Origin of the sequence: Rhodococcus sp. 24CO (genome assembly GCF_050586165.1) — a bacterium.
Taxonomy (GTDB): Bacteria; Actinomycetota; Actinomycetes; order Mycobacteriales; family Mycobacteriaceae; genus Rhodococcus_F.
In genome coordinates this window covers 173,015-230,685 of the sequence record NZ_JAZFNF010000003.1, presented here as the reverse complement: position 1 = coordinate 230,685, position 57,671 = coordinate 173,015, and the positions used below count along the sequence as shown (strand labels likewise).

The window sequence follows — 57,671 nt, the reverse complement described above, 5'->3', positions numbered from 1 at the left end:
GACCGGTGGAGCGATCTCGCCCTTCAGGTGTCGCTCGATGGGATCGTTGGTGGCAGCCGCATATTCGGCGATGCGCTCGGCTGTCACCTCGAAGTGCTCCGGATCGGTCCATACGTCCAGCCCGGACGTATCGAATTCGACCGCGTTGGTCTTCGGTGTTGTCGTCTTCGGTGTCGTCATTGAGCCGTTACCCGACCAGCTCGGCGAACTTGGCCAGCGAGGCCTCGAGATCAGCCTTGGCGTTCTTGGCAACTGCCTTGCCGATCGGCCCGACGATCATGGTGCCCTTGAAGCTGGCGTCGACGGTTGCCTTCGAACCCGCACCGTCGGCCTCGACCGAGAGAACGAATTCGACGGTGACGCCGGCCATTCCGGTACCGGCAATCTTGACCATCTTCGGAACCTCGACCTCTTCGACGGTCCACTCGATCTTGTTTGCCATACCCATCACGGAGACGACCTCGGTGAACTTGGCGCCCAACGCAACCTGGGTGGGGAGTTCACTCTTCCAGCCCTGGTGAATGGTGAGCCACTCTTCCCAGCGAGACAGGTCGGAGAGCGCATCCCAGGTCTTCTCGGGGGATGCGGGCAGTACAGCGGAGACGGAAACGGAAGCCATGATGAAACTCCTAGTGGGTAGCTGGCGGGTTGTGGGTGTGATTCAGCGTGCGTAGGGCTTGTATGCGGTCACGACAACTGCGCCGCCGAGTCCGATGTTGTGCTGGAGAGCGACCTTCGCGCCGTCGACCTGACGCTTGTCGGCGGTTCCGCGGAGCTGCCAGGTGAGTTCGGCGCACTGGGCAAGGCCGGTTGCGCCGAGGGGGTGGCCCTTGGAGATGAGGCCGCCGGACGGGTTGACCACCCAGCGTCCGCCGTAGGTGGTGTCGTCGGCGTCGACGAGCTTGCCGCCGTCACCTTCGGCGCACAGTCCGAGCGCCTCGTAGGTCAGCAACTCGTTGGTGGAGAAGCAGTCGTGGAGTTCGATGACGTCGACGTCGTCGGCGGTGATCCCGGCCTGCGCGTACACCTTCTCAGCGGCCTTACGAGTCATGTCCGCACCGACGAGACTGATCGCGCTCTTGTCCTCGAAGGTGCTGTTCATGTCGGTGACCATGGCCTGCCCGACGATCTCGATCGCCTGAGCAGCGAGCCCGTGCTTCTCGACGAATGCTTCGCTGGCGATGATCGCCGCGCCGGATCCGTCCGAGGTAGGCGAGCACTGGAGCTTGGTGAGCGGCCCGTGGATCTGACGTGCCTCGAGGATCTGTTCGAGGGTGTACTCGTCCTGGAACTGGGCGTACGGGTTGTTCAATGAGTGCTTGTGGTTCTTGACGGCGATCTTCGCGAACTGCTCTGCAGTGGTTCCGAAGCGTTCCATGTGCTCGACGCCGGCCGCGCCGAACATGTACGGAGCGGGCGGCATCGCGAACTCCTGCAGCTCGGCGAGAGCGAGGAGGTGCCGCATGAGTGGCTGTTCACGGTCGTCGTAGGTGGATCCGAGGGACCCGGACTGCATCTTCTCGAAGCCCAGCGCCAGTGCGCAGTCGGCCTGACCACTCTTGACTGCTTGCGTGGCGAGGTAGAGCGCGGTCGATCCCGTCGAACAGTTGTTGTTGACGTTGACGATGGGGATGCCCGTCAGACCCAGCTCGTAGACAGCCCGCTGACCTGCCGTGGACTCGCCGTAGACGTAGCCGACATATGCCTGCTCGACCTCGGAGTAGTCGATACCCGCGTCTTCGAGCGCCTTGGTGCCGGACTCGCGGGCCATGTCGGGGTAGTCCCACTCGCGGGCTCCCGGCTTCTCGAACTTCGTCATGCCGACGCCGACGACAAAAACCCTGTTGCTCATTGCCACTCCTGAAGAGACGGTATCTGTGTGTGACACGCTGTCCCACCAAAGTATGTGAGACATCTTGTCCAGTCAATGGCGGGGTGAGTATCGTTCGGTTCATGACGAATACAGCCGAGTCGGCGCAGCCCGACGGGCGCAGCACTCGCTGGAACGATCACAAGGAACTGCGCAAAGCCCGCATCCTCGACGCCGCCCTCGACGCAGTCAATGAAGGCGGCGCCGACGTCGGCGTCCAGCAGATCGCCGAGCGCGCCCACGTCCCCCGTTCAGTGGTGTACCGGATCTTCAAGGATCGAGCCGACCTCGACGAGCAGCTGCGGGTCCGCATCCTCGACATGATGATGAGCGAGCTGACGCCTACCCTTACCCCGCAGGGCACAGTCGGCGAGACCATCTCACGGGCCGTCGACACCTACCTTCGTTGGATCGTGAAATTCCCTCGACTGCATCACTTTCTGGGCAAGGGTTCACCGAGCACGCGGGCAACCGGCTCGAAAGTGGTGACGGGAACCAAGACGGCCATCGCCGTTCAGTTGGGGAATCTGTTGGGCGCGATCCTTACCAGCCGCGGCAAACAGTCGAAGATGGCGGAGCCCTTGGCTTTCGGCGTGATCGGCTTGGTCGACGTCAGCGTCAACCGTTGGCTCAGCCAACCAGGTTCCGACGTGACCAGCGCAGAATTGGCCGAATTCCTCGAACGCTCCATCTGGCAGGTTCTCGACGGCAATCTCCGGAGCATCGGCGTCGACATAACGCTGTCGACCCCGATCGCCGACCTGTGACAGTCACCGAACTACCCTGGACACTCGACGGACGCGGACTTCAACTGATCCACGTCCCATCACCAGTCCTAAACGCATTGGGTGACGATGACGCCACTCTCGCAATGGAACTCGCCCCCGAAATCCTGACCCCGTATCTCCTCGGCGAAGAATGCCAGGGCTTGTGGCGCTACCGGAGCAAGCAGATAGCAGAGAACCCGCACGACAGCGCTTGGATCACCCGCATCGCGGTCGACACTCGGACGTCGACGCCGGTGGGGTTGGCCGGATTTCACGGCCGCCCCGACGCGCGTGGGATGGTCGAGATGGGATATCGCATCGACCCGGCGTTTCGACGACAGGGCTACGCACGAACCGCCCTCGAGATACTTCTCGACGTCGCGAGTCGCGAATCCGACGTACACGTCGTTCGCGCGACCATCAGCCCGGACAATGCCGCATCTCGAAACCTGATCAGCCAGTACAATTTTTGCGAAGTCGGTGAGCAGTGGGACGAAGAAGACGGTCTGGAAACCATCTTCGAAGTCAGTGTCTCTCGATCGGCCGAGGCCGCCAGCGATTGATCACACCGAATACCGACAAGGTAAGAATGTCGGGAGTCAACCGCACGGCAACATCACGCACCGCCGCCAGCGGGCGACTCTCCGGCATCACGACGGTTGACATGTGCCGCGAAATCCATTGAACACCTAGAACTCTACGACGCCGAGCCTTTGTGTAGCCAGCGAGATCGTGCGCATAGGCAGCAAGAGTAACGGCGTCCTCGATCGCCAAAGCGGCACCTAGCCCGAGGTGGGGGCGCATGGCATGAGCGGCATCTCCGATCAACGCAATTTTACCGCGTGTCAACAACTTCGGGGTCCGAATCTCGAGCAACTCGTTCTCGATGATGCGAGCCGGAACAGCGTTCGCGACCAGTTGCGACACCGGTTCGGGCCAGTCGGCAAAATGCGCGAGACTCTCGACGCCGCGTTGCGCACCCGCGAAGGCGTAGGTGCGGTTGCCCGCCAATGGGAGAATCCCGAACTCCCCTCGAACCCCCCACACCTGCCCGACAAAATTCAGCGGTGGACCATCGACGATCCAGCGCCAAGCTGACACTCCGGTATGTACCACGGTTCCCTCGCCGGGCCAGAGCTGCTGTCGCACAACACTGTGTACACCGTCCGCGGCAACGACAAGGTCGTATCGAGCGGTATCACCGTCGGTGACGATCTCGCCGCGGCCGTGATCCCTGCAGCCCGCACCCGTCACCCTGGTTCCGGTGCGTAGACATTCGGCGGGGAGGGCGCGAACCAACACCTCGATCAGATCGGCGCGGTGGATTGTCACCAGATCGCGTCCGCCGGCGAGGTCACCAATTCTGCGCGTCACCAGATTTTGCCCGCGCAGATTCCTGATCGCGCCCGAACTGTACGGAAGGGAGTTAGCCCTGACCTGTTCGCCTACACCGATTTCGTCCAACGCTGCCAGCGCGTTGGGAAACAACACGACGGCGGCGCCTACCTCCGTGAACTCGGACGCACGCTCGTACACGGTGACATCCCAGCCTGCTTTGCGGAGCGCGATGGCAGCCGTCAGCCCGCCAATTCCCCCGCCGACGATTCCAGCGCATTGTCCCTCCGGCACAGGTCAGATCCTCTCCGGAACTGTGACAGCCGTCAACCCGCTGGTGTTGTCGGTCCAGTAGATGGCTCGATCCTCCAGCATTACCGGCGTCCACAACCTGTATGTCTTCACCTGATGGTGATGACGACACAGGCATTGGAGGTTGCTCGCAATGGTCCACCCACCACGTCTCGGATCGGATGGATCAAATTCGGTGACGTGGTCGAGTTGGCACCTGTTCGCGGGCACCGAACAGCCAGGGAATCGGCAGTGCCCGTCGACAGCCCGTACCAATGCGGCCAGTGCCGCTCCCGGAGCGTAGGTCAGCGCGCCGGGAGGTGGATCGGGCTGGGCGCCATGCCCATCCGATCTTCGAACTATGTCCGGTGCGTTCGCAACCATCAGTTGCATTGCCCGAATCCGATCTCCGCAGCCGTTCGGTTCGCGGCCCGGGCGATCAGGCCGGGTGACAGGCGGAAGGACAGCCGGAGCATGTTGCCGGCGCGGTCGATTTCCGGCGGCCTGGGCGCGGAAATCTACGAACAAAGCCTGCCAGGTGGAATCAGCAGCAAGCTCGCGAGCAAAATCAGGATCGATCGGTCCGTACCCGTCGATGCTCGCGGGATCTGACGTCAATCCGAGGAGCGTCGCCAGATCACACACGATGTGCAACAACGGCTTCCGACGTGAGAATGTAGTTGATTGGGCTGCCGTGGATGCAGCCTCGCACGTTTCGCTGCCACACTGGCACAGTAGCCCGTTCTCGCCGTGCAGGAGAGCGACCAGCGCATCGGCCCTACGGGTCGAGACATTTCGCGGATCGTTGGTGCAGACACTTCCGGCGGCCTCGTTGATCAGGCCGAGCGCTTCGACGGCCTCGCTGGCGCTGAGTGTTGCCTGCAACTGCGCGAGGCCGTGACGGTCGGCACGCGTACGAACATCGCGGTGCTCCAGCATCTTCCGGCGACGTTCGGCAGCAGCATCCGGATCGTAGGCAAAGAGCTGACGTTCGATGTCGCGCTCGAGTTGCCCGGGAGGAAGACGGTGCGCCGAGGCCAGTACCCGGCGCTCGAGTGCTGCGATCGCCTCGGGGTCGGCCCCGGCGAGTCCGTCGACAATCTTGCGCACACGCGCATAGTCCAGCTCGCCGGCGGCGAATGCGGCCTTGGTGAGCGGAAGGAACTCGCGTAGGGCGTCACCGATCTCGATGTGGACTTCGGCAGTACGACGTGAGCAAGTGAGCATGACCGCAATCTCGTTGCATGCAATCCGCCACGCCTTGTCGACATCACCGGACGCGTCAAGTTCGGCATTGAATCTCGACTCCGACAACATGGATGCGCCGAGCACCTTCTGCGCGGCAAGCATGTTCTCACTCTGCGCCGTTGCAAAGAGCATGTCCGGCAGCACGAGTGGATCGACGACAGGACGGCCTTCATCGACGGATGTGCCCACACCGCCCGTCGATCCACTATCGAACATACATTCGACAATAGACCCACCCGCCGACAACTGCCATACGAATTGGCAGGCCTTCTACGCTGTTACCGCCTCGGCCGAATCATTGATACTTCGGAGCACTTCAACCAAACGCAGCGATTTGCCCGTTTCGAAGACCTGCCCGGGGCCCTGCGGTGCGCCGTCCGTGAAGGGCGCCTCGAACAACAGAGCCGGATCCATGGTTCCGTGCTTGGTCACGTGTGCGATCACGAGATGCACGAAGTCGATCTGGTTGGCTGTAGCCGTACGCCCGTCAAGGAATTCCGAGAACGCCTCGGTTGCCGCCTGCTGGTCCAGTCCCACCAGGGATCGTATGAACCTGCCGAGCCCCTTGGCGTTTTCCGCCGCGCGCTTGAAATCTTCGGGTTCGCCTGCGCCACTGCGAGCCAACAGCTCTTCCAGTGATTCAAGGTCAGCTTGGGTCAACGCCTTGTTCGTGCGCAACTTTCGCAGAGCCAAGTTCTCTGGCTGTCGACGCAAATAGTCCTTCACCTTGGCCCTGAAGCGCTCGACATCAGTTCCGGAATGCAAGGTCGGCATATCGATTTCGACGACGTCACCAAGGGTGTCCTTGAAATCGGTGTAGACGATCACCGCTTTCTTCTTTTCAAGCAGACGCACGATCGACCGTAGTTCCCGTCGAGCTTCCTCGAGCATCTGCAACGTGACGTCTTCCCACCACTCGTCGCTCGCAACCTCGCGGAGCAGTTCTTCTTTCGCCTTCACCTGGGGAATGCTCAGTCCCTGGTCCAACAGTCCGTCAGCAATGCTTCGGATGGGGTCTTGATACTTGGGCAGCGTGCCGTCGTTGTTCACCACAGCCAATTGGGCACGTAAGACCATCAGGTCGAACCGTTTTGCCATCTCGTCACTGTCGCGAACTTCTGTCGGCAAACCAGCCAAGTTGTCGACGATCTCCGCTGCTTTTTGTTCGGTCAGCGACTCCCACTCGTCTCGATTGGCATACTTCTCGACATGTCGGCGCTTGGAGCGGACGATGAAATTGTCGAGCCGCATTCCAACTACAGATCTGTGCAGCATGTCCGCGACTTCGACGCGCAGATCGTTGCCGGCTCCGTACTTACCAAGAGCAAAAACCAGATCCGTTCGGGTGCTGAACAATCGCTGCGACAGTGAGACTGTCGCAGCCCCATCCGCCGCATCCGGATGTGCGTTGAAATAGTCGAAGTTTCCACAGACATCGAAAATGAAGAAGTTTTCCTTGTCCTGGCCCGGGCCGTAAAGATTTTCGCGAAGACGCGTACCTCGACCCACCATCTGCCAAAACTTCGCCTTCGATCGAACAGGTTTGAAGAACACGAGATTCACGACGTCGGGCACGTCAATTCCGGTATCGAGCATGTCCACCGAAATGGCGATGTGAGGTTCCTGGTCAGGCATCGAGAACTTGTCGATCAGGTCTTGGCTGAACGTCACCTGATGGGTGATCACGCGAGCAAACGAACCCTTGAACGTCGGATAGTTGGCGTCGAACCGTTCGGAGATGAAGTCTGCATGACGCTGGTTCTTCGCGAAGATGATCGTCTTACCCAACCTATCGCCGCCGGCGACATGATGGCCATGTTTCATCAGCGTCTCGAGAACCTTGTCGACCGTGTCGATATTGAAGAGCCACTTGTTGACTGCCTCAGCCTGCACCGCGTCGAGGATCTCGCCATCGTCGACATCGTCACCCCAGTCGATACCTTCCCAGCGTTTTTTCTCCTCTTCAGAAAGGTCCGCGTATTTGATCCCCAGCGAGGGGAACTTCAAAGGCACGGGTACAGCTCGCGGCGGTACGAGATACTTCTCTTCAATTGCCTGCTCGAGGCTGTAGTCGTCGGTCGGCACCCCATCTTCGAGCTTGAACAGTGCGTAGGTGTTGTGATCGACGTCGGACTTGGGTGTTGCTGTCAAACCGAGCAGATACGAATCGAAATAGGAAAAGATCTGACCGTATTTCTGGTAAACCGACCGATGGGCCTCGTCAATCACCACGAGGTCGAAGTACCCTGGTCCGAACCGTCGCACACCACCGTTCACCTCGTTGATGAGGCCCATCATCGTCGGATAGGTAGAGACGTAGACCCGACCCTCGGTATTCTTGTCTGTCAACAGATTTACCGGTGACGAGTCCGGCAGATGAGTCTTGAACGCGTTGACTGCCTGCTTGACCAGTGCTTTGCGGTCGGCAAGGAACAAGATGCGCTTCGCCCAATTGGCACGCATCATCATGTCCGACAGCGCCACTACCGTGCGCGTCTTACCGGAGCCAGTCGCCATGACCAACAACGCAGCTCGTTGTTTGTCGTTCTCGAAATGCTCCGCCACTCTCCTGATCGCCTGTTCCTGATAGAGACGTCCCGCGATCTCCTTGGGAACAGCGATGCCAGCAAGCAACTTTCGTGACGTGCGCCGTTGAATGATCAGATCCAACTCGTCACGCGTGTGAAATCCTTCGATCGGTCGGGGCGTCGAGTCATGATCGTCCCAGAAGTAGTGATCGAAACCGTTGGTGTAGTAAATGATCGGGCGCTGTCCGTACATCTTTTGAAGGCAATCGGCATACAACACTGCCTGCTGCTTACCTACGTTCGCGTCCCTCGATGCCCTCTTCGCTTCGACAACAGCCAGTGGCAATCCGTCTTTGCCCCAAAGCACGTAGTCGACGTATCCCTTCTTTCCGTCAGGCATTCCGTCGACGGGAAATTCGAGGTTCCGCGGTTCGTCAAGCAACCAACCGGATTCACGAAGCAGCAGATTGATTATCTCGGAACGGGTTTGGGCTTCGTTGTAATTGTGAGTATCGGGAATGATCGCAGAAGCCGATTGCGCTGCAGCAACCTCTGCTTTAAGTTGCTCGACCAACTGCTCGAGAGTCGCAACCGCGATCTCACTGGATTTCTGCTCGACATCACGGGCAGCAAGCTGCGCAGCTAAATTCTGCTTCTCGGCTTCGGACTGCTCCAGAAGGGCGTCCTTGGCCTCCATTGCTTCTTCGAGCGACTTCAGCTGTGCGACGGTCTTGGCCACCGCTGCAGGTCCACCACTCGGTTTCGGCAGCAACTGCGGGTTGAATTGCAACTGCGGTGACGGCTTACTCGACGACTGCGTGGCATATTTCCGTGCAAGCCACGACAAGATGTGGAACATCTCGTCAAGTACTTTCCGCCCGACATCCTCAGGAATCGGCCGCGCTTCGTGCACTGCGGTGTTACCGAGTTTGCGAATGAGGTTCATCTTGGACTGAAGGGAATGACCGATAATCGTCACAAATGCGGGATCATGGAGCCTCGCCGCCAGATCGTCCTTGTAAGGCACCGACAAGGATTCCATCTGGTAGATCCATTTGACGGTGATCTCGACCGTCCGCCGTGCATAGAAACAGGTGGTCCTGGCATCGAAGAGTGCGTCTCGTTCTGCTTTCCGAGCCTCTGCATGCAGCTGAGGCCATTCAGCATGTAGGAAATCAAAGTTTCCGACCATTGGACTTACACCCTTCTACCGATACATAACCTGCGCTGATCTTTACACAGTCCAGGTGCTCGATACCGAACCGACAGACGTTAGTAGCACCCTCCGACAGGTTTAAGCGAGGCTCGGACGCCGAGGGTCTCTGGTCCAGAGTCCGCGCGAAACACACCCTCCCTATTCGACCATTCTCATCCTCACCGCCATGAGAATGACACCGAGTGCATTCCCACCTGGAACGTCTCGATGCCGCGAACAGCTACAGCTTCCCCAGATTTGGTCGTGCCAGACATTGCCTTCGACGATCAGCGAGCCTCCGGTGCTACGAAGGCGATCTGCCAGATCGGGGTTATGTCTGAACTTTGACGTGACGACAGATTCCATCACGCGAAACTTCGAAGCTTCCCAGCCTTCAACGAGCGTGGCGCTGCGGCCGATTTTCTTTGCCTCGGAAGGATCATCGGTGGCGAGGATCGCACGGATCACCGTTGGATCACTCGACTTCGCCGCAGCGTAGGCATGCTCACTCGAGGGAAAGAGCTGACCACGGTGCTGCGTCGGCGCGGGATACAGATTCGACATGTATTCGTGCTCACCGACAAAGGCGTTGATAATCGGTATCGGCAACGCTCCCAACTGCCACGTGCGTTGCTCCATCAGGTCTCCTTACGAGGTGATCGGCTTGTATCCCTTGCCCTGCATCCAAGCAAGCACGTCCAGGATTCGAACAGTCGGCACGTCTTCGCCCAAGCCGGCCCGATCGCGCAAATCAAGCAACCGATGATGAAGTTCGCCATTGCGCGCGTGCAGAGATTGTCGCACCGGTTCCAGGTGGGCTGCTTTGGTCTCGAGCACCCGGCCTACTACGTCGTCGTAAATCGGGTACAGCCGAGGACGTTTGCGCGCAATAAGTTTCGAGGCGATCGTTCGGCCAACCCCATGAATTTCTCGCAGCGCTGTTTCCAGGCGCCACACCGCTGAATCCAATGTCATCTCTTCGGATTCACTCGCAAGGTCACGATCCGGACCGACTTCGACGAGCAAGGCGTTCAACTCGTCGTTCTTCTCTCCGAGCAAGATCAAGGCTCCCTGCCCAGGCACCTTGACCGACAGGAGTGTCACCGCGACAAGATCTTCCGCGGTGAATCGGTCGACGTCCTCGAGACGGTGCCCGCTCGGATCCCAAGAATCCCACAACGCTCCGGTTCGCAAATAGCCCGTCTTCTGGACCTTGCGAGTGAAGTACTCCCGCAGCACGTCTACGGCGCCGTCGTCGTCACCGTCGCTCAGAACACGCGGAAGGCGGATCAGATATTCCTCAGACATAGTTCACTCCACATCCAGCTGCCTGTCGAAAGCCTGTCGAATCAGTCCCAACGCATACGGCAATTCGTCGTATGAGGCCAGGAGGAAACGGGTTTCGCCTGTACCCCAACGGCTGATGTCACTGACATCTGCACAGATTTCACGTGGATCATCGAGTTCTTCGTAAGGAACATGTAGTTGGATACGCAATCCACCCGCCTGCGGAACGAGATCCATGAACGTGCCGTTAGCTGCGAAATCGATGTGCACCTTGCGGTACTCAATCGCTATCGTCGAATCCAGAGCCCGCAATTCCCTTACCAGCGCGTCATACATCTCACGGATGCGCTGGGATCTCAGATGCTCAAAGTTGTCTACGCCGCACTCCGGTCCGGACGTAAGCGCATCTACTGCAACACCTTCCGGCATACTCGGACGAGACCAGACCTCCACTGCCCGCTGCGCTAATTCAGTTCCCCGGTCCATGATTGCCAGTTCATCCCAAACCACAAGATCCCGCAAACTCTTGTTCAGCCGAAGCGGGCTGTCCCGAAAGCCACCCTTGATATCACGCTTCTCTGAAAACGGTCGATCGCTGTACTCCGAGTTGTAACCGGTCAGAGTCAGATTTCCCAGGGAATGCAACCACTCCCCTTGCACCCGCTCCCATTCAACTCCGAGCGATTCGCGCCACGCAGGCGACAGGTCCGGGTTCTGCGGCAGGATGTGCTCGATTGTGTACTGTCCAACCTGAGCAGGTTCTTTTGTCGCCCAATTCTCCAATCTACGAAGGAGATACAAGCGGCGTTTGAAATTGTACGCATCGAAGCGGTGCAGGGCCGCGGCGAACGTCTCGTCATTCGGAAATTTTTTGTACGTCCCGAGGCTGAGAAGATTTACCGCAAGACTGTCGAGGTAGTTCGACTTGTCGATCGTCTTCGCTAAGCTCTGGAATGTGAGCTTCAACGAGTTGGTGGGGATTCCGCATACGGCTCGACGGAACACGTAGGATTCCAACATTCGAATGACCTCAACGAAATCATCGCGACTGATTACGCAGTCTTCGTAGTCATTGTAAAACTCGAGCAGGGCAGGGTAGGCCGTGTCTGCCTTGAGTTCATTGAAGTCGGCGAACGCATCTCGCAGCGTCGCATCCCTTTCCCTACCGAGTGCGATCCTGCAGTAGTAGCCGGCATGATCTCGTAGCCCACTGAGCACCTTGTGTAGGTGCTCAGGGGCGTTGATATCTCCGTCTGATCCCGCAAGATTCCGAGAGTGCTTCTTGAACGCCTCGTAAACTTCGTCGCGCTTCGGCGTCACTCCCGTTTTCATCGTGAGGTAGTTGCGGACAAAGGCATCGAATTGGGTTGCGTACGCCGACTGGCCGAATCCCAACTCCATTGGACGCCAATATTTTTCGTATAGATCTCGTTGCAGTCGGTTTGGTGCACCCATCAGCACGTAGTTCCGAATTAAGTCCGCTTGGCTGAGTTCCTTGCCAGTCGAGTTCATCGACTCGAAGATCAACTGCGGATTCTCCTGATCGCGTGCAAGCGCGATGTCGACAACCATCAGTTTCGCCAGTCCCTGACATACGACGGCGAGGTCTCCACCCTGCCGAACGTAGTCCTGAATGGCTTGACAGAACCACTCGTGGTTCGCCGTGACCAGCAGTGAATGGTCTTCTGGGCGAGGACGATTGTCAAGCAGAGCGATGAGAGTAGATCGATCCGTCTGAGTGAGAAGCAGCTTGTACCGGCGATCGTCGTCCTCGTCATCATTGATGAGGAAGCGTTTGTGCAGCTTCGTGGGTGAATATCCGTCGAGCGGTTGCTGTTCCGACGCGGGCAGCTTGGCTAGTTCCGAAGCAAGCGCATGGATCAGTAGCGTTACAGACGTCAACCGTTGCTGACCATCGATCACCAAGAGTGGTTCTTGGCTCGTCAGGTTTGATTGCCCCTTGCTGATATGAACGATCGAGCCAATGAAGTGCGCCCCGACGCGATCGCTGCCACCTGCGCGCACAACGTCATCCCACAGAGTTTTGCACTGCTGCACCGTCCACGAGTAGGTGCGCTGATAAATAGGGATCTCGAACTGCACTCCCGTTCGCAGGAAGTCCATCAAGGTTGTTTCGGAAGCTTTCATGTCAGAGTTCTCCCCGGAATGCGCGGGACTGTAGAGCACCGAAGAGCATATTTAGCTCGTCCTGGGCAGTTTGCTGTTGGTACCTGAGCTGATCAACGCCGAGAATTCTTCGAACAAAAACCTCCTGAGCGGCCATAGGAGGAAGTGGAACCTCAGTCGCCTCAAGCTGTTTGATGTTCAGGGTCGGTTGCGCAACAGTTCGAAGTTCGCTTGTAAAGTAATTTCGGACGGCTGGTGTCGACAGGTAGGTCGCTAGGAAGATCCGGTGGACACGCTCTCCCACCCTGATACGTGCAACAGCACGAGCAATATTGAAACCTTTCTCCCGCACTGACGCGAGAGCGACTACTCCTATCGAACCCACACAGCTCACTAAGATTTCGTCCCCAACTAGCCGCGACCGCCGATGGCGCACATCAACCTCAGGAGCCACCGTGCGAAGACGTTGGATATCGAATTGGCCGCCATCAAGGTCACCGGCGCGGATGAGTGGTACACCGCCCTCGCTTTCCTCACCAGGCTGAACGACGCCGTAGTTGATCTTGTCGCCGTCCCGTACCAATTCCGACAAACGAACGATATCCCATCCTTCTGGATTCGTTGTTGGCTCACCGAACATGTCGACGAAGATCGCCTGAGTCAGCTCCTCCAACTGGGCGAGGGCTGCGCGGCGCCTGGCGCGGAGGGCATCGACATGGTCGAGAATTGCTGCGATCCGCCGCTGCTCGGAGAGGGGAGGGAGGAGAATTTCCGTAGCGAGAAACTGCCCCCGATTGACATGCTTCATCGTGGCACCATGAAGGTGCCCCTCCATAGAGCCGAGTGCCATAACCAGACCGTGCCGAAGGTAACCTTTGTCGACAACCTCAGGAAAAGGCACTACACGAAAGATGTGCTGGTTAACGACCGCTATATCGGGCTCTCTCCATTCGTAGACACCCAATGATGCCGACCAGGAGACCAAAAGATCGCCGCGCCCCACGTGATATTTACCCGCGACTTCACGCTCAGTTCGGTTATACGACTTCGTCGGATCATTGAGATTCTGAATTCGGACAATTCGCCTGCCTGTCGCGGACCAATCATCTGGTTTGAACGCCACACCGTTGATGAACTCAGCCATATCTCCCAAAGCGACCATCGGCCAGGTGCTCACTCCGCACCGCCTGCAAGCATTTCGCGGAGTTGAGCCATACCGTCGGCAATTTCCTTCTCGAGCCGATCCAGATCATCCAAGATGGCTGCAGGAGAACGGTGCTCGATCTCTTCGTGGACTATCTCTTTGTACCGATTCAAGGAGAGGTCGTACGCCTGAGCCACGATGTCAGCTTTTGGCACGCAGAATGACTGCTCCGTACGCGGGCGGGCAATCTCATGCGAATCGCGAAGACTCCAGCGATGCAACACATCCGGCAGGTTATTTTTCGCATGCTCATCACCGGAGACCGTTGCGAGTACGCCCAATTTTTCCTCGTCGAGCAACGGATTCCGCTTGTCGTCGAGCGAGTATCCGTCGGACTGAACGTCGTAGAACCAGACGTTATCGGTTCCCCCAGAATCAGTTTTGGTGAAGAACAGAATCGCAGTGGAAACACCGGCATACGGCTTGAACACACCGGAGGGCAGTTTGACCACTGCATCGAGTTTGTGGTTCTCAACCAAAATCTTCCGAAGTTCCTTGTGCGCCTTCGAGCTTCCAAACATCACGCCGTCAGGCACGATGACGGCAGCGCGACCACCGGGCTTGAGGAGGCGCAGGAAGAGAGCCAGGAACAGCAGTTCCGTCTTCTTGGTCTTGACGATCTGCTGCAAGTCCTTTGCAGTGTTCTCGTAATCCAGCGAGCCCGCGAACGGCGGATTAGCAAGGATCAGCGAATACGCTCCGGCATCACCGGTATTGGCTTCCGCCAACGAATCTCGGTATCGAACATCGGGCTGCTCGACGCCGTGGAGCATCATGTTCATCGAGCCGATTCGAAGCATGGTGTTGTCGAAGTCGAAGCCGTGGAACATGTCGTGGTGGTACTGCTCGTGGCCTGCCCCGGAGTTGATCGAGTCGGCGTGGTTGGCGCGCATGTACTCCGACGCCCCGACCAAGAAGCCGCAGGTACCCGAGGCAGGATCGACAATGCGATCGCCCGGCTTCGGCTCCATCATCTCGACCATCAGCTGGATGATGTGGCGAGGAGTACGGAACTGACCGTTCTGACCGGCACTCGCAATCTTGGAGAGCAGGTACTCGTAGATGTCGCCCTTGGTATCCAAATTTTCCATGGGAACACCGTCAAGGCGGTCGATTACGCGCTGGAGCATCCCTGCATTGGGGATTGTGAGTCGCGCATCCTTCATGAAGTGCGCGTAGGTGGAATCCTCGCCACGAATGTTCTTGATAAAGGGAAAAACGCGCTGATCGACCACTGCGAAGGCCTCATCGGCGGACATGTTCTTGATCCGCGACCAACGCAACTCGTCGTAGTCACGCCCTTCGTCGTCGGTTCCGATCGGAAAAGGGTTTCCTTCCACAGGGCGGCCGAGCATGTTGGCTTTACTGAGCGCAAGCGTCTGCTCGTCGTCGAGACGCCTGATGAACAGCAGATACGTGATCTGTTCCATCACCTCGAGGGGATTGGATATGCCGCCCGTCCAGAAGGCATCCCAAACCGCGTCAACCTTGCTTTTGACCTCACCAGTAATCACGTGTGCTGCTACCACCTTGTTCTGCGTAACGGTAGACACAGTCAACTGTGCCCCCGGCTGCCGCTGCAACATTGCAGAGTACCGCGCTCACTGTTATGCAGCCTGGTCGGCGCTACCAAAGACCGGCAGGTTGGCACGAATCAACAAACCTGTCGGTGACGCATGTCAGTCTGTTCGGCTCTCGACAACGCGGGGGCCAGAAGTTGGATCAACTTCTGTTCTCACTATCGAGGGGGACACTATGAGTACCAATTCCGACGAGTTCGAGGACGCCATCGCGCGAAAAGTTTCATCCGGAACGAGTGCGTTCTGGCGACAGGTTGCCGCGCAGTTGGCACGCGGGCTGGTCGTGTACGCGGTAGTTGCGTTGATGATGCAGCTGGGCGTCTGGATGTTCTCGCTCAGCGAATCCGATCCGTCAGAAATCAGCGTTGCGATGAGCATGGAACCGTCCATGGGTGGAGGCCTCCTCGGAATTCTGGTTGGTATCGTGACTGTTCTGCATGTAGCCGCATGGGGAGCAGAACTGTTGAGTACCAACGATATTGTCGGCCAAATTCGCAAACGCTACTTAGCCACCACCGGGATCGCCATGGGGCAGCTCGCCACCTTCATCGGCATGTCGGTCCTTCTCAATGGCGCACCTGAAAGGATCGAATTCAGTGGCATCGCGGTCGCAATGTTGTCGGTCGGTGTTGTGATCATTTCCTCTGACCTGTATCACCTCCTCGGCAAGGATGCGCCTGTTCAGCGTCGGCTGCCTGCGGCCGAGCGAAGTGCAAACATCGAGAGTCTCACGGTAGTGGCGGACCTATGGCGACCCAGCGCGACAATGACTTCCGCTACTCGTAGGTTGCATGTCACCCTTGACGTGTGCGCGATCGGCGCCGCCGCGACTCTGCCGGCGATTCTCCATTTCCTGTATCTCGGAGTGGTCAATCATCGAGAGATCAACTGGGCGTCGACTATTGGCGGCGTGGTCCTCGCGGCGGGGTTCCTGACAACACTCGCGCTGTACACGATCTTCGTCTCGACCCGCTTGTTCCTCGGCCGAGATTTCGGTACCGCCGTCTTCATCGTCGTCATGGGAACCCTGTCGTACCTCATCGCCATCTTGACCTTCACGATCGCCATACTTGAAGCGTGGCCGAATTACTCAATCGTTGTCGCGCGCATTCTGGTCGGCACCATCGCACTGTTCCTGCCGGCTGTGCTGGTGGGCTGGGGATTGAGTCGAGAGCATGCACGCTGGATTCCCGGATCCACCCTCCGAAGCGCGATGCACGCCAGCTTGGTCCGGAAGATCGAATCACTGCAGAGAATTCAGTCCGGAACGGAAACGCCGACGGCACGGCCCGGAGTCTGGACTCGCTTCGTCCGGTGGGTTGATCGCGTGACGGGAGTCCCAGAGACCAACTGATCCCACTGATCAGGTGGATTCGGTATGTGCCGAATCCACCTGATCAACCATGGTCGAGCGACCTTTCCAATACGTACTTGGCAAATCCAGCGTTGTGATACTGCCGGAATGGGCCCTTGCCCTTGGCAACAAGATGCTCGGCGAGTGGACGAACCGTCGTCACGTCGACGGGCAGTTGAGCAAACTGCTCCAACGCATCCGAGTCCTCGAGACTGCAGTCGATCACGGTCCCGTCGCCGTCGGCCGACGCCAATTCCGTGCGTCTGATGGCGACCAGATCGTGCTTGGAATCGAGTTCTTCGATGCTGCAACCGGTTCGCGATTCCAGTGCCGAACTGGACAGGTACACGGACATCACGTGCTCGATCGGCTCACCGCCGACGAGATGGCACTCGACGCTCAGAATCTCCATCGGACCGATGTTGAGTGTGAACAACCGATGGCGCTCCGCCGATCGGTTGGTCGACGGCAGGCAACTGATCGTCCACTGTTCGATCTCGACGGCGGCCGGAGCGTCGAACGCGTAGGAGAGAACCTCGGCAATCAACTCGGCAAGATCTTCGAAGAGCGGGTCGCGCTGCAACCGCTCGAAATTCTCGACAGAAGCGGCGGGACGCACAGGCGCCTTGCTCACGCAGGTCCCCTCTCGTCCGGTGCTTTGCTCTCAGACCTCGCGTCCAAGGTACCCAGCCCTACGCGGGTCTCGCGCGTTCGCCCTCACATACACCCTCGCGTTATGGTTCTCGACACGCACCACCGCCTTACCGATCGCTAACTCGAGGAGCACACGAAGTGGAAATCAAGGGAACCGCAGCACTGGTCACCGGAGCGGCATCAGGCCTCGGCGCCGCAACAGCCAAGCGCCTCGCCGACGCCGGCGCTACCGTCTTCGGCCTGGATCTGCCCGCGTCGATCGAGCGCGCAGGCGACAACGTCCCCGCCGGCGTCACCCTCATCCCCACCGATGTGACCAGCGGCGAAGAGGTCGAAGCTGCCATCAACCAGATCGTCGAATCCGGCTCTCCGCTGCGAATCGTCGTCAACTGCGCCGGCGTCGGCTGGGCCGGACGCATCCTGTCCAAGAACGGCCCGCATGACCTCGAGCTTTTCCGCACGGTCATCACCGTCAACCTGCTCGGCACCTTCAACGTCATGCGCCTGGCGGCCGACGCCATCTCCAAGACCGAGGCTGTCGACGAGTCGGGCCAGCGCGGCGTTGTCATCAACACCGCTTCCGTTGCCGCCTTCGAAGGCCAGATCGGACAGATCGCCTACTCCGCATCCAAGGGCGGCGTACACGGCATGACGGTTCCGGCTGCCCGCGACCTCGCTCAGTTCGGCATCCGCGTCAACACGATCGCTCCCGGCATCATCGACACCCCGATGCTCGCCGGCGTCACCGACGAGTACCGCAAGGGCCTCGAAGCCGGCGTTCCGTTCCCGTCGCGTCTGGGCCAGCCGTCCGAGTACGCGCAGCTCGCTCAGATGATCGTCGAGCACGACTACCTCAACGGCGAGACCATCCGCATGGATGGCGCACTCCGCATGACACCGCGGTAGGTCGTCCTTGCCTTGTGCGCCTTTGCCAACCGACCGCGGTTGACAAAGGCGCACAAGGGCTATGCCCCTTTGCCATGACCGATCCACTCCGGGTACTGCACAGCCAACGGCATAGTCGGCATGACATACCCGGGAGGCGGCAGAACGGCTCTACTCCCTTGGGTGTCCAGGGTGAACGTCGGGAACTCCTGTTTCCACCAGTCGATACAGCCCTGCGAGATCGCGTTGCTCAGAATCGACGTGTAGCCCGTGATTTTCCAGTTCCCGAAAACATTCCAGACTGGTGTGCGTTGGGCACGAGGATCATGACCTTCCACATCAGTGTCTATGATTCCCGGCTTGCCTGGAAGTTCGGCGGTATTCGCCAAGGTTATCTGTGCAGAATCAGAAAGCACCATCGAACTATCAGATTTTCTCGGCTCCTGATACAGCCGGTAGCTACATACTGTCGCCGACACCGAATTCGAACTATCCGAGTAATCGATTATATGTCGAAACCACGTGTATACGTTTCCGTCGTTCGCTCTCCCATCGGTATGGAAACGAGGATTAGCGGGAGAAATCTTGCTATCGATATCACGAACCGCATCGAGGTAGCCAGGATAGGCGTATTCCATCCCGGCAGCGTATGCGCTATCAACGGATTCCTTAGTCGCACGAATCAACTCGGCGCCGCGGCCGAACAGATCGATACCAGGGTCAGCAGACCACACAGTCGTAAAGGGCAATGGTGAAACCGTCGCTACATCGGGAGAAACCGCAGGTGAGCCGCCGCCGCTTCCACACGCTTGAATAGAGACCACACAGACCAGGGCTACGGTCGCCGGCACCACTCGCCTACTGAGCATGGAATGTCACCTCGTCATAACTTTCCTGCATTCTCGAACCATGTCTATCGGTTGGATCACCAAACTTCGAAAAAATCGTGTCGATGTCGCCCAACTTTTCTGTATTGCTCCCTACTTCATCCAGAAGGCCATCCCAGGACATCAAGGTTCCGTCAGGATTGAATGCCCACTTGAATTCATTCTTGAGTTCAGGTGACAATTCTGGTGCCGCATTCAGAATATTATGCGCCTGCCGAGCTGAATCGAAACCCGCAAGTTCAGCCGTATCAGGCCCTGAAGGCTGGGCACCGATTATCGACTCCTTCAACGGATCTCCTCCGGCACCGATCATAGTGTTGATGTAATCTCCGCCAGGTAAGTTTCCGATTCCCAGCGTTCCGAGACTCATCAAGGCACCATATGCATTGTTCTTGCGCGCATATATTTCGGCTGCCTGGGTCGCCTTGTCGTCGTAACCATCCTGGGTGCCGAGAAGCAATCCGACATCCGTCAGTCCGGTAAGTCTTCCTGCAGTATCCAGTTTGTTGACTGCACTCCCCTCTGTGGGGTTCAGCGCATACTCACCCTGCTTCGCGAGCATCTCTTGATACGCCGCCCGAGTAAAGTTCGTGCCAGCGGTTTCATCGGTATTCATCAGAGCGAACACGTTTGCCGAACCACTGAAGTGATGCTTTCCGTCCGGATCAGCCCATCCAACAGTTTCGAAACCCGGAAGATTCTCAGAAACTGCCCCGGCCAAATGGGACACATAGGGACTCATACTGTTCGAAACTGTCTGCAACAGATCGGGATTGAGCTGACCAGTCGACTGGCCCTCGGCTTCGGGAACATTGGACAACAACTTCCACGCGTCGTCGGTACTGACCGCTTCCCCAACAGCTGACATGATGCTGCCGGCACGAGTTGCCGTGGCCACATCGTTGGGATCATCCGGATTCTCCACTGTGGCATCACCATCCGGGAAATCGAAGAGCGTCGACGCAGCTTTACCGCCGTCAGTCCAGTTGTGGGACAGCACATCCTTCACGAAGTCGCTGCCGGTATCTGGATTGTTGACAGCGGCATCGACGGCAATTTTGTCATCTCCCACAGCGGCGAAGATCGGCTCGGTGATCGCCACGTCCTGGGTACCACGCCCGTCGACCATGAAGTACTCGAACTTGTGTTCCGGGTTCTGTTCATGAGCGACCTGCGCATCCAGATATTTCTGCCCCACGTCGAGAAGCGCACTATCGAGGGCACTGCCGCTCTTGTACTGATCCTCGCCCATCGAAACGATGTCGGCGATCGCCTGATTGTCGGCAACTCCGTTGAGTGCGATGCTGGGAAGGCCGGATCCGCCGACTACTTCAAAGCTGTTTACCACCAAGTCGTCCCGAGTCAGGGATTCTCGCATCTTGTCGGGTAGAAGGTTCAGACCGCCCTTGGTCGGAACGTCCGGATCACCCTCGACCGACGCGCTGACGTTCTCGTTGGACAGTATCTGCAGCGAGTTTGCGACCGCAGCCTGCGCACCGGGCGGCAACTTCGAGAGCAGGTCTTCGATCTCCTGGGGCGATTTCCCATCCAGTGATCTTCCCAGTTGATTGAGGTACTCCATCTGCGACGCGGAAATTGTCGCAGTTTCACCCCGCTCCAACGCCGTAGCCTGTTCCGGTGTCAGGTGGCCGGTTTCCGTGATCCGCTGCAATTGTTCCGGCGTCATCGACGCCGGATGCGTTGCCAGAGCATCAGAATCACTCTTACCCTGCTCCCCACCCGAGGTAGCTGCGGATACGAATGTCACACGTAGTCCGTCACGAGCGCCGGCCAGCGAGCTTCGCACCGTGTTGTCCGCATTCTCGGTGGCATTTGCAGCGTCGGTAAGTTCACGTTGCCGTTCGACCATCAGGGCAATACGGGCGGCGTCCGGTTCGGTCGCGGTGTCCGAGAGCAGAAGCGCGTCCGAGACCACAAATCTATCCGCTTCTGCTGCAAGAACAGCCATTCGGGCCCGCTGCAAGGGAGCGTCGATCTCGTGAAAGCCTTGCTGTGCGGTTTTTGCCAGAGCTTCGAGAGCATCGACAACCTCGCCGGCAGTCTTCCTGTCTGCGGCGGCCCTGTCCTGAGCCGCTTCTGCGGTCTTCCCTTCCCAGTAAGCACCGTGCACGGTGGTAACACTGCTGAGGTACCGGGAAAACAGATCTTCCGCCTTGCTGCCCAAGGCAATCCAGGCGTCGGCAATGGCGGTGAGCGACGCTGGATCCCACGACTCGATCTGTGCACGCGTCGGGGTCATGCGGTGGGTTCCTGGGCGACCCAGGCGCCTGTGGCGTCGGTGTACGTGGTGGCAAGTTCGGCAGCAGACTGCTCGTCACGACTGCGGAACTTTTCGGCGACGTTGATCATGATGTCGCCGGTCTCGCCCAACCGTTCCTGCAATGAGGGAACCAGCACACCCTCGACAAGCTCGTGCGAGATCGCTGACGCTTCGAGAAAAGAGGTCAGCACCGTATTTGCAGGCGCAATAGGGGGATTCCCGAGCAAGGGCCCAGGCGCCATGGGGACAAACATGCCACCAGTGGCCGGAGGAGCACCGGCCGACGGCCCCACGCTCAGCCGACCAGCTTCATCCGCGAGCCCGTGCAGCACCGCGCCCAAGCTTTTCAATTCAGCGATATCGGCCGCAAACGTACCCACGATCCCCCCTGGACGTACGAGTCAGACCCCCCGACTCATGCAACGCCCGCCAAGTATACGTCGAGGCCGCCGGATTACAGGTCCGAGGCCAGTGGAATTTCCTTCTCCGCGCGGTCCGTCATCCACTCACGTAGGACCTTGGTGGCGATGACATCATCCTCGTTGTACTGCAGGATCCGCGTCCGTTGCGTCTCGTCCGGCTCACCGTCGTAGCCGACCGCCTCGCGGTACCACGCCATCGACGCTTCACCACCGGCTTCGGCGTCGCGCCAATGGAATCCGGCAACGGGCGCAATCTTTTTGAGCCCCTTGCCCTCCGGGCAGATGAACTGATCACTGACGGCTTGGTAGATATCCACCCACTGCGGACTGTCGATAAACTCCCGAATCTCTTCTTTGGTCGGAATTCCCGGCTCACCGGCAAATCGACGCGCAGAATCCAGAAGCCATTTATCCTCCGCCGAACGTGAATAGCAGTAGGCGGCAAAGGTTTTACCGGACGCCGCTGCGGCCGCACGCTCTGCCATCAGCCAACCCCAGAACTCCGCAAACGATCGTGCCTCGTCACGCGTCGGCAACGGATCCCACGTCGCAAATCCCCGATACATCGAGAAGCCACCGACATTGAGCAAAGTTCCCCACAGATAGGCACCATGCTCCTGGTAACTCTCCATGTCGACATCGATCTCGATATCGGCGCGCGTCACCGAGATCTTCTCGAAGCGTCGAACCAACGGTGCGCCCGTCAGCCACGCCTTCGCGATCACTACTGCGTCGTCGAAGTTTCCGTGTGGCCAATCCTCGAGCGGCTCACCCTCCCAGGCCGCGAGCTGATCGATGGTGTTGCATCCGGCGTCACGCAGAAGCTCGGCCCGGGATCCGACCGCAACCAGACTGACGTCACGGTTGCGGACCAACTCTTCCTTGCACTCCGTCCACCACGGGCACGATTTGCACTCACTGATCTGAGAGGGAGACGTCAGCACCTCACCGCGCGCCACGGCAATCCTGTCGTCGTAGCGCTCGTCGTAGTCCTCGAGAATCGCGCTCAGGTCGTGAACGAGGATGCAGTCGCCGTTGTAACCGATCGCACCCGCCTGCAACGACGGACTTGCCAGTCCCCGGCGCTCGAGCATCCGGTAGACCTGCGCGACGCGCATCTGATCACGAACCTGGCCTCGTACCTTGCGCTTCGGATCGACTGCGGGCGCCCATTCGAACAGTCCCGATGTGATTGCGCCCTGCCCCGGGTCGGTGACCTTGTGGTTGACAACGATCACCGGGATATAGCCGCCGCCGTCGGTGTCGCGGATCAGCATTTCGCATCGACCCTTGCGGCCGGTGTCGCGTTCGACGGGCAACACGGCGCCCCAGATGCGGTCGGCGCCGGCTTCACATGCGGCCAGTGTGTCGCGAGCTTGCGCCGCCGTCGACTGATCAGCGTTGATCCGCACCCAACGATCAGGAGCGGCGCCGATCACCAGCTCCGCGATCTCCGCACGCTTGGCCGTTGCCGATTCCTGACGCTGCTTGATTCCCGTGTCGAGCGGCTCCGACGCCCATTTGCCCGGAAACAATCCGTCGAGACGCACCCGGTGACGGCAACGCGTCAGCGCCCCTGAATCGATCAGAGGGAGCGGGGGCGCGGGGCTTTTATCGGAACACACGATGACGAAGATTATGTGCTCCCCTAGGCTGAAGCCGAAGCGCAGGTACCTGGCAGCGCACAAACACCTGGAAACGGGGTCCTTTTCGATGGGGTTGTTCAAGAAGCGAAAGTCTCGTGCCACCCGCAAGGCGGAGGCAAAGGCTCTCAAGCACAAGGCCGAGGTCGAGGCGAAACTCAACGCCAAGAGCCAACGCAAGCGCGACAAGGTTGAGACCAAGTCGATCAAGAAGCTGGAAAAGGCTGAGATCGAGTCGACGCACAAGATCGAAAAGGCGCAGATCGCCACGCTGAAGGCCCAAGAAAAGGCTGCTGTAAATCAGGGCCTGACCGTTGCCAAGGTGCGCAAGTACCTGGGTGTCGCTCGTCTACTGGCTCCGGTTCTGTTGCCGATCATCTATCGGGCGGCAACCGCCGTTCGTGGTCAGTTGGACACCGCGCGCGCTCAGAAGATGGGCATCGCCGTCGACCAGCTGGGCGACTACACCGGCCACGGAGCCAAGCTGAGCGCCCGCATCGCGGGAGCGGAAAGCTCGGTCACCGAAATTCTCAGCCACAAGCCGAACGACGCCGAGACGCAGCGTTTTGCCGCAGCCATCCGTGAGCGTCTGAGCGACCTGAGCACCGCTGTGCGGGCGGCCGAGCAGATGCCGCAGGCTCGCCGCAAGGCCGCCCACCACGCTATTTCCTCCGAACTCGACGGCGTTGAGGCTGATCTGCTCGCACGCCTCGGCGTCCGCTAGACCTGCTCGAGTGTCCACCGACGCGCCCACGACAGCACTCCTTCGGGGTAGTGCTGTCGGGGCTGTGTCGACCGCTCTTGCCATAGCGGCGCACGGCCTGGCCGGCGGCGATGTACCGCCGGCGTCGGCGCTGACCCTGCTGATAGCGGTGTGTTCGGCCGTCGGAGCGATCACCGGAACGCTTCCCGTTCTGACCCGCGGACCGCTGCCGCTCATTGCGGCTCTCGGCGCCGGCCAACTGGCAGCGCACACCACCATGACACTCTCCGTGCATTCTCATTCCCCTTCTCCGGGGCTGGCGATGCTCGGAGCACACATAGCCGCCACGCTCGTCTGCGCAACCCTCGTGCTGGCTGCCGAGCGGCTGTTCCGCGTCGTCACCCACGTCGTACAGGTTGTGCTGTCGGCGCCGGCGACGCCCGTCGCAGCGCGAATCCGCCGATTCCCGACGACGCACCACCTCGGCCCCGTCGAGGCTCTCCTGCGCGCCGGCATTTCGCCGCGCGGACCTCCCGCTCTGGTCTGAAGAACTCGCACTGAAACCCTTCACCAGACCAAGAGGACACATCCCACATGAAGAACACCCTGTTTTCGCGTGCGCTCATCACGGCAACAGCAACTGGCGGAGCCATCCTGCTCGCCGGCGGAATCGCGTCAGCGCACGTCAGCGTCGTAGCTCCGGGCGCGACCCAGGGCGGGTACAGCGTTTTGACGTTCCGTGTGCCCACTGAATCCGACACCGCGTCCACCACCAAGCTGACGGTCGCACTGCCCGACCTCAAGTCCGCGCGCACCGAACCGATGCCCGGTTGGACTGCCGTCGTCGAGAAGGACCCGACGTCGTTGGTCGCCAAGTCCGTGACCTGGACGGCAGATCCCGGTGTCGGCGTCGGCCCCGGCCAGTTCCAGCAGTTCGTTCTCTCCGCCGGCCCGCTGCCCACGCAGGACGAGGTCTCGTTCAATGCGGTGCAGACGTACAGCGACGGCAACGTCGTCAACTGGGATCAGGCCGCCCTCGCCGACGGCAGTGAGCCCGACAAGCCGGCGCCGTCCTTGACCTTGGCGGCTTCGACGGGCGACGCGCACGGAAGCAGCGCCGATACCCACGCCACGGACGAGACAACTGCGACAGAATCATCGAACGACAACACCGCCCGCTGGCTCGGAGGAGCCGGACTGGTTCTCGGCGCGCTCGGCGCTGCACTGGGCCTGGGCGCCTTGGTGAGGAGCAAGCGTTCATGAGTACACGACTGAAGGTCGTCACTATCGGCTTACTTGCCATGCTCGCGTCCATGCTCGGGGTGAGCACAGCCAGCGCGCACTCCGCGGTGGTCGGGTCGAACCCCGAGAACGGCGCGTCCATCCAAGTTCCCCCGGACAACGTTTCCGTCAGTTTCAACGAAGCACTGCAAGCGCAGTTCGCGGCGTTGACCGTCACGGGCCCCGGTGACAGCCGTGACCAGTGGACCAAGGGCGAGCCCTCCGTCGAAGGCGCAACCGTGAGTGTGGACCTGGGAGATCTGGGACCGGCCGGTGTGTACACGATCGCGTATCGCGTCACGTCCGCCGACGGCCACCCAGTTCAGGGAACCTTGAACTTCACACTCACCGAGGCCGGTCCCGGCACGCCGGTCACCTCAGCCGCGTCGGCTGGTGACAGTTCGTCGTCCGAGTCGTCGTCGAGCAGCATCCCGGTGTGGGGCTTCATCCTCGCCGGTGTTGTCGTCTTCGGCGGCGCACTGTTCTTCGTGCTCCGCAAGCCGAAGTCGAGCTGATCGCGTGAGCGGTACGGCAAACAGGTGGTGGTTGCTGTTTGCCGTACCCACAGCACTTCTGGGAGTGCTGATCGCGTGGGGATTGGCGAGTCCCGCCGGCCCTGAAGCGTCCAGCACAGTACGTGTCCTCGCCATCGGATGTGGTTCCGTGACACTGGGAATCGCCACTCTCGCCTGGATGGGCCGGGGGGAGCGCCGCCCGGCTTGCCCCAACGGCGCGATGTGGACACAACTCACCGCCATCGCCGCCGTATGGTTGGTCGCCGAAATCGCCTTGCTCGCACTGAGTGCCGCTGCCGCTGACGGACAACCGATCACCGCGTTGACCGTCGGTCACTTCGCGACCTTTGTCGGCGAAGTCAATGTCGGCCGGGTCGGAGCGGCCATCATCGTGTGCGCTTTTGCCGTTGTCTGCTACGGCGTATACGGATTCAAGAACCCTGAAACAGCGCCCGTCGCACCGGCATTGGTTGTCACCGCACTTGCTCTCGCCACCCGCCCCATCACCGGTCACATGGCGCAGCAGAGCTTCGGTTCCATCCTCGACGCCATCCATGTACTCGCTGCCGGCTTGTGGTTCGGTGTCCTTGCCGCCCTCGCCCTCGCCATGCCCGCTCGCGGCGCCTGGGCACTCTGGCTGCCCAAATACTCCGCCCTCGCCTGGCGATGCGTTCTTGCACTGGTCATCACCGGAACCGTCAACGCGGCCGTGCGACTCGGATCTGTGACCGCGTTTGTCGACACCGCCTACGGCCGGGTCGTCCTCGCCAAGCTCGTTGCCGTTGCCCTGCTCCTCGGCCTGGGGTGGTGGTGGCGTCGTACGTGGGTGGTCGCGAGTGCAGCCCACCGCATGAGCGCCGACGGATCGCTTCGCCGCGCAATCGGCGAAGTTGTGTTCATGGCAGTGGCTTTCGGGCTTGCGGCGGCCCTTGCCACTACCGCTTAGGGCCTTCGGCCCCGCGAAGCTGCCTGATCCACTTCCTCGTATCCGCCGGGTCGATGACGTCGTCCAACTCGAATGTTGTTGCCGCCATCAGCGCCTTGCCCTGGGCGTAGGCCAATTCCACGAACTGACCGAACAGGGTTTCCCGCGCAGCCGGATCCTCCACGGATTCGAGCTCCTTCCGGAAGCCCAGTCGTACAGCGCCTTCAAGCCCCATCGGCCCGATCTCACCCGTCGGCCAGGCCACCGTGAACTCGGGTGCGTGGAATGATCCACCGGCCATCGCCATGGCACCGAGACCGTAACCCTTACGCAGGATCACCGTCCCGAAGGGCACCGTGAGCCTCGCACCGGCCACGAAGAAGCGACCGAATCGCCGTACCGTCGCCTGTTCCTCGGAATCCGGCCCCACCATGAATCCCGGAGTGTCGCAGAGCGTAACCAGCGGAATCCGATGTGCCTCGCACAGTTCCAGAAAGTCCGACGCCTTGTCCGCTGCTTCCGCATCGATTGCCCCGCCCAGATGCTCACTACTGTTCGCGAGCACGGCAACCGGTGCGCCTTCCACCCGGATCAATGCCGTCACGACACCGCGGCCGTAATCGCGCCGCAACTCGAGGACCGAATCGACGTCGGCAATCGCGTCGACGGCCCGCCGCACATCGTACGAGCGCAGCCTGTTTTCCGGCACCACATGCCGAGCCGACCGAGGGTCAGGCGCAGTCCACTGCTGCGTCGCATCCTGGAAGTAGCCGAGATACTTCTTTGCCAATTCCACTGCCTGAGCGTCGTTCTCGGCAACCACGTGCACAACGCCGTTTCGCCGTTGAATGTCGATCGGCCCGATGTCCTCCGGGCGGTAGGTACCCAGTCCACCGCCCTCGACCATCGCCGGACCACCCATTCCGATATTGGCGTCGGGCGTGGCGATCAGAACATCGCACGCACCCGCCAACGCGGCATTGCCGGCAAAACAACGACCGGATACGACGGCCACCAACGGCACTCGGCCCCGCAAGGCTGCCATCGCCCGGAAGGTACCCAGTTCAAGCCCTGACCCGGCTCCAGCATCCGTATCACCGGGGCGACCACCACCGCCTTCCGCGAACAGCACAACGGGAACACGCTTACGGGCGGAGAGCGCAAGCAGTCGGTCTGTCTTGGCATGATTACGCATGCCCTGCGTACCGGCAAGAACCGAATAATCGTACGAAATAACAATGCTCTCAACACCATTGACGGTCGCAACACCGCCGATCAATCCGTCTGCGGGAGTGTTCGCAATCAAGTCTTCTTCACTGCGACGACTGCGTTGCGCCGCCACAGTCAAGGCGCCGTATTCGACAAAGCTGCCGCCGTCTATCAGGTCGTCGACATTTTCGCGCGCCGTCCGGCGACCCAGCTTGTGCCGTTTGGCCACCGCTTCCGGCCTAGCCGCATCCAAGGTCACCTCATGTCGGGCAAGGATTTCCGCGAGGTCTTCACGCACCAGATCCAAGTCGAGTTCCTCGGAACGCTCCACTCGCTCGGCCGCTGCGGCGTCGCGCACCACCATGAGCGGCTCACCGGCGACCACGGCCCTGCTAACCCCGCCGAGTACCCGAATCACCTCGACATCGGACTCGGCAGTGAGCACGTGCTGCATTTTCATCGCTTCGAGTACGGCAGCCTGACTGCCCTTGCGAACGGCATCACCGACAGCGGCGATCTCGACGACGATTCCGGCCATCGGCGCGCGCAGCACTCTCTCACCCAGCACTGCAACGGGAGACTCCGAGATCTGGGCCTCCGGGACCAGATCGGCAATTCGGCCCTCGAGCCAGTCGACATAGACGACGCCGTCACGGAAATCCTTCTCCGACAAGATCGCCCGCAGGAAAGAAAGGTTGGTCGCAACCCCTTCAATCGTGAACTCGTCAAGTGCGGCAATCGACTTGCGCACCGCCGCAGCAAAATCTGCCCGACGGGTGTGTGTGATCACCTTCGCCAGCAAGGAATCGTAGCGGGTGCTCGGCGACAAACCCACCGCACCGAAGGTGTCGACTCGAACTCCCGGCCCACTCGGAGGCGCAAACACGTCGAGCGTTCCGGTTTCCGGAAAGGCGCCGCCGTCGCGCGTCATGGATTCCATGTTGACCCGCATCTGGATTGCGATACCCGACGCCGTCGCAACGGCTCCCTGATGCCCAGGAACTCCTGCCGCACAAGTAATCCCGCCAGGAAGACACAATGATTCGAAACTCACGCCGTCGGCGATCATCAACTGCACGGCAACCAGGTCGACACCGCTCACCTCTTCCGTGACGGTGTGTTCCACTTGGATACGCGGATTGACCTCGAGGAAAACGAAGCCTCGTTCCTCCACGAGAAACTCCACTGTTGCGATCCCACGGTAACCGACCTCCGCACACAACCTTGCCGCAGCGGCATGCAACCGCTCACGCAAAGGTTCGGAAAGACCTTGTGCTGGAGCAACTTCGACAAGTTTTTGATGCCTGCGCTGAACACTGCAATCGCGATCTCCCAGGGCCATCGCACAGATACCCGCCGCACCGGGCGCCGACACAACCTGGACCTCGATATGGCGAGCACGTTCACTGAGCACCTCGGCAAACAGTTCGGCACTGCCGAAGCCGGCCTGAGCCTCCGCAGCACACACGCGGTAAGCGTCGTCGAGAGAATGCAGATCGCGCACGACACGCATGCCCCGACCGCCGCCACCCGCAAGAGCCTTGATCATGATTCCCCGCGAATGGCGCGCAAAGAACTCCCGCACCTCGTCGAGGCTTGCATCGCCCGCCGTGGCCGGCAACACCGGAACGCCGGACTCCACGGCGGCGGTACGCGCGCGCGACTTGTCCCCGACGATACGAAGCACCTCAGCGCTCGGACCCACGAATACAAGGCCGGCGCTGGCACACTTCCGCGCGAAATCCGGATTCTCACTGAGGAATCCGTATCCGGGATGGATATGCGTGACCGATGAATCGAGGGCGATCGACAACACCGAGTCTTGATCCAGATACGCGGACGCACCGCTGCCTGGCAGCGGAAACGACTCTGTTGCAGCTTCGACATGTGGGCTTGCTGCGTCATCCTCGGCGTAGACCGAGACGGTGTCGATCCCGAGTTCACGGGCTGTTCGAATGATGCGTAGAGCAATCTCGCCTCGATTGGCGATCAGCAGTCTCATTCCGAGGTTTCGCAGTCAGTCACCGCCACAGTGTGTTTTGACATTGACGTCAATGTCAAGCATGGGGGATCGCCCGTGGCACTAGATCACGTCGGCGTAGAGATACACGTTGTCCTGGTAGTTCCCGACCCCGTCCGAGAACTCCAGCTCCCCACCACACGTCACCACGGCAAGCTTGCGCGGACCGTCCGGCCCGGCCAGAACACTCTCCTCGATTCCGTCCGCCTTGGCTCGCGACACCACTGACGTCACGCGCCACCGTGTGCTGTTCCCAGCGGCATCCGACGTGCGGATCTCCTGCCCTGGCTCGACTGTCCCGAGATCGAACAACGCACCGTTACCCTGACCGGCAAGATTCACGTGCCCGGCGATCAGTGTTGTGCCCGTCTGCGAATCCAATGACGCACCGTCCAACCAGATCCCGACCTCACTGACGTCGTCGGGAGGGGTCAAGGCTCCATCGATGACTCTCGCATCGACGATGGGTGCCAGTACCCCGAGCGGATCGAGGGACAAAGTGGCAGGCGACATCTGCGCATCAGCAGGAGCGAGCACCGCCGGCGCCGATTGGCCGGCCGTCGGCGCCGGCGGTATCGCCGTACTCTCATCCGACCGAGTGCCGAGGTAGGTCATGAGTAAGCCCACAGCTACCGCGATAATTATTGCCGCAGTGGCAACTACGCGAGACTTGCGCCTGCGCACAGGTTCCGCGGAACTGGTGCCTGGCTCATCCGGTACGGGATTCGGATTCATCGACGTCATCAAAGATGTTCCTTTGTCGTGAACGAGCATCGTCCGGTGCTAACGGGGAGTGTCGGCACCGGACGCTGCTCGATCGAAACTGGTTCAGATTTCCGCTGCTACGAGCGGCGGCGGCGGACGGCGATTGCTCCGCAGGTAGCCAGCCCGATCAGGCCGAGTCCCGCAATCGCAATTCCGACGTGCGGACCTGCAGTCTCATCAGCGGCGCCACCGTCGATGGAGGTCGGACGCTCACCCGTCGGAGCCTTCGGGGTCGTTTGCGTGACCACACGCGGGGTGGGTACCGCAACCGTGGTCGGAGCGGGGGCAACCGGCACTCCGGGGATCACCGGAATGATCGGGATAATCGGAATGATCACGTTGGGCTTGGTGGTTGTCGTCGGAACAGTCGTGGACGGCGTCGTGGTCGGAGCTCCCGGCGTGGTCGTCGGAACAGTCGTGGACGGCGTCGTGGTCGGAGCCGCATCGAAGGTCACTGTGGCATCACCCTGGAGCTTGGCCGGGGTGACGGTGTTGAACGTTGCAAAAACCTGGCACTCGGCGCCGGCGTTGTTCCAGTGGATGCTCTCGAACGAGCTGGGTGCGCCGGAGACGGATACCTTGACCGCGCCTGCACCCGGGGACGTGACGCACAACGCCACGTCAGTCGGATCATTGCCCTCACCGGTGACAACCAGGTTATTTCCGGTCAGCTGCACAGTTGCGTTCGGGTCACACAGTTCCAGAGTTGCGCCTGCGGGAGCGCTCACGGTGAGCGGCTTGCCGTACATGTTGGTGGACACCGTGAATGATGCCTTGCCGCCACTGGCGAGAGTGCCGCTCGCCGGGTCTGTGAGCGAAATACTCAGGGCGGGTGTCACATCCATGATCCCGAGAATGCGAGCCTGCTCAGCGGGACCAAGATCGGCGTCGCAATCGACTACGGCGTTAGTTTCCTCGAGATAATCCTTGTCCGACACACACCAGATAAGCAGCTGACGGTTTGCCCTGTTCTGAGCCGTCGAATCATCAGCGACGCCACCCGGCGTGAACGGGTGGGGATTCTGAATCAGGTAGCTGATGAGCAGTTCCTGTTCCTGAGTCAGACGATCGTTGCCGCCGACCGGAAGCGTCGGTCCTACTACGTTGAACTGCCCGTCATCGCTGTAGCCAGGCTCGCCATCAGGCGAGATCTCATCGCACGTCTCTTCCTTCATGTCGGTGCAGTACATCCACTCCGACTGTGGACCACTGGCCTCGGGGACGTCGCGCACACCACAGATAGGGGCAGGTGACCGCTGGTCGTTGTTGTAGTACAGCGGCACCACATTTCCGGCGTTGTAGTAATCCAGGCGCACACCATCGATAACCATGTCGTCCGCGTAGGGATAGTTGACGGAGGTCTGCGTGCCTTCGCACATCGGCGCAGTGAAGGCGGCCGCCGACGCCGGCGCCGCCGTTGCCGGCCCTGCCAAACCGGCGACAATTCCACCGACCAATGCAAGCGTCGACACAGCGGACACGGATGCCAGCCCGATCTTTTTCCGCCGCACCACGGCTGATGACGATGTGTTCATGGACGATCTCCTCGCGAAGTAACAGTTGGGGCACCCAGCAGGCCAACATGGCATTAGCCATGTGATTGCCAACACAGTTCGACGATTGAAACTTGCTGCGCGCTTGCTGTCAAACGTCACTATTCGGTGGAAAACGCCCATCGCGTCGCAAAACAGCCAAAAGGTTTGTTATGTGACACTCTGTCACAGATACACGCAGAAAGCGGCAATAAGCTGCGCATTTATCCACCAGGGAGAACAGTTCCCGAAACTCTTTGCCGACCCGGAAGAAAATCGTCACAAATTCAACAATCGACACAGTTACAAGACGATAGCTGTGCGCGCTGATAGCTGAATGGTGACAAATCAACCAAACGACTATCTGTTGATCGACTCACGGCACGTCGCGATCCCATGGCACACGCGGCCCGAGAATGAATGGAATCGCGCAATTCAACCCACACCATTCGCGTGCTGCCGGCCGGTACCAACGGGCACTGCCGGTTGGTACCGAGGCACGCAATGTCCACACCGACCGCACGAAATCAACCAGACAACCGTAATCTTTCCGACTAAGGACTGACCGGTCTGAAGGGTGCTCGGCTCGACTTGTCGCAGAGCTAGGTACCCGCTGTCCACTTTGCTTCAGAAGGAGACCAAGCGATGCCCGAAAACGCTGGGCCGATGACGCCTCTTCAGATCAAGAACGCTGCGGCAGATTTGATGCCGGCGCTTCGATCGGAATTAATCGAACTGGTACGGATACCGTCGGTCGCGACCGATGGCTATCCCGCAGCACCACTCTTCGAAGCTCACGACTTCATCGTGTCGCTCTTGGAGAAATCCGGCGTCACCCAGATCGATCGTCTCGAAATTCCGGGGAAGACGGCACCCGTCATCATTGCGACCATTCCGGGACCGGTTGGGGCGCCCACGGTTCTCCTGTACTCGCACTACGACGTCGTTCCCGCCGAGGACCTCGAGCTGTGGGACACACCGCCCTTCGAGCCCACCGAACGCGACGGCGCGCTCTACGGCCGCGGGACGGCGGATTCCAAGGCAAACGTGATCGGCATGATCGGGGCTCTTCGCGTCTTCGACGGAAAACCGCCTGTGACAGTCAAACTCGTCATCGAAGGCCAGGAAGAATTCGGCAGCCCCTTCGACAACTATCCGCCCGAAGCCCCGGAACTCTTCCAGTCCGACGCCATGGTGATCGCCGACGTGGGAAGTGTTCGCCCCGGATCACCCACCTTGACCGTCGCACTGCGCGGATCCGCCCAGGTGATCGTGGAACTGACCACTCTCGGAGCCGACAAACACAACGGCCTCTACGGCGGCGCCGCTCCCGACGCACGACTTGCGCTCATCCGCGCACTGGCATCGCTGCACGACGACAACGGTGATGTCGCCGTCGACGGTCTGCTGCGCGAGGAGTGGACCGGAAGCAGCTACACCGACGAAGAATTCCGCACCCTCGCCGAAGTACGCGACGGACTCCCCCTCCTCGGCACCGGCGGAATCGGTGAACGGATCTGGTCCGGGCCGGCGATCACCGTCACCGGAATCGACGCGCCGCCAGTCGACGGCGCAGTCAACGCCGTCGCGAGCACCGCACGCGCAGTGATCAACCTGCGCGTGCATCCGCGTCAGCCTGCCGTGGAAGCGCAGGCAGCGCTGGTCCGGCACTTACAGGCGCTACGCCCGTTCGGCCTCGAACTCGACGTCAAAGCCGGAGAAACCGGGGACGGCTTTGCTGCAGAACAGGGTGGTCCCGCATTCGACGCGGCCATGTTCGCGCTCTCGGAGTCCTGGGACGGCGAAGCCGGGCAGATGGCCGGCGGCGGTTCCATCCCGATCGTGATGGCTCTCGACACTGCCGTGCCCACCGCCGAGAAACTGCTCTTCGGCGCAACCGACGGGTACGCAAACATTCACGGCCCCAACGAGCGTGTGCTTCTCGACGAATTCGAGAAGGCCGTTGTCGCCAAAGCTCTGTTCTTCCAGGAATACGCCCGCACATTCGAAGGAAAGAAATGAGCACCAAGACCGAAGAAGGCGCCGCGCAAACCCCGGCGAAGAAGAAGTTCGAGTTTCCCGGCGCCGTCACGATGCTGGCCATCGTCACGGTATTGGTCTGGGTTGCCGCCCTGTTCATTCCGGCCGGACGCTTCGGTGTCGACGTCGACGGATCACCCGTCCCCGGTAGCTTCGAAACCGTCACGTCCCCGCTGACGTTCTTCGAACGCATCCAGCAGCTGATTCTCTCCCCCGTCAACGGCCTCTACGGTGTCCAGGATCCGCTCACCGGATTTGTCGACACCGACAACATCGGCCGGCTTTTCGGATCCGTCGGCGTCGTTCTGTTCATCATGGCCCTCGGCGCGTTCATCTCCGTCAGCTTCGCCACCCGCAGCCTCGAAACCGCTGTCTCGCAACTTGCTACCAAGCTCAGCGACAAGGGTTGGCTGCTCATCACCGTCATCATGGTGCTGTTCTCGCTACTCGGATCGACCATGGGCTTCTCCGTCGAGACGTTCGGCTTCTACGCGCTCCTCATCCCCCTGATGACGGCTCTCGGTTACGACCGCATGGTCGCCGCGACGATGATCATCCTCGGCGCACTCGTCGGCAACATGGCGTCGACGGTCAACCCGTTCTCGATCGGTGTCGCGTCCGGTGAGGCCGGCGTCTCCATCGGCGACGGCATCGTCCTGCGCGTCATCCTGTGGATCGTATTGACCGCAGTGGCAGTGGTATTCGTGCTTCGCTACGCCGCCAAGGTGAAGAAAGATCCGGCCACGTCACTCGTCGGATTCGATATCGACGACGAGGAAGAAGAGGCAGCACCACCTGTCGACATCGACAGCAAGCTGACCGGAATTCAGAAACTGGTCCTCGTCATCACCGGACTCACCTTCGGCTTGATGATCTTCTCCGTCATCCCGTGGTCGAGCATCTTCGGCGGTACCACCGGGCCGGCCGAGTACGACGCCTACCACGTCACTGCCACCGAGCCCTACTGGTTCGAATTGAACTGGTGGTTCCCGCAACTGGCGATGCTGTTCATCCTCGCGGCCGTCCTCGTCGGCATCGTCGCCAAGATGGGCGAGAAGAAAACCGTCTCACTGATCACCCGCGGCGCCGGCGACATGGTGGGGCCCGCCATCGTCATCCTGCTCGCGCGCGGCGTCTCCGTGATCATGACCAACACCGAAACCCTCGACACCATCCTCAATGCGATGGAACAGTTGGTGTCCGGCGCGTCCGCGGGTGTGTTCGCGATCCTCGTGATGCTCGTGAACATTCCGCTGGCCTTCCTGATTCCGTCCAGCTCGGGACACGCCACCCTCGCAATGCCACTGCTGGCACCGCTGGGTGATTTTGCCGGAGTCAGTAGGTCTTTGGTCATCACGGCCTTCCAGATGGGCCACGGCCTGATGCTGATGGTTGCACCCACCAACGTCGTCGTTGTGGGTGGACTCGCGATGGCCAAGGTCGGCTACGACAAGTTCCTGCGCTTCGTCTGGCCACTGTTGTTGATCAACTTCGTGATCGTGGTCGTCGTGATCGGCGCCGCCGCCGTTCTCGAGTAGAAATGGGTCAGGCGTGGTCGGCGCTGCGAGCGGCGTCCTCGAGGCGGTCTCGATATTCGGCCCACCACGCCTGATCGCCCGGCGCCACGTTGGCGTTGTCGGATCGCAGACCTGCAGCGCCGTCGATCATTTCGCGCACGATGTCGGCGTGGCCGACATGACGGTGAATTTCCGTGACGACGTGCACGAGTATCTGGTGCAAGGTCACGCCGCGCCGTTCCGGCGGCCACGTCTTCACCTCGCCCGGTGCATCAAGATCCAGATCATTGATCGTGGCATCCGAAAATGCCCACGTACGACGGTACGTGTCGAGTATGTAATCCCTGGATTCGTCTGCGCGGGCCCACATATCGACATTGGGCTCGTCCGAGCGCAACCACTGCGGCAGGTCGGGCACCCGGCGTCCGAACACCGGGCCGAAGTATCCGAGTTCCACGCCGATCATGTGCTTGACCAATCCCAGCAGATTGGTGCCGGTATGAGTCATCGGTCGCCGGATGTCGTACTCCGACAGCCCTTCGAGTTTCCACAGCAAGGCGTCCCGAGCCGACTGAAGGTATCGCTGCAGATCGTCCTTGTCTTGCACGCTTGTCATGCTTGTCAGTGTTGCACCGATGCCTGCTCTTGCGTGAGATAGTGCGCAGGAGAGCTGATTTCCCCTATTGCAACTACCGAGTGGAGTGAGCAGTTGACCGCGGTCGAAGATCTGGCCGAAGTAGCGTCGCGGGCCCTCGCGGCCGAAGCCGAGGTGCGTTCGGTCCGATGGCAAAGCCGAACTGCAGTGGAGAAGGCTGCGACTGGTGCCCGGGATCTGTTGGACAAAGATCGAGCGGCACTGAACCAACCGACGTACAGCGGCCTCTCGCCGTCACCGCACATGGCCCGCCAACTCGAACTGATCACCCGCCTTCAGCCACCCCTACCGGCCGACGCCAGCATCGGCGCGGCAGCTCAAGCCGAAGCTGACGCGGTAGCGGCAGTCACCACCGCCCGGATTGCGCTCGAAGCAGCGCATCTCGCAGTTCTCGAAGCCCGTGTTGCCGCCCTCGATGCCGGCGACAGTGACGACGTTGCCGCTGCGATCCGCGGCTACGTCCCGCTTGCGGCCGGAAACCCCGCGGTTCGGCACATGCAGGACCTCGGCAGCCGTATTCGCGAGGAATTCCGACACGTAGTCAACGGGAAACCTCGATCCATTGCGTTCCGTCTGGGCCTGAGCCTCGGACTCGGGTTCGCGTATCTGGCGTTCATCCGACTTTTCCAGTGGGACAGCAAGGAAGACCGTCTGCCCTATCTGGCTCTGTACGCATTGTCTGGCGTCATCGGCAGTGTTGTCTGCACCAATGCTCTGAGCTTCGACGCCGGCCGGGTGCGCGCGGCGCTCTCCGGTGGTACCCGCCTGTGGCATGTGCTTGTCGCCAAGAACATCGTGATGCTGATCCTCGTCGGAGCCGCCGGCTTTGTTCTCAGCGTCGTTCTGTCATGGCGCGCCGGAAACAGCACTGAATTGTTGAAAGCCTGCGGACAGGTCCTGACCATGATCCTGCTGTGGCTCGGAGTCGCCAACGTGATGTCGGTCAGCTTGCCGTTGCGCGCCGAACCGATTCTCGAACGTCGCTACGACGGTACGTGGAAACCGTTCATGCTCTCCTTCGCCATCTCGTACGGCGTCGGATTGGTCGTCAATCTCATGCTGTACTGGCGTGTTTGGGCCAAGACGACGCTACTCGAGCAGATGGGTGGGCCGTGGATTCCGGTGCTCATGCTGCTTGCGAGCGCCGCCGCGACGTGGTTACTCCTGACGGTACTGGCCGTGTTGCTGGCCGAGCAGCCGCGGTTCCGTCGTGCGTTGCAGCGCGAGATGATCGTCTACCGCGACGCTGCCGAAACCGTGAAAGCGTAGAAACCAGACAGTCGGACTATCGTTGTAGATGATCATTTCACCAGGCCGGAATTCCGACCTCGAACAAGGAACAGAAGAACTGATGGCCAGTCAAGACCAGTTCGGTCCTATCGAATATGTTGCAGTCGAGTTTCCCGATGGCGCAGTAACTGCCGACGGTTTCGAGCAGTTGCTCGAGATCGTCGACAACGGAACCATCCGCATTCTCGATCTCGAGTTTGTTGCCAAAGCTGCGGACAACTCGCTGCGCGTGGTTCCGGCATCCACGTTCGACCTCGCAGATTTCGATCTGTCCCAGTTCGACGGTGCCGCGTCCGGATTGCTCGACACCGGCGACATCGCTGCTGTGGGCGAGGACATCGCCGCCGGAAGTGTTGCAGCGGTTCTCGTCTACGAGGAGTTGACTGTGCTCCCCGTTCTGGATGCGTGGGTTCGCAGCGGTGCCCGAGTGATCACCGAAGGTCACATTTCAGTCGACGAGCTGGCCACTGCCTTGAATGAAACGGAGAACAACGAATGAGCTTCCTGAGGCGGGCCAGCCGAGTAGCTGTCGCAAGCTCCATCCACGGAAATGTTCAGCGCCGCCAGCGAACTCGCTGGGCCGCAGAAGATCAGGCCAAGGCGGCGGCACAGGCTGTTCCCCCGATCCCGGATCTGCCACCACTGCCGCCCCAGGTTGCGCCGGCCGCATCTATGGACGCGAAGATCGAACAGCTCACCAAGCTCGGTGAACTCAAAGCTGCCGGCATCCTCACCGACGCCGAGTTCGACTCCCAGAAGGCCCGGATTCTCGGGAACTGAGAACCATCGTGCTCACCCCCGCCAATTACGGGGGTGAGCACAGCACTTCCTTCAAGACCTCAGGCGCGAGCGAACTAGGTGCCCGGGAGAAGTATCGGTTTGACGATTTCCCCCGCGAGAGCGCGCTTTTCGGCGGCATTGATCTCGGAGAGAGGGAAAGTGGTGACGAGGCGGTCGAAGGGGAATTGTCCGGCCCGCCACAGTGCGATCAGGGTGGGGATGAAGGTGTGCGGGTTGGCGTCACCTTCGAGGATGCCGGTGATGGTACGACCGGCAGTCAGAGCAAGCGGTGCGATCGTCAAATCACCCTGTTGCACGCCGACCAGTCCCAGAGTGCTGCGCAGAGCAAGGGCATCAAGGGTAGCCGCGATAACGGTGGGTAGCCCGGTGGTGTCGAGGCCGTATCGGACTCCGGCCGGCGCAATCGCGCGGATCTGTTCAGTCAGATCACCCGTACCCGCGACGATCGTGTCCGTGGCACCGAGTTCGCGGGCCAGCGCAAGCCTGTCGCTGTTCAAGTCGACAGCGATGATCGGTCCGGCACCGGCAACCTTGGCGGCCATGACCGCGGACAGGCCGACCGCACCCGCACCGACGATGACGATGCCTTCACCGGGACGCACCTGGAGCACTTCGAGGACTGCACCAGCGCCGGTTTGGATCCCACAGCCGAGGGGACCGAGTAATTCCAGCGGAAGTTCTTTGTCGACGACCACGGCGTTACGTGCGTCGACGACGGCGTGGGTGGCGAAGGACGACTGGCCGAACCATCGACCGGCGACAGGTTTTCCGGCGGTGTCGGTCAGCGGGGTGGACGCGTCGAGAGCGTTGCCAGCGAGATTGCGGGCCAGGAAGGTGTCGCAGTACGCGGGGTGGGCGTCGAGACAGTTGGCGCAGGCGCCGCAGGAGTCGAAGCTCAGGACAACGTGGTCACCGACTGCGACGGTCTGCACTGCGGATCCGACTGCTTCCACGATTCCGGCGCCTTCATGTCCGAGGACGATCGGCGGGGTGCCGAACCCTGCTGCGGCCCTGGGCAATACATCGGTGTGGCAGTGGCCGGCACCGACGATCCGGACAAGGACCTCATGCGGAGTCGGGTCGGCCAAGTCGAGGTTCTCGATGCTGAAGGGGGTTTCTTCGCCGCGGAGGACGGCTGCTTCGATTTTCATTGCTTTTCTGCGTCTTTCGAGTCAGTGACAGTGGTGAGACAGATCGATTTGGTCTATCGGCGTTGTGTGCGCCCGTCAGTACAGGTAGTCCTCGCCGCTGGCGCGGACGGTGATGTCACTGATGCTGATGCCCCACGGTTGATCAATGACGTGAACAACAGCGTCGGCAAGATCGTCGGGCTTGATGAGCCAGTATTCGATCGAGTCGACGTCCTTCTGCTCCGGGCGCAACGAGTCGGTGGTCGCCGCGCCCATGTTCTCGGTGAAGGTCGCGGCACGCTGGCCCGTGAGGCCTAGGATCGCATTCTCGTTGACGATCCAGCTCGCCAAGTTCGTGCCTGTCACGCCAGTCGGCTTGACCGTCGTGACCTTGATCTTGCCCTTGGCCTCAATTCGTAGCGAATCCGAGATCGTGGTGACTGCAGCCTTCGTCGCGCTGTAGACACCGGAACCGTCGATGCCTGCATTGCCGAAGATCGACGAAATATTGACGACCTGACCGCGACCCTGTTCGATCATCTGGTCGTAGACCGCGGAAATTCCGTTGACGACACCCTTGATGTTGATGTCGATTGCCTTGTGCCACTTCTGCCATGCACGCTCGTGGTCGGCAAAGTAGGCGAGAGGCATGACGCCTGCGTTGTTGACGAGTACGTCGAGCGCTCCGAATTCCGCAATTCCGTGCTGTGCGGCAGCGACGACCTGGTCCATATCGGTGACGTCGGCAACCTTGTAGGTGCCCGTGAACCCCGCTGCCGCGATTCCGTCGAACACAGCCTTCAAACCGGCTTCGTTGATGTCGACGCCGACGACCTTGGCACCCTGCGCTGCCACCTTCTCGGCGATGAGCTGACCGAACCCACCGCCGGCGCCGGTGATGAGAATGACCTTGTCCTGCAAGTACTGCGACATAACTTTTCCCTTTTCTTCGAAATTGAGTTCTGTGTGGATCACACGATGTCGACTGTGTGGGTCACACGATGTCGACGGCATCAAGGACCGCCGCGACGGTTTTCCGATCACCGGAAATCTCGACAGCGGACCGCCATGCAGATCGGGTGGTCCCCCATCGCAAAAAGTCGGTGGCAAGAGTCGTCGCGACGTTCTCGGGCACATCGTCGGATTCGCTGACGGTGACTCCTTCGCCGTCACGGGCCAGGACGAAAGTGCGCTCGGTGGCACCGGTGAGTCGAAGTGCCACAGGCGATGTCAAGGCGACAGCGACGGCTTCGCCGCACATCTGCGGGAGCCCTGCAACCATCCAGTCGATTGCCGGATCGATAGCAGCCGCCACGTCGATCTCACCGTGAGAGATCGGTCCGAACGGTGCCAGAAGATCCGACGTCAGATGGACGAGATGGTCGAACGACACCGCGTCACTGAGCTGATGCAGACGATACGTCCCGAGGTCGAGCATCTCGAGCGTGTTGTCGCGAAGTTCGTCGCCCTGCAACAGGCTCAACGTCGCGAGTCCCGCTTCGGCCTGTTCCCGGTAGTAGTCCAGAATCTGCGCGTGCGGTAGATCTGCGCGCTCGCGAACAGCAGCGTCGTTGAGCCGCTCCGACATTCCGCTGGGGTTCGGCGGGAACACGAGGTCCGGATCGGCGATGAAGTTGAAGAAGAACGCCATGTGGCCGACGAGGTCGTGTACGCGCCAGCCGTGGCACGCACTGTCAGCTTCCCATTCGGCAGTCCCGAACTGCTCGGCGATTTTGACTGTGTTTTCTGCCAGCGCGCGGGCGCCGACGAGTCCTGCGTCGGACATGATGACTCGATTCTCAAGAGGATGCGAGGAAGATGGATTTGAGCTGCTGGTACGACGCGAGTCCTTCTGGACCGAGTTCGCGGCCCACGCCGCTGGCTTTGACTCCACCGAACGGCGAACCCCAGTCGAGGTTGAATGTGTTGACGCCGAACGAGCCTGTCTCGACGCGTCGAGCAATGCCGATTCCGCGTTCCTCGTCGGAGGTCCACACCGTCCCACCGAGGCCGTACTCGGAGTCGTTGGCAAGTGCGAGCGCATCATCGACGTCGTCATAGCAAATGACGGACAGCACCGGCCCGAAGACCTCCTGTCGTGCGATGGTGCTGGCGTTGTTCACGTCGGCAAACACCGTGGGCTCCACGAAGAATCCAGTGTCGAGGCCGGCAGGACGTCCACCACCGGTGGTGATAGTTCCGCCCTCCGAACGACCCTGCTCGATCAAGGACAGCACACGATCGCGTTGCCTTGCGCTCACCATGGGGCCGACGAACGTCGACGGATCCATCGGATCGCCGACCTGCAAACCCGCCGCCATGGCAGTGATGGCGTCGATGTAGGTCCGACTGTGGCTGCGCGGAACCAAGATTCGAGTCGACATGTAGCAGGTCTGCCCGCTGTTGAGCAGCGATGCCGTCGCGAGACCGGTTACCGTCTGCTCGACATCCGCATCGTCGAGGACCAGGGCTGCCGACTTTCCGCCCAGCTCCAGGGTGACAGGGCGAAGCATTCCGCCGCACACCTCGCCGATGTGTCGCCCGGCTGCGGTGGATCCGGTGAACGCGACCTTGTCGATCCCAGGATGCGCCACGAGATACCGGCCGATCTCCGGCCCACCCGTCACGACGTTGATGACGCCGGCAGGAAGGTCGGCCGCAATGGCAGCTTCAGCCAATACGTAAGAGTCCAAAGTGGTTTCGGGCGACGGCTTCAGTACGACGGTGCAGCCCGCCGCGAGCGCCGGTGCAATCTTGAACATCGACAGCACCGCAGGGAAGTTCCAGGGCGCGATGGCAGCGACGACGCCGACAGGCTCGCGTCGCACGATCGTCGTGCCCGGCATCGGTTGGCTGACGCGTCGTTCCTCGGGGGGCGTCGACTCGGCGAGGTTTGCGTAATAGCGCAAGAGCTGGACGGGTGCGGCGCCCTCGGCGAATCGGGCAAGCTCGATGGGCATGCCGTTCTGGTGAGTGACCGTCGTCGCGCGGTCCTCGGCTCGTTTCTCGAGTTCGTCGGCGAATCTGCGAATTGCGTCTGCACGTTCGGCGGGGGAAAGTTCCGCCCAGTCGCTCCGCCGCAACGCTTTTCGAGCCGATGCCACCGCAGCGTCGACGTCCGTAGTCGTGGACGCGGGGAACGAACCTATCTCCAGCTCGGTGAAAGGTGAGACAACGTGGATGGTTTCCGAACTGTCCGGTGCCCTCCACTGTCCGTCGATGAACAGAGCGGTGTGGTCGGTGCGCGATGTCATTTTCTGGCTCCTCCGAGGATGGCGTTCGACGTTGAACAAGTCATCTGTGTCGATCATCACTGCCCGCGCCAGGATTAAATTGACTTCACACGCCAATTTATTTACATTTCGACACATGGCGGATCTCATCAGTGCTTCGTCGTTGACGCGATTGCCCGAGCTGATCTCCGAGCTCGGGGGTGATCCCTATGAGTTCTGTGACCGTGTGGGGATCGATCCGGCCATGATCGGCACGTACGACAGCTTCGTTCCGTTCAGTGCGTTGTCCACCTTGCTCGGACAATGCGCACAGGAGCTTGGGGTTCCGGATTTCGCCCTCAGGCTTGCGAGCAGGCAAGACCCGGACATCCTCGGCCCGGTGGCAATCGCGGCCCGCAGTGCCGAGACGATCGGCGATGCGTTGCACGACGTCGCCCGGTACGCCCACGTGTACAGCCCGGCGTTGGCTGTCGATCTGACGATCGGCGACACCGACGTGTCCTATGGGCTCGACACCGTGCTGCATCGACTGCCGTACCGCTCGCACGTCGTGGAACTGGCGATGGGGGTGACGCTCCAGACGTTCAGGATGATGGCGGGCCCGGATTTTCATCCGACGCACATCTCATTCCAGCATCCGCGCATTTCCGAACTACACAGGTACATCGAATATTTCGGGTGCTCGGTCGAGTTCGGCTCAGACCGGAATCTGTTGACCTTTCCGCGCGGCGTCATGCATCGTCAGCTGCCCCGGGTGGATCCGTTGGCGTACGGCGTTGCTGTGCGTTTCATGGCGGGTCGAGATCCGAATGTGGCGTTTTACGACGCGGTGTCGGCGTTGATCGTACGGTCCCTGCCCGCAGGCGTAGCCACACTGAACCAAATCGCGACATTGATGATGCTGCACCCGCGAACACTGCAGAGACGACTGGCCGCAGAAGGCAGAACTTTCGAATCACTCGTCGATGATTCGCGGCGCGAACTCGCTCTCAGCCTGCTCGCCAACCCAAACGTCCCGGTCTCGGCAGTGTCACGGCAACTTGGCTATTCCGAACCGAGCACCCTGACCCGGAGCTGCAAGCGGTGGTTCTCCACAACGCCACTGGCGAAGCGGAGGGAATTGACCGGGCGCAGCGGTTGATTGCGTGAAAATATGCACGTAGGCGACACGACGACGTCGATCCACTCGTGTGCAGTCATGGACTCACCAACCCGGGTGCAGCAGGCGAGACACCTCGGCGGCCCCGTCAATTGAAGCGAGTTCGCCGGCGAACCACGCCTCCGGAACAGCGAATATCGCGTTCGACGTCGCGGCCGGAGTCCCGGCAAATGCCGTGCGGGCAGCCTCGAGCGTGGATTCGCGAGTCGACTCGGTGGAGTAGACGACCAAGATTGCCTGCGGCAACTTCGCAAGGACCGATTCCGTGGCTACCTGGCCGAAGTACTTGCCGTCGGGTAGGTCGTTCTCGAAGAGGTTGCTTCCCCCTGCCGCCTCGAGCACGCTGCTGTACAGCCCCCTCGCCAAAGCGTACGACTGTCCCTCCGAAACCTGAACCATCACAGCAGAAACAGGCTCCTTTCCGGCCACGGACGCCTCGGTGGCCGCCAGTGATTTCTTGCCGTCCGTCAGGAGGGTCGCTGCCTGGTCACTTGTTCCGGTGAGGGCACCGAGACCGTCGACGTCGGACCAGACGTCGTCGATCCTGCCCTCGGTGACTGCCTTGTGGCAGTATCCGCTGTTCACGAAGATCGGGATGCCGAGGTCGCGCAACTCGTCCATGGTCTGTAGCCGGTCACCGTCGAACCAGTACTCCCCGTCTGAGACGATCAGATCGGGGCGAGCGTCGAGCAGAGCTTCTTTCGCTGGAACTCCGGAGCTCAAGACCGGGACGTCGGCATACTGCTGCGCGAGGCCGGCACTGGGCGGGGACAGGTCGGTATTCGATTGTCCGACAATGCGGTCCGCGGCACCGAGCTGAATCAGCAGTTCCGTCATCGACGGATACAGCGAGACAATCCGTTCCGCCGTCTTGGGCAACGTGACGTCCCGATCGCAATTGGTGACGGTGATCGCGCCCGAGGACGCTGCCGCCGAATCCGCAGTCGAGTTTCCGCACGCGGTCAGCACTGCAGTGGCGACGACGGCCGAGCACAACAGGGCGGCAGTACGTATCGAGGTTTTCACGTCACAGCTTCTTTCGTGGGGGTGGGCGGAGGGGCAAACGACAGCAGTGGCCGCCCGGTCAAGGGGTGTGTTCCGAGATGCACCCGGACTCCGAATACCTCGGACAACAGACCCTCGGTGAGAACCTCGGCGGTGGGTCCTGATGCGACGACTGCTCCATCAGAGAGCACGCAGACGTAGTCGCAGTACGCAGCGGCCAGGGCAAGCTCGTGGATCGCGACAACGGTCGTGGTTCCGAGTTCGGTTACCAGTTCCATCAATTCGAGTTGAGCACGGATGTCGAGGTGGTTGGTCGGTTCATCCAGCACCAGCACCGACGGCTGCTGGGCGATCGCCCTGGCCAACATCACACGCTGCTTCTCACCGCCCGACAGCTCGGCGAAGAGCCGTGATCCGAAGCCCTGCATACCGGTTCGCGCGAGTGCGGCGTTGACGATGTCCCGGTCGATCTCACCGAGTCGCGAAAACGCGCCATGGTGCGGGGTCCGACCGGTTGCAACCACCTCTCGGACACTGAAGGAGAAGTCGGAGGAATGTTCTTGCCCCACAACGCCGATGATCCGTGCCGCCGATCGGGGCGAGAGATCGTCCCACACGTTCACCTCGTCCACCCACACGATTCCGCTGCTCGGTTTTCCGGAGCGATACAGCGCACGCAGAAGCGAGGACTTTCCGCTACCGTTCGGTCCGACGAGCCCGACCACGCTTCCCGCGGGCGCTTCGAGATCTACGCCTGAAACCACCAACCGTCCACCTCGAACGACGTGAATTCCACTGGCCGACAATCTCATGACTGCGTTCCTCCGTCGCGGCGAAGTAACCAGAGGAAGAATGGGGCGCCCAATCCGGCCGTGATGATTCCGAGCGGTAATTCATTGGGAGAATCCAACATTCGAGCCGCAAGATCCACAACTACCAGAAAGGTCGCACCGACGAGCGCTGTGGCCGGGAGAAGTTTGCGGTGATCGGATCCGACCACAAGCCGTACCGCGTGAGGGACAAGCAGTCCCACAAAGCCGATTCCGCCGGCCACGGCTACGACAACCGCAGTCAGCATCGACGCGATCACCAGCAACAGCAATCTGGTGCGGCGCACGTCGACGCCCACCGATTGCGCACTCTCGTCTCCCATTGCAAGAGCGTTGAGTTGGCGGGACTGTGTCAACAGCACTGCCGCACAGACGGCGATCACCGTGGCCGGAATGCCGAGGTCCGACCAACTTGCCCCGCTTACCGAACCGAGCAACCAGAAGAGCACACCCGACAACTGACTCGGGTCGGCTCGCAACTGCACAAAACTTGTTGCAGCCGAAAGCAAATAACCGATGGCCACACCAGCGAGGACCATGCGTAGCGGGACAAGCATGCCCTCTCGCCTGCCCAGGACGAGGACTGCGATCAGGGAGACCATAGCCCCCAGGAAGGCTGCCACCGGGACTCCGATCGACAGACCGGTTCCGACGCTGGTTGTCATGATCAGCACCGCACCGAAGGACGCTCCCGAACCGACACCCAGGATGTACGGATCGGCAATCGGGTTGCGTACCAACGCCTGTAGAACTGCGCCGGCCAGAGACAACCCGGCACCCGCCAGGGCCGCAATGAGAATACGCGGGACCCGCAATCCCCACACGATCCGATCGAGCAACGGGTCGACGGGCGGACCGCCAACGTGCGCGTACAACACCGTGAAGACGTCACCGACGGATACCGACGCGGCACCCGACCACACCGCGACGACGGACACCAAGGCAAGACAAACCGTCGTAGCCACGAGAAACGGGACGTACCTGCGGGAGTCGACTGGATGCGAACGCGTCTGCGCGTCAGGTGCTGCATCGCCGGTCAGCGTCATCGCACTCCTGATCCATTGGGGTCCACGGACATGAACACACGCATTTAAGCATAACGACAGTCGTTTTCATTAATAGCGAAGTGCTTATCTATGGGGACACGGATCGGTCCGCAGGGCGCTGCTCCACGCGAACACGGCCGAGACCAGCGCAAAGGCGCAAGCAACGAGGTAGGCCGCACCAATGTCCCAACGCCCCGCGATCGCTCCCGCAACCAAGGCGCCTACTGGTGAACCACCCCAGGCCACCATCCTCGCCGTCGTATTCACGCGCCCCTGAAGATGATCGGGAGTCAGGCGCTGACGCGCCCCGATACCGTTGAGGATGGTGATCGTCGCACAGCCCGAATAGGCACCCAGCGCGACAATCGCAACGACGGCGCTCCCGGTGGTCGCCACGAGGAACAACACCACCGGGGCGACGGTCAGCGAGCCGATCGTAATCGACCCGACCGGCCACTGCGCCGGCAAGCGCGGGAGCATGACGGCACCGACCACCCCACCGATGGAGACGGCCGTCCACAGTGCGCCGATCATCGGACTCGACGTCGAAATCCCCAACCTCTCGGACGCGTAGACCACCAGGAGCGCCGTAACAGCACCCTGCGTCAGGGAATTCACGAAGCCGACTCCAGTCAAGTCTCGCAAGAGCCGCGACCGCCAGAGGAAGGTCAGCCCCTCCCGGATATCACGTGCGATGCCGGATTTCGAGGTTACGCTCGCCACCGGCGTGACCGAAAACGACGCACCGATCGAGCCCATCGCCAATGCTGCCACTACGTAGGCCAGTGCGTCGGCCCCCAGAGCGTAAGCGGGGCCGATCGACGCCACGAGCACACCGGCGACCGCCGGGAACGCCACATCGATCAAGGTGCCCGCCGTCCACAGAGCACTGTTGGCCGCCGGTATTCCCTGCCGACCCACCAAGGCAGGTAACGCACCGAAAGCTGCGGCGTCGAACCACACGAAACATGTTCCGATGCAGATCGATACACCGACGGCGTGCCACGCCGTCAGCACACCGAGCGCCTGTGCAGCGGGGATACTCATCAAGGCGATCGCGGCGATCGCTTGCGCACACAAGATGACGGTGCGGCGATTGACACGGTCCGCCACGGCGCCCGCCACCAAACCGAATACGAGATAGGGCAGGACTGTTCCGGCGGCCGAGAGCGAGGTGAGAAACGGTGACCGACTGATGTCGAACACCAGAACGGGCATCGCTACGCCGGTGACCGCCGCACCCGCGACTGCAACAGTGCGGGCCGTGAAGAACAGCCGAAAGGACCTGTCTCGAAATACATGTCGGTGCGTGTCTGAAGTTTGCACAGCGACATAGTAATGGAAATCATTTCCATTACTATGTCTTCCGGACCACCAATGCTGGAATACCCGCCTGGAGCGACTCGGCCGACTCCACCGAATGAAGCCACGTCGGCTGTGCAATCGGAGACTGGCGGATGACGTCTACAGCCCGCGCGGCGATCATGGCAGTCGCTGCCGATTGACTCCGACCGGACGCCCATAGCGTCGGGCCGGTTTCGGTGCGGGCCATGGCAATCCAGCGATCCGAACCCCACATCTTCTTGGGCACCACCTTCTGCAATGGTGGTGCCCACGTCATTGCGGCCAAACCGAGCGTCGCCGCCGACGTATCCAGACGCAAATAGGTTCTCACCGGCACACCGAGATCACGCGTCAAAGCATGTTGATCGGAGAAGTCGGCGCGCACAGCTGGACCCTTCCGATAGCCGGGCACCTCGGCCGGAACGTCGAAGACCTTCATGCCGGTGTAGTTGCGGACGAGTTCACCACTCGGATCACGAAACCGGGCGCCCAACATTCCGTACGTCCACGCCGTGGCCGCGGGGCCGTGAAGTTCGCCGCCGCCAAGACCTACCATGATGTCCACCGGGCCGCTGCCGAGTCGATGTGCCTCCGCCGCAAGAACACTGGTCAATCCCGGCGCTAATCCGACACCCAGCAGCACGGGACCGTCGACCTTTTCCAATGCATCGCAGTACGCCGACGTCGCGGTGATGTCCACAAAGGCCGCTCCACCGCGCACTGCCTGCTGCGCCAACCGGACGTCTTCGAATCCCGACGCGTTGACCACCACGTCGTAGCCCGATACGGCCCGAGCGTAGGCGCCTAAATCGGTCAGATCGACGGCCACGTCGGCGCGATCGGCGTTGCGCCCGGCAGAAAACGCCGACACGGCGGGGTCCGTACGGAACTCCTCCATCAGCGGGATACCCACTGCGCCATAGCCGCCGAGAACTAGGACCTTCATATTCTTGTTCCCCTTCGAGTAGCTAGAGCTTGACTCTAGAGCTAAACTCCAGCGCATGGTGGGGGTAGAAACAGTTGCACAGGTGTCCGCACGATCGAAGATCATCGCAGCGGCACGGCATGTCTTCGTCAATCCGGGTTACGCGGCGGCGACTATCAAACAACTGGCCGATGCGGCCGACGTCTCGGTGCAAAGCGTCTACTTCGTGTTCGGCAACAAGCCGAGCGTGTTGTCGGCGCTACTGGAGGTCGAGGTCGCCGGCGACGAGGCGCGGATAAGCACTCTGGATCGGCCGTGGGTGGCGGCGGCACTCGGTGCGCCACATCCGCTCGGACAACTACGCATTCAGGTTCATCACGGGCGACTCATCCTCGAACGAACCGCAGATATCCTGCTGGCCTTGCGCGCTGCCGCATCCGCGGACGAGGACGCGGCACTGCTGTGGCAAACCAATCTCGCTCAGCGGCGAACCGTGCAACAGCACCTCATGATCGGGCTCGTAGAGAAAGACCCGTCCGTGGACCTCGAGACCGCGATCAACGTCGCGCTCACTTTGACGAGTGCCGAAACCTACACCGATCTCGTAGTCGAATCGGGGTGGACCGGCGAGCAATACGAAGAATGGGTGGTCGGCACACTTGCCTCCACCCTCGGCCTGGACCAAGCGAAGAAGTCCAGGCCGCGCCGCGTGTGATCAGGCGCTTGGTTTGTCCAAGGTATGACGCGGGTTGTTCCACAATCGCTCTGTCAGGTCGTGGAAAACAGCCAGAGTGATTGTGTCGTCGTCACGCCGAAGCAACGATTGACTGACCGTCGCGCGAACCAAAGTGCTGTCGGCGTGAACAAATTCCTTGATCGAACCCGGCTCGGAACTCAACTCGCGGTGAGCCTGCTCTGCACTGACGTCGTCGGCATCCTTGTCGTACATGATGTCCTGCAGACGCAGCGCCGCGACGGCTTTCTTCGGGTAGCCGAGCATGTCGGCAAAGGACGGATTGGCAAAAACAATGCTGCCGTCGCGGTGCACGGCCACCACCGGGACCGGCAACCTGTCGAGCAGGATCAACGGCGGCATCTGCTCGAGATCTGCGATCGGTGATTGCGTCGGCGGCGCAACATTGCGGCGGCGTTCCATAACACGTCCTCTCATGTTGCTCAGTCGCAACAGTTTAGCGTGCCAGCTAATCGTCGGTTGACTTCCGGTTGGGGAATGTCGACGGTCACTGGAAACCACGCCCCCCGCAGTCAGGCCGCGAATACCTCCCGATCGACTGTCAAGGATCCATCAACCACACGATAGACATTATCCATCCGATGCAGGTGTCCGCGGTCGTGTGTCACGAGAAGAGTTGCAGCATTGTGTTCTCGCACGACTCCGATGATCAAATCCATGACCGCCGCGCCACGTTCCTGATCGAGCGCGCTCGTGGGCTCGTCCACCACCAACAGTTGCGGATCATTCATCAAGGCGCGCGCGAGATTCACCCGTTGACGCTGACCACCGGACAGTTGCCCAGGACGCTTCCCGCTGTGATCTGCCAACCCAACCGCATCGAGCAAATCCATCGCTTTCTCTTTCGCAGCTTTACGACGCGCCCGCGACGTGAACACGGACTGCCCCAGATGCGCCATCACCTCGAGCTGTTCGAGGGCCGTCAACGACGACACCAGATTGGATTGCTGAAACACGATGCCGATGGACGTGCGTCGTAGTTCGGACGCGTCGCGGCGGCGCAGTGTCGCAAGATCCGTGGCTTCGCCGCCGGTACGCAGGTAGACATGGCCTGAGTCCGGGCGAATGAGCGTCGACGCCACCGCGAGCAGGCTGGACTTTCCCGAACCCGACGGGCCGGTTATCGCGGCAATCTCCCCGCGATCGAGCCGCAGAGACACGTCGTCGAGGGCTGTGACGCGAGATTGTCCGTCGGGAAATGTCAGGTTGACGTTTTGGATGTCGAGAACGGTGCTTCCGGCTGCAGAGGTCATCGCGAACTCCCTAGTGCTGTGAGTGGATCAGTGGTGAAGAGGAATCGAAGAGCAAACGCGGCGCCGAGCAGGCCGAGCCCGATGAGCGCCACTGCGGGCACCAGAGTTGTGGACGCGTCCAATACGAAGGGCATCGAATCGCCGATCACCGAACCGGCGATCGCAGTCAAGCCGATTCCGAGCGAAACGCCGACAACTAGCACCATGAACGCCTGGCCAAGTGCATCGCGGACCAAAGAACCCGATGTGGCGCCGAGCGCCTTCAACGTTGCGATATCCGGCATGCGCTGGATCGTCCACACCGTGAAGAATGCGCCGATCACGAGAGCTGAGATCGCGAGCAACATCACCGTCATCAAGGTCAACGACCCGTTCTCGGACTTGTACGACCCGATGGCGTCGAGCGAGCCGGTCACCGTCGTCGACGTGGTTGATGCCGCATCGTCGATTGACGACGCATTCGACGCGCCGGACACCGCCAGGATTGTTGCTACCCCGCCGCGCGGATTCAGGTCCTGCCAATCCGCGAGTGTCGTCCAGACGACGGGAGTGTGGCTGTACCAGTCATCGCCGCGAACTGCGCTGACGGTGAACTCACCGGAGCCGATGCCGACTCGGTCACCGGCAGCTGCGCCCAGGTCGCGGGCGGCCCCTTCGCTGAGGACCACCGTTCCCGGAGCGTCGGGCGTCCGGTTGCCGAAACCGCTGTCAGCGCCGAACAGCGCCACCGACTTCTGGTTCGAGCCCACGACACCGGCCTTACCGCGGCCGATGCCGACGGGATCCACAGTCTGTGCGCCTGCCGTCCAGGCTGCGAGTTGATCAGCGGTGAGTGCCGATTCGTCGAACGACGCACCCGCCCCGTTATCGGCGAACACGACGGTATCCGCCGTCATCGACTCGATGGCAGAAACATTCTGATGGCGTAGCCCGGCGGTCAAACCGCTGAGAAAGCTGACCAGAAGTGCAACCAACAGAACCACCGCCGAGATCAGCGCGAAACGACCTCGCGCTGCCCGTAAGTCCTTCATTGCGACAAACACTGTGAATTCCTTTCCTGTGCTTGCCTCTACACTCCCGCTGATCCACACTCTTTCCATCGCACCTCGGACGGACATCGCGGCCAACCGAAGTAGGACCCGCGATTACAACTTTTGATGGATGGCGAGGCGCCGAACCTGGTTAAGCTGGGCGAGATGCACCGATCACCGCTCACACCTGTCTTTGCCGGCCTCCAACTCGGCCTGCACATACTCGTTGTTGCGCTGGCCGGCGTTGTTTTCCTGAGGGCGATCGTCGACGAAACCGCGGCGACGCCGTACATCATCGCCCTGACGGTGATCTTTACCGCGATCTACCTGTTCGGCGTGGTCAAGCGCCTGCAGGGGAATTCCGCGCGCTGGTGGTTGGCCCTGCTGACCCTGGTGTGGATCGTTCTGATGGGGTTGTCCGCCGAGGCTGCCTACCTCGTCTTCGGTTTGTTCTTCCTCTACGTACACCTGCTACGACGCCCGTGGAGTCTGGTTGCGGTGGTGACCGCGACGTCGGTCGCGGTGATCGGAACGGGTCTGCACCGGGGATGGTCCATCGCGGGGGCAATCGGTCCGATGATCGGCGCAGCTGTCGCGGTTGCCATCGGACTCGGCTATCAAGCGCTGTACCGGGAAGCCGCCGAGCGTGGGCGTCTGATCGACGAGTTGATGAACACGCGTGAGGAATTGGCGTCGACGTCACGAGATGCCGGCAAGTTTGCAGAACGCGAGCGACTGGCCGCCGAAATCCACGACACTGTTGCACAAGGCCTTTCGAGCATCCAGATGCTGCTACATGCCGCAGAACGCGCCGATCCGAACAGCCCCGCTGTGCGTCAGATCAGCCTCGCGCGCGAAACCGCAGCAGACAGCCTTGCCGAAACCCGGCAGCTGATAGCGGAATTGACACCCGCGGCGCTCGACGGTCAGTCACTGTCCGATGCCCTTGGCCGAATCTGCGAGCGCGCGTCCAGCGCTCACATCGAGGCCCATTCCGTGGTCGAAGGCGAGCCGATCGCGCTACCGATGCCGCTCGAGGCCACCCTCGTCCGGATCGCTCAGGGGGCGGTGGCAAACGTTCTGCGCCACGCCCACGCCACTCGAATGGCCGTGACACTCACGTATTCCACGGACACCGTCAGCCTCGACATCGTCGACAACGGTGTCGGTTTCGACATCTCGGTTCTCGACCACGGGCCCGCCGAATCATTTGGACTCAACGCGATTCGGCGACGCGTCCAACTGCAGGGGGGTACCTTCGACATCGAGTCGGAGCCAGGGCACACTGCAGTCACCGTGACCTTCCCCCTCGAGATCGGCGACGAATGATCCGTTTACTTCTGGCCGACGATCACGCCATCGTGCGAGCCGGCCTGCGCGCTCTTCTCGAGAGTGAACCAGACATCGAAGTAATCGGCGAAGCGGGAACCGCCGAAGAGGCCATCGCATTCTGCGCCACCACACCAGTCGACCTGGTACTCATGGATTTACGGTTCGGCCCCGGAAAATCAGGCGTCGACGCCACCCGAACCGTCTGCGCATTGCCTCACCCACCACACGTACTCGTGGTGACGAATTACGACACCGATGCGGATATTCTCAGCGCCGTCGAAGCCGGAGCCAGCGGATACCTACTCAAAGACACTCCGCCGCCAGAACTCCTCGCGGCGGTCCGCTCTGCTGCTGCGGGCGACAGCGTTCTCTCTCCCGCAATCGCATCCAAGTTGATGACCCGTGTCAGAAAGCCCGAAACCAGCCTCAGCCCAAGGGAAATCGAAGTACTGAAGCTGGTTGCAGCGGGGCGTTCCAACCGGGAGATCGGCAAGGAATTGTTCCTCAGCGAGACCACGGTCAAATCTCACCTGGTCCATATTTTTGGCAAGCTGGGTGTGAAGTCACGAACCTCCGCCGTCGCCCGGGCGCGGGAGTTGGGTTCAATCTAACCGGCCCGAACTGCCTCTTGATTCGAATAGATGTTCGAGTATAATTGAGTCAGGGTGGGGAGGCCTTGATGACTACGGTTCTTGATTCAACTGCTGTGGGGGATGTTGTAGCCGGTCCGGCGGCGGGTGTGCGTGGCAGGTTGTGGCGCTTGCGTCCGGCCGATGTTCGGGACGTCGCCATCTCGGCGTCTGCGGAAATCCTTCGGTTGGAAGCGATTCGGGTTGCCGCGGTCGACGAGTTGGCGCTCAATCCGGATGAGCAGGTGCTCTGCTACCGCGGTGTGGGGCGCTGGTTGGCGGCAAACACGATGCTGCAGAACGCGGCCGGTAACAAGATCGCCGCCCTCGGCGCCGCACTGCGAGGGTTTCCGGACATTGCTGCTCAATTCGAGGCCGGCGATCTCTCGCTCGATCATGCAGCAATAATCGTCGCGTTCTGCGAATCACCACCAAAAGGTATGCCTACGACTGCTTTACCGTCCTGCATGAAAACCCTTCTCGCCGCAGCGTCCGGGGTGGAAGCCACCACCATCAAACTCCGCTACGCCATTGCGGTTCTGGAGCGGATTTTCGAATCCGACGACACGCCACCCGGTGAGGACGACGATCTCAACGTCTTGCGGATTTCGCCGACGCTCAACGGTCGGGTCGCCATCAAGGGCGATTTCGACGCGTTGACCGGCGAAATGTTGTTATCGGCCCTCTCGAAGTTGTCGATGCCGACACCGGCCGCCGACGGAACCCCCGATCAGCGCTCGGCAGCCAAGCGCACCGCCGACGCCTTCACCGAACTCATCCGCCGCTACCTCGACAATGCTGTCACCGGTGTCGATGGTGGTCAGCGTCCACATGTGAATGTGCATATCACCGCGAAAGATCTTGCCGAGCATCGGGAATGCGCCACCACGCGCAGTGCGCCCGATGTCGACGAGCCTGATCTCGAGGATCTTGACGTCGGCTACATGCCCTGGATGGGACCACTCAGCGTTAGCCGGACCCGGATGCTCGCCTGCGACTGCATGCTCTCCACCGTTTTGATGGACGGCAACGGTGCACCGCTCGATGCAACTCCACACAAACGCCTCGTCACAGCAGAACAGCGGACGGCACTGATCGCCCGGGACAAAGGCTGCGCCTTCCCCAACTGCGATGCGGTACCGGCCTGGTGCGACGCCCACCATATTCAACCGTGGTCGGTCGGCGGTCTGACGGTGATGGACAACCTCACCTTGCTCTGCCGGAATCACCACCGATTGATTCACAGCACCAGCGGGTTCCGCGGCATCTGGGAAATCAAAATGGGCGATGATCACAAACCGTGGTTCATCCCACCGTCGGGGATCGACCCGAAACAACGACGCCGCCGCTCCACCACCCGCCAAGGCCCGGTCCACCGAGACTGAACCCGATAAGCGCGGGACTATGTCCTCCTTGCGACAGCATCTGTCCCCACATCGACAGGCAGAAACCCTATGGTCGAAGCATGTCTTTTTGCGAGCCCGCCCGCGTCGTATCCGTCGTGTCCTTGACTCCGCACATGCGACGGATCAGCATCGAGGCCGAAGGCGACTGGCATTGGCCGACCGGTGGGCAGGGTGACGAGCGAATCGACCTCGCCTTCCCCAAACCCGGCGAAACAGAAGCGAATTACGAGTTCTTCAACAATCCCGACTACGGCAAGGCCGAGCTCGGGACCGAACCGCCGTGGCGGCACTACACCGTGCGCAAAGTGCACGACGGGGGTCGACGTCTCGACATCGACTTCGTCGTGCACCCTGGCGGTATTGCTGCTGATTGGGCCTTGCGGGCCGAACCCGGACACCTGCTCGGCGTCTTCTGGTCCGATAGTTCGCGCTCCCATTACCAAGCTCCCGCCGGCCCTCGCTGGCAACTGCTTGTCGCAGACGCAACGGGGCTCCCGGGGCTGGGCAGGATTGTCGAAGAACTCCGCGAAGGCGATGTCGCACACGCGATCATCGAGGTCGAAACGGAAGAGGATCGACAGGAATTAGTCACTCGCGGCGAAGTCACGTACACGTGGCTCACGGGGAGTGGTCTCGGAAAGGCGCCGAGCGCACTTTTCGATGCTGTCGAGAAGGTGGAGTTCCCTGACTCCGCTTCTGAGAATACCTACGCCTGGGTGGCGTGCGAAAGCGCAACAAGCCGTCGAATTCGTAAGCACCTGAGGGAAGTTCGTGGAATCGCCCGCGACAAGCACAATGTTGTCGGCTACTGGCGAGAGGGCGCCGACGGTCATGTCTCCGGCATGAACAGCGAGGACGTTACCGTCGGCGCCTGAGCGCGGTGATCACTCTGCCGAAGTCTCGGCAGGGTCTTCAGAGGGTGCTTCGGCTGGCTTCTCGGCCGGCTTCTGGGCCAGCAGTTCGAACAGCGCTCGCCGCGCTTCGGCAAGAATCGCCTCAGCCTGAGCTACCTGCTCGGGCGTTCCACCAGTGGCTACCGCAACGACGGCGCCTCGGAGCAAACCTGTCTCGTTACGAAGTGCGGCACTTGCCTCGGTGAACTCCGGGCGACCGCCAAATCCTCCACGGCCACCAAATCCTCCGCGTCCTTCAGGGCCGCCACGGCCGCGTCGGCCTTCGGGATTTCCGCCGCGTCGACCTTCTGGGCGACCTTCAGGCCAGCCTTCGCCGAATCCGCGGCGTTGACCGCGATCCCGGCGCTGGTGTCCACGTCCGCAGTCTTCGCGGCGTTCTTGCATTTCTGGGTTGTTGTGTGGGGCGTACATGTTGTCCTCCTGGACTGTTTGTGTTTGTTTGACGTATCGACGATATATCGACAATAGATCGAACGCAAGGGTTCAAGAAAAAATTCCTTCCACGCCCGGGAACGTAGGCTGACGTCGTGAATCCTGACCCCGCAGCCCAGGCCGCCGACGTCCTCCGCCGGATGGCCCTCGACGAAACACTCAAAGAGCGCACGATGGCCGATCCGGCATCCGCAGCGATTGCGCGCAAAGTCGCCGATCGCTACATCGGCGGTGAAACGATGGACGAAGCTTTCGATCGGCTGCCGGCGATCTTTGCCCGCGGGCACAAGGGCAGCATCGAATACACCGGAGAGAGTGTTCGTGACGCTGATGTCGCGAACGCCGAAACCGACGTGTTTGTCGAACTGGCGGATCGTATTGGCAAGACGGGCGTCGACAGCACCGTGTCATTCGACCTGTCGCACATCGGTCTCGTT

54 protein-coding genes (2 of these 54 running past the window's edge) are annotated in these 57,671 nt (G+C 60.9%); 21 read left to right on the top strand and 33 right to left on the bottom strand.

Features of this window, described 5'->3' with window-relative positions:
* The 3 genes in view from V2B23_RS08320 to V2B23_RS08310 are tightly spaced (at most 42 nt apart) and all read right to left on the bottom strand, a layout consistent with a single transcriptional unit that may run on beyond the window.
* Positions 1–180: the 5' end (the start) of a MaoC/PaaZ C-terminal domain-containing protein gene (locus V2B23_RS08320; protein WP_430949919.1), read on the bottom strand. 711 nt of this gene lie to the left of the window's left edge; only the first 180 of its 891 coding nucleotides appear in the window; it begins with the start codon at positions 178–180; its stop codon lies off the left edge, out of view.
* 7 nt (positions 181–187) lie between these two features.
* On the bottom strand, positions 188–619 hold the full coding sequence (locus tag V2B23_RS08315; protein WP_019746343.1) for a type II toxin-antitoxin system Rv0910 family toxin: 432 nt from the start codon (positions 617–619) through the stop codon (positions 188–190).
* 42 nt (positions 620–661) lie between these two features.
* On the bottom strand, positions 662–1,852 hold the full coding sequence (locus V2B23_RS08310) for a lipid-transfer protein (protein ID WP_003944135.1): 1,191 nt from the start codon (positions 1,850–1,852) through the stop codon (positions 662–664).
* Between the two features lie 101 nt (positions 1,853–1,953).
* On the opposite strand from V2B23_RS08310, the gene V2B23_RS08305 reads away from it, so the two are divergent.
* On the top strand, positions 1,954–2,637 hold the full coding sequence (locus V2B23_RS08305) for a TetR/AcrR family transcriptional regulator (RefSeq protein ID WP_430949918.1): 684 nt from the start codon (positions 1,954–1,956) through the stop codon (positions 2,635–2,637).
* A complete protein-coding gene (locus tag V2B23_RS08300; protein WP_430949917.1) occupies positions 2,634–3,200 on the top strand; it encodes a GNAT family N-acetyltransferase in 567 nt (188 codons plus the stop codon). Before V2B23_RS08305 ends, V2B23_RS08300 begins: the two co-directional genes overlap by 4 nt.
* Here the strand turns inward: V2B23_RS08300 and V2B23_RS08295 are convergent.
* The 8 genes from V2B23_RS08295 to V2B23_RS08260 all read right to left on the bottom strand — a co-directional run bounded on the left by V2B23_RS08295 (position 3,163) and on the right by V2B23_RS08260 (position 15,366).
* Positions 3,163–4,266: an FAD-dependent monooxygenase gene (locus V2B23_RS08295; RefSeq protein WP_430949916.1), complete on the bottom strand. Its 1,104-nt coding sequence runs from the start codon at positions 4,264–4,266 to the stop codon at positions 3,163–3,165. The two genes, V2B23_RS08300 and V2B23_RS08295, sit on opposite strands and share 38 nt — an antisense overlap.
* A gap of 3 nt (positions 4,267–4,269) precedes the next feature.
* The gene (locus V2B23_RS08290; protein WP_430949915.1) at positions 4,270–5,727 is read right to left on the bottom strand and encodes a DUF222 domain-containing protein; all 1,458 of its coding nucleotides are present in this window, start codon (positions 5,725–5,727) and stop codon (positions 4,270–4,272) included.
* Positions 5,728–5,781: 54 nt separating this feature from the next.
* Entirely contained in the window at positions 5,782–9,231 is a 3,450-nt protein-coding gene (locus tag V2B23_RS08285; protein WP_430949914.1) for a DEAD/DEAH box helicase family protein, read from the bottom strand.
* A 162-nt stretch (positions 9,232–9,393) separates the two neighbouring features.
* On the bottom strand, positions 9,394–9,873 hold the full coding sequence (locus tag V2B23_RS08280) for an NADAR family protein (protein WP_336870687.1): 480 nt from the start codon (positions 9,871–9,873) through the stop codon (positions 9,394–9,396).
* A 9-nt stretch (positions 9,874–9,882) separates the two neighbouring features.
* Positions 9,883–10,542: a DUF6308 family protein gene (locus V2B23_RS08275; protein ID WP_430949913.1), complete on the bottom strand. Its 660-nt coding sequence runs from the start codon at positions 10,540–10,542 to the stop codon at positions 9,883–9,885.
* Between the two features lie 3 nt (positions 10,543–10,545).
* On the bottom strand, positions 10,546–12,669 hold the full coding sequence (locus tag V2B23_RS08270; protein ID WP_430949912.1) for a GmrSD restriction endonuclease domain-containing protein: 2,124 nt from the start codon (positions 12,667–12,669) through the stop codon (positions 10,546–10,548).
* Position 12,670: 1 nt separating this feature from the next.
* Entirely contained in the window at positions 12,671–13,825 is a 1,155-nt protein-coding gene (locus V2B23_RS08265; protein ID WP_430949911.1) for a restriction endonuclease subunit S, read from the bottom strand.
* Positions 13,822–15,366 (bottom strand): type I restriction-modification system subunit M, encoded by a 1,545-nt coding sequence (locus tag V2B23_RS08260; RefSeq protein WP_430949910.1) that lies wholly within the window; start codon positions 15,364–15,366, stop codon positions 13,822–13,824. The genes V2B23_RS08265 and V2B23_RS08260 overlap by 4 nt, the downstream gene beginning before the upstream one ends.
* Before the next feature lie 241 nt (positions 15,367–15,607).
* Here V2B23_RS08260 and V2B23_RS08255 point away from each other — a divergent pair, with 241 nt between their 5' ends.
* Complete coding sequence (locus V2B23_RS08255; protein ID WP_430949909.1) at positions 15,608–16,786, top strand: hypothetical protein; 1,179 nt, start codon at positions 15,608–15,610, stop codon at positions 16,784–16,786.
* Positions 16,787–16,829: 43 nt separating this feature from the next.
* Here the strand turns inward: V2B23_RS08255 and V2B23_RS08250 are convergent, their stop codons facing one another.
* Entirely contained in the window at positions 16,830–17,420 is a 591-nt protein-coding gene (locus V2B23_RS08250; RefSeq protein ID WP_430949908.1) for a hypothetical protein, read from the bottom strand.
* 158 nt (positions 17,421–17,578) lie between these two features.
* On the opposite strand from V2B23_RS08250, the gene V2B23_RS08245 reads away from it, so the two are divergent.
* The gene (locus V2B23_RS08245; protein ID WP_092805447.1) at positions 17,579–18,346 is read left to right on the top strand and encodes an SDR family NAD(P)-dependent oxidoreductase; all 768 of its coding nucleotides are present in this window, start codon (positions 17,579–17,581) and stop codon (positions 18,344–18,346) included.
* A 59-nt stretch (positions 18,347–18,405) separates the two neighbouring features.
* Here the strand turns inward: V2B23_RS08245 and V2B23_RS08240 are convergent, their stop codons facing one another.
* From V2B23_RS08240 to V2B23_RS08225, 4 genes are all read right to left on the bottom strand, one after another.
* Positions 18,406–19,176 (bottom strand): hypothetical protein, encoded by a 771-nt coding sequence (locus tag V2B23_RS08240; RefSeq protein ID WP_430949907.1) that lies wholly within the window; start codon positions 19,174–19,176, stop codon positions 18,406–18,408.
* A gap of 7 nt (positions 19,177–19,183) precedes the next feature.
* Positions 19,184–21,472 carry a hypothetical protein gene (locus V2B23_RS08235; protein WP_430949906.1) on the bottom strand — a complete coding sequence of 763 codons (2,289 nt, stop codon included), beginning with the start codon at positions 21,470–21,472 and terminating at the stop codon, positions 19,184–19,186.
* On the bottom strand, positions 21,469–21,873 hold the full coding sequence (locus tag V2B23_RS08230; protein WP_430949905.1) for a hypothetical protein: 405 nt from the start codon (positions 21,871–21,873) through the stop codon (positions 21,469–21,471). The genes V2B23_RS08235 and V2B23_RS08230 overlap by 4 nt, the downstream gene beginning before the upstream one ends.
* Positions 21,874–21,947: 74 nt before the next feature.
* On the bottom strand, positions 21,948–23,504 hold the full coding sequence (locus V2B23_RS08225; protein ID WP_430950209.1) for a TM0106 family RecB-like putative nuclease: 1,557 nt from the start codon (positions 23,502–23,504) through the stop codon (positions 21,948–21,950).
* A gap of 124 nt (positions 23,505–23,628) precedes the next feature.
* Here V2B23_RS08225 and V2B23_RS08220 point away from each other — a divergent pair, with 124 nt between their 5' ends.
* The 5 genes from V2B23_RS08220 to V2B23_RS08200 are packed head-to-tail and all read left to right on the top strand — an operon-like array spanning position 23,629 to position 27,003.
* A complete protein-coding gene (locus tag V2B23_RS08220) occupies positions 23,629–24,282 on the top strand; it encodes a DUF6474 family protein (protein ID WP_045066229.1) in 654 nt (217 codons plus the stop codon).
* 10 nt (positions 24,283–24,292) lie between these two features.
* Positions 24,293–24,808: a hypothetical protein gene (locus tag V2B23_RS08215; protein WP_430949904.1), complete on the top strand. Its 516-nt coding sequence runs from the start codon at positions 24,293–24,295 to the stop codon at positions 24,806–24,808.
* 47 nt (positions 24,809–24,855) lie between these two features.
* Positions 24,856–25,524, top strand: a complete 669-nt coding sequence (locus V2B23_RS08210) for a YcnI family protein (protein WP_430949903.1) — start codon at positions 24,856–24,858, stop codon at positions 25,522–25,524.
* Positions 25,521–26,057: a copper resistance CopC family protein gene (locus tag V2B23_RS08205; RefSeq protein WP_430949902.1), complete on the top strand. Its 537-nt coding sequence runs from the start codon at positions 25,521–25,523 to the stop codon at positions 26,055–26,057. Before V2B23_RS08210 ends, V2B23_RS08205 begins: the two co-directional genes overlap by 4 nt.
* 4 nt (positions 26,058–26,061) lie before the next feature.
* The gene (locus tag V2B23_RS08200) at positions 26,062–27,003 is read left to right on the top strand and encodes a CopD family protein (RefSeq protein ID WP_430949901.1); all 942 of its coding nucleotides are present in this window, start codon (positions 26,062–26,064) and stop codon (positions 27,001–27,003) included.
* Here V2B23_RS08200 and V2B23_RS08195 read toward each other — a convergent pair.
* The 3 genes from V2B23_RS08195 to V2B23_RS08185 form a co-directional block, all read right to left on the bottom strand.
* Entirely contained in the window at positions 26,993–30,193 is a 3,201-nt protein-coding gene (locus V2B23_RS08195) for a carboxyl transferase domain-containing protein (protein ID WP_430949900.1), read from the bottom strand. The two genes, V2B23_RS08200 and V2B23_RS08195, sit on opposite strands and share 11 nt — an antisense overlap.
* 81 nt (positions 30,194–30,274) lie before the next feature.
* A complete protein-coding gene (locus V2B23_RS08190) occupies positions 30,275–30,955 on the bottom strand; it encodes a class F sortase (protein WP_430949899.1) in 681 nt (226 codons plus the stop codon).
* A gap of 98 nt (positions 30,956–31,053) precedes the next feature.
* Positions 31,054–32,511 (bottom strand): hypothetical protein, encoded by a 1,458-nt coding sequence (locus V2B23_RS08185; RefSeq protein ID WP_430949898.1) that lies wholly within the window; start codon positions 32,509–32,511, stop codon positions 31,054–31,056.
* A gap of 642 nt (positions 32,512–33,153) precedes the next feature.
* On the opposite strand from V2B23_RS08185, the gene V2B23_RS08180 reads away from it, so the two are divergent.
* Together V2B23_RS08180 and V2B23_RS08175 are read left to right on the top strand one after the other, a co-directional pair.
* Positions 33,154–34,530: a M20/M25/M40 family metallo-hydrolase gene (locus V2B23_RS08180; RefSeq protein ID WP_430949897.1), complete on the top strand. Its 1,377-nt coding sequence runs from the start codon at positions 33,154–33,156 to the stop codon at positions 34,528–34,530.
* Positions 34,527–36,086 (top strand): YfcC family protein, encoded by a 1,560-nt coding sequence (locus tag V2B23_RS08175; RefSeq protein ID WP_430949896.1) that lies wholly within the window; start codon positions 34,527–34,529, stop codon positions 36,084–36,086. Before V2B23_RS08180 ends, V2B23_RS08175 begins: the two co-directional genes overlap by 4 nt.
* A 7-nt stretch (positions 36,087–36,093) precedes the next feature.
* Here V2B23_RS08175 and V2B23_RS08170 read toward each other — a convergent pair whose 3' ends face one another.
* A complete protein-coding gene (locus V2B23_RS08170) occupies positions 36,094–36,681 on the bottom strand; it encodes a DinB family protein (protein ID WP_430949895.1) in 588 nt (195 codons plus the stop codon).
* A 93-nt stretch (positions 36,682–36,774) separates the two neighbouring features.
* On the opposite strand from V2B23_RS08170, the gene V2B23_RS08165 reads away from it, so the two are divergent.
* The 3 genes from V2B23_RS08165 to V2B23_RS08155 are packed head-to-tail and all read left to right on the top strand — an operon-like array spanning position 36,775 to position 38,790.
* Complete coding sequence (locus V2B23_RS08165; RefSeq protein WP_430949894.1) at positions 36,775–37,989, top strand: hypothetical protein; 1,215 nt, start codon at positions 36,775–36,777, stop codon at positions 37,987–37,989.
* Between the two features lie 28 nt (positions 37,990–38,017).
* On the top strand, positions 38,018–38,509 hold the full coding sequence (locus tag V2B23_RS08160) for a DUF6325 family protein (protein WP_430949893.1): 492 nt from the start codon (positions 38,018–38,020) through the stop codon (positions 38,507–38,509).
* Positions 38,506–38,790 (top strand): SHOCT domain-containing protein, encoded by a 285-nt coding sequence (locus tag V2B23_RS08155; RefSeq protein WP_430949892.1) that lies wholly within the window; start codon positions 38,506–38,508, stop codon positions 38,788–38,790. Before V2B23_RS08160 ends, V2B23_RS08155 begins: the two co-directional genes overlap by 4 nt.
* Before the next feature lie 74 nt (positions 38,791–38,864).
* Here the strand turns inward: V2B23_RS08155 and V2B23_RS08150 are convergent, their stop codons facing one another.
* From V2B23_RS08150 to V2B23_RS08135, 4 genes are all read right to left on the bottom strand, one after another.
* The gene (locus V2B23_RS08150) at positions 38,865–39,962 is read right to left on the bottom strand and encodes an NAD(P)-dependent alcohol dehydrogenase (protein ID WP_430949891.1); all 1,098 of its coding nucleotides are present in this window, start codon (positions 39,960–39,962) and stop codon (positions 38,865–38,867) included.
* Positions 39,963–40,037: 75 nt separating this feature from the next.
* The gene (locus V2B23_RS08145; protein WP_430949890.1) at positions 40,038–40,874 is read right to left on the bottom strand and encodes an SDR family oxidoreductase; all 837 of its coding nucleotides are present in this window, start codon (positions 40,872–40,874) and stop codon (positions 40,038–40,040) included.
* Between the two features lie 61 nt (positions 40,875–40,935).
* Positions 40,936–41,727, bottom strand: coding sequence for a maleylpyruvate isomerase N-terminal domain-containing protein (locus V2B23_RS08140; RefSeq protein ID WP_430949889.1), 792 nt, complete (start codon positions 41,725–41,727; stop codon positions 40,936–40,938).
* Between the two features lie 13 nt (positions 41,728–41,740).
* Positions 41,741–43,195 (bottom strand): aldehyde dehydrogenase, encoded by a 1,455-nt coding sequence (locus tag V2B23_RS08135; protein ID WP_430949888.1) that lies wholly within the window; start codon positions 43,193–43,195, stop codon positions 41,741–41,743.
* Between the two features lie 115 nt (positions 43,196–43,310).
* Here V2B23_RS08135 and V2B23_RS08130 point away from each other — a divergent pair, with 115 nt between their 5' ends.
* Positions 43,311–44,315 (top strand): AraC family transcriptional regulator, encoded by a 1,005-nt coding sequence (locus V2B23_RS08130; protein ID WP_430949887.1) that lies wholly within the window; start codon positions 43,311–43,313, stop codon positions 44,313–44,315.
* Between the two features lie 63 nt (positions 44,316–44,378).
* Here the strand turns inward: V2B23_RS08130 and V2B23_RS08125 are convergent, their stop codons facing one another.
* The 5 genes from V2B23_RS08125 to V2B23_RS08105 all read right to left on the bottom strand — a co-directional run bounded on the left by V2B23_RS08125 (position 44,379) and on the right by V2B23_RS08105 (position 49,504).
* Positions 44,379–45,359: an ABC transporter substrate-binding protein gene (locus V2B23_RS08125; RefSeq protein ID WP_430949886.1), complete on the bottom strand. Its 981-nt coding sequence runs from the start codon at positions 45,357–45,359 to the stop codon at positions 44,379–44,381.
* Positions 45,356–46,150 (bottom strand): ABC transporter ATP-binding protein, encoded by a 795-nt coding sequence (locus tag V2B23_RS08120; protein WP_430949885.1) that lies wholly within the window; start codon positions 46,148–46,150, stop codon positions 45,356–45,358. The genes V2B23_RS08125 and V2B23_RS08120 overlap by 4 nt, the downstream gene beginning before the upstream one ends.
* Positions 46,147–47,214 (bottom strand): FecCD family ABC transporter permease, encoded by a 1,068-nt coding sequence (locus V2B23_RS08115; protein ID WP_430949884.1) that lies wholly within the window; start codon positions 47,212–47,214, stop codon positions 46,147–46,149. Before V2B23_RS08115 ends, V2B23_RS08120 begins: the two co-directional genes overlap by 4 nt.
* 84 nt (positions 47,215–47,298) lie before the next feature.
* Positions 47,299–48,540, bottom strand: coding sequence for an MFS transporter (locus tag V2B23_RS08110; RefSeq protein ID WP_430949883.1), 1,242 nt, complete (start codon positions 48,538–48,540; stop codon positions 47,299–47,301).
* 31 nt (positions 48,541–48,571) lie between these two features.
* Positions 48,572–49,504 (bottom strand): hypothetical protein, encoded by a 933-nt coding sequence (locus tag V2B23_RS08105; RefSeq protein ID WP_430949882.1) that lies wholly within the window; start codon positions 49,502–49,504, stop codon positions 48,572–48,574.
* 55 nt (positions 49,505–49,559) lie between these two features.
* Here V2B23_RS08105 and V2B23_RS08100 point away from each other — a divergent pair, with 55 nt between their 5' ends.
* On the top strand, positions 49,560–50,198 hold the full coding sequence (locus V2B23_RS08100; protein ID WP_430949881.1) for a TetR/AcrR family transcriptional regulator: 639 nt from the start codon (positions 49,560–49,562) through the stop codon (positions 50,196–50,198).
* Here V2B23_RS08100 and V2B23_RS08095 read toward each other — a convergent pair whose 3' ends face one another.
* The 3 genes from V2B23_RS08095 to V2B23_RS08085 form a co-directional block, all read right to left on the bottom strand.
* A complete protein-coding gene (locus V2B23_RS08095; protein WP_430949880.1) occupies positions 50,199–50,639 on the bottom strand; it encodes a PAS domain S-box protein in 441 nt (146 codons plus the stop codon).
* 110 nt (positions 50,640–50,749) lie between these two features.
* Complete coding sequence (locus V2B23_RS08090) at positions 50,750–51,490, bottom strand: ABC transporter ATP-binding protein (protein ID WP_430949879.1); 741 nt, start codon at positions 51,488–51,490, stop codon at positions 50,750–50,752.
* Positions 51,487–52,533, bottom strand: a complete 1,047-nt coding sequence (locus V2B23_RS08085; protein WP_430949878.1) for an ABC transporter permease — start codon at positions 52,531–52,533, stop codon at positions 51,487–51,489. Before V2B23_RS08085 ends, V2B23_RS08090 begins: the two co-directional genes overlap by 4 nt.
* A gap of 114 nt (positions 52,534–52,647) precedes the next feature.
* Between V2B23_RS08085 and V2B23_RS08080 the strand changes: the two genes are divergently transcribed.
* The 4 genes from V2B23_RS08080 to V2B23_RS08065 all read left to right on the top strand — a co-directional run bounded on the left by V2B23_RS08080 (position 52,648) and on the right by V2B23_RS08065 (position 56,763).
* Positions 52,648–53,850: a histidine kinase gene (locus V2B23_RS08080; protein ID WP_430949877.1), complete on the top strand. Its 1,203-nt coding sequence runs from the start codon at positions 52,648–52,650 to the stop codon at positions 53,848–53,850.
* Positions 53,847–54,464, top strand: a complete 618-nt coding sequence (locus V2B23_RS08075) for a response regulator (protein WP_430949876.1) — start codon at positions 53,847–53,849, stop codon at positions 54,462–54,464. Before V2B23_RS08080 ends, V2B23_RS08075 begins: the two co-directional genes overlap by 4 nt.
* Before the next feature lie 68 nt (positions 54,465–54,532).
* Positions 54,533–55,867, top strand: a complete 1,335-nt coding sequence (locus V2B23_RS08070; protein WP_430949875.1) for a DUF222 domain-containing protein — start codon at positions 54,533–54,535, stop codon at positions 55,865–55,867.
* An 80-nt stretch (positions 55,868–55,947) separates the two neighbouring features.
* A complete protein-coding gene (locus V2B23_RS08065; protein ID WP_430949874.1) occupies positions 55,948–56,763 on the top strand; it encodes a siderophore-interacting protein in 816 nt (271 codons plus the stop codon).
* A gap of 9 nt (positions 56,764–56,772) precedes the next feature.
* Here the strand turns inward: V2B23_RS08065 and V2B23_RS08060 are convergent, their stop codons facing one another.
* Positions 56,773–57,213, bottom strand: a complete 441-nt coding sequence (locus tag V2B23_RS08060; RefSeq protein ID WP_430949873.1) for a hypothetical protein — start codon at positions 57,211–57,213, stop codon at positions 56,773–56,775.
* Between the two features lie 116 nt (positions 57,214–57,329).
* Here V2B23_RS08060 and V2B23_RS08055 point away from each other — a divergent pair, with 116 nt between their 5' ends.
* On the top strand, positions 57,330–57,671 hold the 5' portion of the coding sequence (locus V2B23_RS08055; protein ID WP_430949872.1) for a proline dehydrogenase family protein. The gene runs 600 nt beyond the window's last position; only the first 342 of its 942 coding nucleotides appear in the window; it begins with the start codon at positions 57,330–57,332; its stop codon lies off the right edge, out of view.

Excerpts from the sequence above, each read along its gene's own strand:
- V2B23_RS08315 (WP_019746343.1), bottom strand. The coding sequence starts at position 619 with ATGGCTTCCGTTTCCGTCTCCGCTGTACTGCCCGCATCCCCCGAGAAG.
- V2B23_RS08310 (WP_003944135.1), bottom strand. The coding sequence starts at position 1,852 with ATGAGCAACAGGGTTTTTGTCGTCGGCGTCGGCATGACGAAGTTCGAG.
- V2B23_RS08305 (WP_430949918.1), top strand. The coding sequence starts at position 1,954 with ATGACGAATACAGCCGAGTCGGCGCAGCCCGACGGGCGCAGCACTCGC.
- V2B23_RS08290 (WP_430949915.1), bottom strand. The coding sequence starts at position 5,727 with ATGTTCGATAGTGGATCGACGGGCGGTGTGGGCACATCCGTCGATGAA.
- V2B23_RS08285 (WP_430949914.1), bottom strand. The coding sequence starts at position 9,231 with ATGGTCGGAAACTTTGATTTCCTACATGCTGAATGGCCTCAGCTGCAT.
- V2B23_RS08280 (WP_336870687.1), bottom strand. The coding sequence starts at position 9,873 with ATGGAGCAACGCACGTGGCAGTTGGGAGCGTTGCCGATACCGATTATC.
- V2B23_RS08275 (WP_430949913.1), bottom strand. The coding sequence starts at position 10,542 with ATGTCTGAGGAATATCTGATCCGCCTTCCGCGTGTTCTGAGCGACGGT.
- V2B23_RS08270 (WP_430949912.1), bottom strand. The coding sequence starts at position 12,669 with ATGAAAGCTTCCGAAACAACCTTGATGGACTTCCTGCGAACGGGAGTG.
- V2B23_RS08255 (WP_430949909.1), top strand. The coding sequence starts at position 15,608 with ATGAGTACCAATTCCGACGAGTTCGAGGACGCCATCGCGCGAAAAGTT.
- V2B23_RS08235 (WP_430949906.1), bottom strand. The coding sequence starts at position 21,472 with ATGACCCCGACGCGTGCACAGATCGAGTCGTGGGATCCAGCGTCGCTC.
- V2B23_RS08220 (WP_045066229.1), top strand. The coding sequence starts at position 23,629 with ATGGGGTTGTTCAAGAAGCGAAAGTCTCGTGCCACCCGCAAGGCGGAG.
- V2B23_RS08210 (WP_430949903.1), top strand. The coding sequence starts at position 24,856 with ATGAAGAACACCCTGTTTTCGCGTGCGCTCATCACGGCAACAGCAACT.
- V2B23_RS08205 (WP_430949902.1), top strand. The coding sequence starts at position 25,521 with ATGAGTACACGACTGAAGGTCGTCACTATCGGCTTACTTGCCATGCTC.
- V2B23_RS08195 (WP_430949900.1), bottom strand. The coding sequence starts at position 30,193 with ATGAGACTGCTGATCGCCAATCGAGGCGAGATTGCTCTACGCATCATT.
- V2B23_RS08190 (WP_430949899.1), bottom strand. The coding sequence starts at position 30,955 with ATGACGTCGATGAATCCGAATCCCGTACCGGATGAGCCAGGCACCAGT.
- V2B23_RS08185 (WP_430949898.1), bottom strand. The coding sequence starts at position 32,511 with ATGAACACATCGTCATCAGCCGTGGTGCGGCGGAAAAAGATCGGGCTG.
- V2B23_RS08180 (WP_430949897.1), top strand. The coding sequence starts at position 33,154 with ATGCCCGAAAACGCTGGGCCGATGACGCCTCTTCAGATCAAGAACGCT.
- V2B23_RS08175 (WP_430949896.1), top strand. The coding sequence starts at position 34,527 with ATGAGCACCAAGACCGAAGAAGGCGCCGCGCAAACCCCGGCGAAGAAG.
- V2B23_RS08170 (WP_430949895.1), bottom strand. The coding sequence starts at position 36,681 with ATGACAAGCGTGCAAGACAAGGACGATCTGCAGCGATACCTTCAGTCG.
- V2B23_RS08160 (WP_430949893.1), top strand. The coding sequence starts at position 38,018 with ATGATCATTTCACCAGGCCGGAATTCCGACCTCGAACAAGGAACAGAA.
- V2B23_RS08155 (WP_430949892.1), top strand. The coding sequence starts at position 38,506 with ATGAGCTTCCTGAGGCGGGCCAGCCGAGTAGCTGTCGCAAGCTCCATC.
- V2B23_RS08150 (WP_430949891.1), bottom strand. The coding sequence starts at position 39,962 with ATGAAAATCGAAGCAGCCGTCCTCCGCGGCGAAGAAACCCCCTTCAGC.
- V2B23_RS08145 (WP_430949890.1), bottom strand. The coding sequence starts at position 40,874 with ATGTCGCAGTACTTGCAGGACAAGGTCATTCTCATCACCGGCGCCGGC.
- V2B23_RS08140 (WP_430949889.1), bottom strand. The coding sequence starts at position 41,727 with ATGTCCGACGCAGGACTCGTCGGCGCCCGCGCGCTGGCAGAAAACACA.
- V2B23_RS08135 (WP_430949888.1), bottom strand. The coding sequence starts at position 43,195 with ATGACATCGCGCACCGACCACACCGCTCTGTTCATCGACGGACAGTGG.
- V2B23_RS08130 (WP_430949887.1), top strand. The coding sequence starts at position 43,311 with ATGGCGGATCTCATCAGTGCTTCGTCGTTGACGCGATTGCCCGAGCTG.
- V2B23_RS08120 (WP_430949885.1), bottom strand. The coding sequence starts at position 46,150 with ATGAGATTGTCGGCCAGTGGAATTCACGTCGTTCGAGGTGGACGGTTG.
- V2B23_RS08115 (WP_430949884.1), bottom strand. The coding sequence starts at position 47,214 with ATGACGCTGACCGGCGATGCAGCACCTGACGCGCAGACGCGTTCGCAT.
- V2B23_RS08105 (WP_430949882.1), bottom strand. The coding sequence starts at position 49,504 with ATGAAGGTCCTAGTTCTCGGCGGCTATGGCGCAGTGGGTATCCCGCTG.
- V2B23_RS08100 (WP_430949881.1), top strand. The coding sequence starts at position 49,560 with ATGGTGGGGGTAGAAACAGTTGCACAGGTGTCCGCACGATCGAAGATC.
- V2B23_RS08095 (WP_430949880.1), bottom strand. The coding sequence starts at position 50,639 with ATGGAACGCCGCCGCAATGTTGCGCCGCCGACGCAATCACCGATCGCA.
- V2B23_RS08090 (WP_430949879.1), bottom strand. The coding sequence starts at position 51,490 with ATGACCTCTGCAGCCGGAAGCACCGTTCTCGACATCCAAAACGTCAAC.
- V2B23_RS08080 (WP_430949877.1), top strand. The coding sequence starts at position 52,648 with ATGGATGGCGAGGCGCCGAACCTGGTTAAGCTGGGCGAGATGCACCGA.
- V2B23_RS08075 (WP_430949876.1), top strand. The coding sequence starts at position 53,847 with ATGATCCGTTTACTTCTGGCCGACGATCACGCCATCGTGCGAGCCGGC.
- V2B23_RS08070 (WP_430949875.1), top strand. The coding sequence starts at position 54,533 with ATGACTACGGTTCTTGATTCAACTGCTGTGGGGGATGTTGTAGCCGGT.
- V2B23_RS08065 (WP_430949874.1), top strand. The coding sequence starts at position 55,948 with ATGTCTTTTTGCGAGCCCGCCCGCGTCGTATCCGTCGTGTCCTTGACT.
- V2B23_RS08060 (WP_430949873.1), bottom strand. The coding sequence starts at position 57,213 with ATGTACGCCCCACACAACAACCCAGAAATGCAAGAACGCCGCGAAGAC.